The sequence below is a fragment of the Alistipes sp. An54 genome (genome assembly GCF_002159375.1).
GTDB classification, from domain to species: domain Bacteria; phylum Bacteroidota; class Bacteroidia; order Bacteroidales; family Rikenellaceae; genus Alistipes; species Alistipes megaguti.
This window is the reverse complement of sequence record NZ_NFIA01000001.1, coordinates 346,029-403,699: the sequence shown is the minus strand read 5'-3', so window position 1 is coordinate 403,699 and position 57,671 is coordinate 346,029. Positions and strand designations below refer to the sequence as shown.

Sequence of the window (57,671 nt, the reverse complement as noted above, 5' to 3'; positions counted from 1 at the left end):
TGAGCACAAGAGTCTCTGCCTGATGGATATCGCCACGATCGGCGCCCGCTACCTGAAGAAGAAGGGGCTGTTGGACGATCTGGAGGTTTCGGAGGAGAACAACGCCTGCTCGATCTACGTCGATGTCGACGTCGACGGCAAGACCGAAAAGTGGCTGCTGCAGTTCAAGAACGAGACGCACAACCACCCGACGGAGATCGAACCCTTCGGCGGAGCGTCGACCTGTCTGGGCGGAGCGATCCGCGACCCGCTGTCGGGCCGCAGCTACGTCTACCAGGCGATGCGCGTGACGGGTGCCGGGAACATCTACCAGCCCGTATCGGAGACGCTGCCGGGCAAACTGCCGCAGAGCGTCATCTCGAAGAAGGCCGCCGCCGGCTACTCGAGCTACGGCAACCAGATCGGTCTGGCCACGACCCACGTGCGCGAGATCTACCACGACGACTACGTGGCCAAGCGCCTGGAGGTGGGTGCCGTGGTGGGTGCCGTGAAGGCCGAGAACGTACGCCGCGAACGCCCCGCGCCGGGCGACCGGATCATCATGTTCGGCGGACGCACGGGCCGCGACGGCATCGGCGGTGCGACGGGTTCGTCGAAGGAGCACAACGCCAAGTCGCTCGAGACGTGCGGCAGCGAGGTGCAGAAGGGTAACGCCCCCGAGGAGCGCAAGCTGGAGCGGCTGTTCCGCCGTCCGGAGGTGACGCGCCTGATCAAGAAATCGAACGACTTCGGTGCGGGCGGTGTCAGCGTGGCCATCGGCGAGCTGGCCGACGGTCTGGACATCTACCTCGACCGGGTGAAGACGAAATACAGCGGTCTGAACTCCACGGAACTGGCCATCAGCGAGTCGCAGGAGCGCATGTCGGTGGTCGTCGAGGCCAGGGACATGGAGGAGTTCATGCGCTACTGCCGCGAGGAGAACATTGAGGCGGTGCATGTGGCCGACGTGACCGACACGGCGCGGATGCGGATGTTCAAGGGCGACCGCATGGTGGTCGACCTGAGCCGGGCGTTCATCGACAGCGCCGGCGCGAAGCACTATGCCGAGGCGAAAGTCGGTGCCGTCGAGAACCGCAACCCCTTCGAACGGCGGGTTGAGGGCGCCGCGGTGGCCGAACGCTTCGAGAACAATCTGAAGGACAACAACGTCGTTTCGCAGCGGGGGCTGATCGAGATGTTCGACTCGACAATCGGCCGCTCGACGGTGCTGATGCCCTTCGGCGGACGCACGCAGCGCAGCGAGACGCAGGTTTCGGTGCAGAAGCTCCCGACCGACGGCTATACCGATACGGCCAGTGTGATGGCCTTCGGCTACAACCCCTTCGTGGCCAAGTGGAGCCCCTACCACGGGGCGGCCTACGCCGTGGTGGAGGCTGCGGCGAAGGTCGTGGCTGCAGGCGGCCGCTACGAGCGGATGCGCTACTCTTATCAGGAGTATTTCGAGCGCATGACCAGGGATGCCGAGTCGTGGGGCAAACCCCTCAGTGCGCTGCTCGGTGCGCTGCGGATGCAGGTCGAACTGGGGCTTCCGTCGATCGGCGGCAAGGACTCGATGTCGGGAACGTTCCAGCACATCAACGTGCCGCCGATGCTGATGGCCTTCGGCATCACGACGGCCGATGCACGGACCATCATCTCGACCGACCTGAAGGGGGCCGGACATCGTCTCTACCTCGTGCGCCACACGCCGCGTGAGAACTGGATGCCCGATACGGAGCAGCTGAAGCGCAACTTTGCGTTCGTGAGCGATGAGATTGCCTCGGGCAAGATCCTCGCGGCCTGGTCGGTGGGCTTCGGCGGCGTGGCCGAGGGCCTGGCGAAGATGGCCTTCGGAAACGGCATCGGCGTCGAGGTCGAGATGGCGGAGTCGAAGCTCTACGACTACGCCTACGGCTCGATTCTGGTCGAGTGCGAGGGTACGCTGGAGTATCCGGCCGCCGAGCTGGTGGGCTTCACCGTGGCCGATGCGGCCGTGACGGTCGGCGGCGTGCGCATGCCCCTCGAGGAGCTCTACCGCGCCAATACCGAGAAGTTCGCAACGATCTATCCCGACAAGGGACACAATACGGCCGAGGTGATGACCTCGGAGCCCGCCCCGCGGAACTTCACCTATCCGGGCGAGGCGGTCGAACATCCGCTGGTCTACATTCCGGTCTTCCCCGGCACGAACTGCGATTACGATACGGCCAAGGCTTTCCGCAAGGCCGGAGCCCGGGTGGAGATGAGCGTGCTGTGCAACATCGCCGGCGACGACATCCTGCGCTCGATTGCCGGGATGAAGGAGCATATCCGCCGGGCGCAGATCTTCGTGCTGAGCGGCGGCTTCTCGTCGGGTGACGAACCCGACGGCAGCGCCAAGTTCATCGTCAACGTGTTGAACAACAAGGATATCATGGAGGAGATCCACGCGCTGCTGGATCGCGGCGGTCTGATTCTGGGTATCTGCAACGGTTTCCAGGCGCTGGTGAAGTCGGGCCTGCTTCCCTACGGACGGCTGGGTCTGGTGACCAAGGATTCGCCGACGCTGTTCCGCAACGACATCAACCGCCACATCTCGCAGATCGTCACCACGCGCGTGGCTTCGACCAATTCGCCGTGGCTCTCGTCGTTCCGCGTCGGCGAGCTGCACTCGATCGCCGTCAGCCACGGTGAGGGCAAGTTCGTCGTCAGCGAGCAGCTGGCCCGCGAACTGTTCGACGCCGGGCAGGTGGCCTTCCAGTATGCCGACGCCGAGGGTCGTCCGACGGCCGAGGCGCCGTTCAACCCCAACGGTTCGTCGTATGCCATCGAGGGCCTCGTCTCGAAGGACGGGCAGATCCTCGGCAAGATGGGCCACACGGAGCGTTACGAGGAGAACCTCTACAAGAACATTGCAGGCAACAAGCGGCAGTCGCTCTTCGAAAATGCCGTAGCCTATTTCCGTAAAAAACAAGTATCAAGATAGATGAAACAACTCGAAATGCTCTACGAGGGCAAGGCGAAGCAGATCTTCCGCACGGACGATCCCGAGCGGATCATCATCCGCTACAAGGATGCCGCGACGGCCTTCAACAACATCAAGAAGGCGACGATCGAGAACAAGGGGGTGGTCAACAACGCCATCTCGTCGATCATCTTCCGCGAGCTGGAGCGGGCCGGCGTGAAGACCCACTTCCTCGAGAAACTCAATGACCGTGACCAGTTGTGCCGTCGGGTGACGATCATTCCGCTGGAGGTGGTCGTACGCAACGTCATTGCCGGCTCGATGGCCCAGCGGCTGGGCATCGAGGAGGGCGTGCAGCCTTCGAACACGATCTACGACCTCTGCTACAAGCGCGAGGAGCTGGGCGACCCGCTGATCAACGACCACCACGCCGTGGCGCTGGGGCTTGTGACCTACGAGGAGTTGAAGACCATTTATGCGATGACGGCGCGCATCAACGAGGTGCTCAAGGCGCTGTTCGCCCGGATCAACGTCAAACTGGTGGATTTCAAGATCGAGTTCGGGCGTACGTCGGACGGCGAGATCGTGCTGGCCGACGAGTTTTCGCCCGACACGTGCCGTCTGTGGGACATGACGACCCACGAACGGCTCGACAAGGACCGTTTCCGCCGCGATCTGGGTCGTGTGCGCGAGTCGTATGAGGAGATATTGTCACGCCTGAAGAAAATTACCGAATAAGATGAGGATGAATGAGATTTGCGACCGCGAGTTGCACGAGGAGTGCGGTGTGTTCGGCATCTACGGGGTGCCCGAAGCCGCATCACTGACCTATTACGGGCTGCACGCCCTGCAACACCGCGGGCAGGAGGGGGCCGGTATCGTTTCGGTCGACGACAAGGGACAGTTCCGCCGCATCAAGGGGTGCGGACTGGTGACCGAGGTCTTCAACGAGGAGAAACTCGCCTCGCTTCACGGTTCGATGGCTATCGGTCACGTACGCTATACGACGGCCGGAGGCGGTGGTCTGGAGAATGTCCAGCCCTTTCTTTTCCGCCACAATACGGGCGACTTCGCCCTGGCGCACAACGGCAACATCGTCAACTCGGATCTGCTGCACACCTACCTCGAGAACCGGGGCAGCCTCTTCCAGTCGACCTCCGACAGCGAGATCCTGGCCCACCTGATCAAGAAGGAGACGCGCTATCACGACCGTCCGAGAATCTACTCGATCATCGACGCGCTGAACATGTTGGAGGGAGCTTTTGCCTTCCTGATCATGACGGCCAACCGCATCTACGCCTGCCGCGACAAGTACGGACTGCGTCCGCTGTCGATCGGGCGTCTGGGTGAGGGCTGGGTCGTGGCCAGCGAGACGTGCGCGCTGGATGTGCTGGGTGCGGAGTTCGTGCGCGACGTGGAGCCGGGCGAGATCGTCACGATCGACCACCAGGGGCTGCGCAGCAGCGACTACTCGAAGTTCAAGCGTCACGAGATGTGCGCGATGGAGTACATCTACTTCGCCCGTCCGGACAGCGATATCGAGGGGTGCAACGTCCACGCCTACCGCAAGGAGTCGGGACGGCTGCTCTTCCGGGAGGCGCCGGCCGAGGCGGACATCGTGGTCGGCGTGCCGGATTCGAGCCTGAGCGCCGCGATGGGTTATTCGGAGGCGAGCGGCCTTCCCTACGAGATGGGTCTGATCAAGAACAAGTACATCGGCCGTACGTTCATCCAGCCGAGGCAGGAGCTGCGCGAGAAGGGCGTTCGGATGAAGCTGTCGGCCGTGCGGTCGATCGTGCGGGGCAAGCGCGTGGTGCTGGTCGATGACTCGATCGTGCGCGGCACCACCTCGCGGCGCATCGTGGCGATGCTCAAGGAGGCCGGGGCGCTCGAGGTGCACGTGCGCATCGCCAGCCCTCCGATGATCGGGCCGTGCTTCTACGGCGTCGATACGTCGACCTACGACGAGCTGATCTCGGCACGCAAGAACGTCGAGGAGGTCTGTCGCACGATCGGGGCCGATTCGCTGGCCTTCCTGTCGCCCGAATCGCTCTATAAGGCCGGCAACCGCCGGGAGCTGTGCATGGCCTGCTTCACGGGACACTATCCCACGGCCCTCTACCAGTCGATGGAGGATGCCAACAAGGGGAACAAATAAATAATTGCAGGACGAAAATTTTAAAACCACAATAGCTATGGCTCAAAGTTATGAAAAGGCCGGAGTGAACCTCGAAGCCGGTTACGAAGTGGTGCGGCGCATCAAGAAACATGTGGCCTCGACGGCCCGTATGGGTGTGATGGGCAACATCGGCGCCTTCGGCGGGATGTTCGACCTCTCGGCCCTGCAGGTCAAGGAACCGGTGCTGGTAAGCGGCACCGACGGCGTGGGCACGAAGCTCAAGCTGGCCTTCCAGATGGACAAACACGACACGATCGGCATCGATGCCGTGGCCATGTGCGTCAACGACGTGCTGGCCCAGGGCGCCGAGCCGCTGCTGTTCCTCGACTACGTGGCCGTGGGACACAACATCCCCCAGAAGATCGAGGCCATCGTGGCCGGTGTGGCCGAGGGGTGCCGTCAGGCGGGCTGCGCGCTCGTCGGGGGCGAGACGGCCGAGATGCCGGGCATGTATGCCGACGGCGAGTACGACATCGCCGGATTTACGGTGGGCGTGGTCGAGAAGTCGAAGCTCATCGACGGCTCGAAGGTCCGTACGGGCGACGTGCTGGTCGGTGTAGCCTCGAGCGGTGTCCACTCGAACGGCTTCAGCCTGGTGCGCAAGATTCTGGCGGACAACTACCTGGATCTGCACAAGTGCTACCCCGAACTGTCGAACAAACTGCTGGGTGAGGTGCTGCTCACGCCGACTAAGATCTACGTCAAGCAGGTTCTGGAGGTGATCCGTCAGTGCGACGTCCACGGAATCAGCCACATCACGGGCGGCGGTTTCGACGAGAACATCCCGCGCATCCTTCACGAAGGCCAGGGTCTGGAGATCGAAGAGGGTACGTGGGAGATCCTGCCGGTCTTCCGCTTCCTGGAGAAGTACGGACAGGTGGCTCACCGCGAGATGTTCAACATCTTCAACATGGGTATCGGCATGGTCATCGCCCTGAATGCCTCCGAGGCGCAGAAGGCCATCGACATCCTCACGGCGCAAGGCGAACGCGCCTCGGTCATCGGCCGGGTTACCGATTCGGGAAAGGTGGTTATCCGGTAGGGGCATGCATCGTCTAGCAGTCTTTGCCAGCGGCAATGGAACGAATTTCGAGGCCATCGTGACGGCCTGCGAGCAGGGGAAGCTGCCTGCCGAGGTGGTGCTGATGGTCTGTGACAAGCCGGGTGCGACGGTCGTCGAACGGGCCGCGCGCCACGGTGTGGAGTCGTTTGTCTTTTCGCCGAAGCAGTACGCCTCGAAGTCCGACTACGAGCGTGAGATCGTCGCACGGCTGGATGCCGCCGGGGTCGAACTGGTCTGTCTGGCCGGTTACATGCGCATCGTGGGCGACGTACTGCTGGGGGCCTATGGCGGGCGGATCATCAACATCCATCCGTCGCTACTGCCGGCCTTCCGCGGGGCGCATGCCATCGAGCAGGCGCTGGAGTACGGCGTGAAGGTCTACGGCGTGACGATCCATTATGTCGACGGCGAACTGGACGGCGGACGGATCATCGCCCAGCGGGCCTTCCCCTACGAGGGCGACAATATCGAGGAGTTGGAACCGATGATTCATGCGGTGGAATACCCGCTTTATATCGAAACGATTGGAAAATTATTGAACGCAAAAAAAGAATAGGAATATGCGAGCATTGATCAGTGTAAGTGACAAAACGGGTGTCGTGGAGTTTGCCAAGGGGCTCCGTGCACTCGGTTGGGAGGTGATCGCCACGGGCGGCACGATGAAACTGCTGCGGGAGAGCGGCGTCGAGGTAATCAACATCAGCGACGTGACGGGCTTTCCGGAGATCTGCGACGGACGCGTGAAGACGCTCCACCCGAAGGTTCACGGCGGCCTGCTGGCGCGCCGCGACAACCCCGAGCACCTGAAGGCGCTGAAGGAGAACGGCATCGAGTTTATCGATCTGGTCTGCGTGAACCTCTATCCGTTCCGCCAGACGATCTCGAAACCCGACGTACGCATGGAGGACGCCATCGAGAATATCGACATCGGCGGTCCGTCGATGCTGCGTTCGGCGGCCAAGAACTGGGCCGACGTGACGGTGGTGTGCGATCCGGCGGACTATGAGCAGATCCTCGGGGAGATCCGTGCCACGGGCAACACGCAGCGCGATACGCGTCTGAAGCTCTCGGCCAAGGCCTATACCCACACGGCCGAGTACGACGCCATGATCGCCGCCTACATGCGCAAGCAGGCCGGTCTGAACGAGAAGCTCTTCCTGGAGTTCGATCTGGTACAGTCGCTGCGCTACGGCGAGAACCCGCACCAGAGCGCCAAGTTCTACCGCGAGGAGCACGAGGTGCCCTATTCGCTGGCCTTCGCCCGTCAGCTGCACGGCAAGGAGCTCTCCTATAACAACATTCAGGATGCCAACGCCGCCCTGTGCATCGTGCGGGAGTTCGACCGTCCGTTCTGCGTCGGTCTGAAGCACATGAACCCCTGCGGCGCAGCCGTGGGCAAGGATGTCGTCGAGGCCTGGACGAAGGCCTACGAGGCCGACAAGGTTTCGATCTTCGGCGGTATCGTCGCCACGAACTGCACCGTGACGCGCGAGGTGGCCGAGCTGATGAAGCCCATCTTCCTGGAGATCATCATGGCGCCGAAATTCGACGAGGGGGCCCTTGAGGTGCTCTGCACGAAGAAGAACCTCCGCCTGCTGGAGGTCAACATGGAGAAGGGCACCGTGGATCAGAAGCAGTACGTGAGCGTCAACGGCGGTCTGCTGGTGCAGGACCTCGACGTCGCGACGAAGAGCGTCACGGCCGACATGTGCGTGACGAAGGCCAAACCGGCTCCCGAGCAGATGGACGACCTGAATTTCGGCTGGCATATTGTCAAGCATGTGAAGTCGAACGCCATCGTGGCCGTGAAGAACGGTCGCACGCTGGGTGTCGGGGCCGGTCAGATGAACCGCATCGGCTCGGCCGAACTGGCGCTGAACCAGGCCCGTGCCGCCGGCGAGACGGAGGGCATCGTGCTGGCTTCGGACGGCTTCTTCCCCTTCGACGACTGCGTGACGCTGGCCGCCGAATACGGCGTGACGGCCATCGTGCAGCCGGGCGGATCGGTGCGCGACGGCGATTCGATCGCCAAGGCCGACGAGAAGGGTATCGCCATGCTCTTCACCGGCGAGCGTCACTTCAAACACTGATCCCTCAAAGACGACGACTATGAATGTGCTGGTGATCGGCGGCGGAGGCCGCGAACATGCCATCGTCGATGCGCTGTCGCGTTCGGCGAAGGTCGGCAAGATCTACTGCGCTCCGGGCAATGCGGGCATTGCCCGGCAGGCGGAGTGCGTCTCGATCCGCGAGACTGCGGTGGAGGAGTTGCGCGATTTTGCGCTGGAGAAGGGAATCGGTCTGACGGTCGTAGGCCCCGAAGTGGCTCTGGCGGCGGGGGTTGTCGACTGCTTCCGCAAGGCGGGGCTGCGGATCTTCGGCCCCACGAAGGCCGCCGCGCGGATCGAATCCTCGAAGGAGTTTGCCAAGGAGTTGATGGTCAAATACGGCATTCCGACGGCCGGTTTCCGGGCCTTCACGGAGTACGGTGCGGCGCGTGACTACGTGGCCGGCCGTTCGTTCCCGGCGGTGCTGAAGTACGACGGTCTGGCCGCCGGCAAGGGGGTGGTGATCGCCCGGACGATGGAGGAGGCCGACGCCGCGCTGAAGGATATGCTGCTCGATGACAAGTTCGGCGAGGGCAAGGTCGTCATTGAGGATTACCTCGAAGGTCCGGAGTTCTCGTTCATGTGCTTCGTTTCGGGCCGCCGCGTGTGGCCGATGGTGCTGGCGCAGGACCACAAGCGGGCCTACGACGGCGACAAGGGCCCCAATACGGGCGGCATGGGGGCCTACTCCCCGCTGCCGTTCATCACGCCGGAGGACGAGCGCTTCGCGCTGGAGCGGATCCTGCAGCCGGTGGCCGATGCGATGGTGGACGAAGGGTGCCCGTTCGAAGGGGTTCTGTACGGCGGTCTGATGAAGACGGCGCAGGGAATCAAGGTCATCGAGTTCAACGCCCGCTTCGGCGACCCCGAGACGGAGGTGGTGCTGCCGCGTCTGAAGAGCGACATCGTCGATATCTTCTGCGCCGTGGCCGAGGGGCTCGATACGCAGTTGGAGTGGCACGACTTCGCGACGCTGGGCATCGTCCTGGCCTCGAAGGGCTACCCCGGAAGCTACGAAAAGGGCCACGAGATCAAGGGGCTGGATCGCGTCGAGGGAACGGTCTACCACATGGGAACGAAGGCCGACGGCGGACGGATTCTGACCAACGGCGGACGGGTGCTGTTCGTCGTCGGACGCGGGGCCACGCTGGCCGAGGCCCGCGTGGCGGCGCTGCGCGACGTGGCGCGCATCGAGTGCGACAACCTCTTCCACCGGACTGATATCGGCCATTGGGCATTTGACAAATAGAAACGGTAAAATAAAAGTATGATAATTAGCGGAAAGGAACTGTCGGCCAAACTGAAGGCCGAAATGGCCGAGCAGGTGAAGAGCTTCCCGGCCAAATACGGGCGCGTGCCCCATCTGGTGGTGATTCTCGTGGGGGATAACCCGGCGAGTGTGAGTTATGTGACGGGCAAGGCGAAGGCGTCGGAGGCGGTGGGAATCCGCAACACGACGATCCGCAAGCCCGAGTCGATTACGGAGGCCGAGTTGCTGGACATCATCTCGGCGCTGAACCTCGACGACGAGGTGGACGGCATTCTGGTGCAGCTGCCCCTGCCCAAGCACATCGACGAGAGTAAGGTGATCGAGGCGATCGACAAGTCGAAGGATGTGGATGGCTTCCATCCGCTGAATGTGGCGGCGCTGTGGCAGAAACAGCCTTGTACGTTGCCCTGCACGCCGAAGGGAATCATCAAGATGCTGAAGGCTGCCGGGGTGGAGATCGCCGGTAAGCGGGCCGTCGTCATCGGCCGCAGCAACATCGTCGGACTGCCCGTCTCGAAGCTGCTGCTTGACGAGAACGCCACGGTAACCATTGCCCACAGCCGTACGCGCAATCTCGGCGAGGTGACGCGCGAGGCGGAGATTCTTGTAGTGGCCATCGGACGCCCGAAGTTCGTGACGGCCGATATGGTGGCCGACGGGGCGGTGGTGATCGACGTGGGTGTGAACCGCGACCCGGAGACGGGCAAGCTGTGTGGCGACGTCGACTTTGCCGCCATCGAGCCCAAGGCCTCGGTCATCACGCCGGTGCCGGGTGGTGTCGGTCCGATGACGATCTGCTGCCTGATGGAGAACACGATCGAGTGTTTCCTCAAGCGCCGCAAATAGCCCGGGGCGAATAAGGGGAGAGAGAACAAGTAACCCGGGGAGGTGAGAAAATCCGGGAGGTGAGAGAGTCCGGAGTGAAAGAGAACCTGGGGTGAGCGAGCCCGGAGAGGAGGTGAGCCCCGTTGGGAAAGAGCGGCCCCGTGAGCCTTGCTTCGTCCCGGAGAGGATCTTGTGAAGAGGAGGAGAAAGAGAGGGCGAATGTGTCTTGCTCCGCCCCGGATCAGGCATGGAGAGGGTGCACTCCCCGAACCGTATATGGAAAAGTCCGGAACCGTTAAGGTTCCGGACTTTTTTGTGCCGGTGTGGCGCTCTGCTATTTGCGATAGGTGGCTGTGAGGGTCTCGGGCAGCGGAGTCGACGCATCGCGCCGCCAGATCATGGCCCGGTCGGTGGCCGCATCACCCGTTCCGAAGTCGAATCCGTCCTCCGAGACGAACGTCACGGGCGTCTCTTCGGCAAGTCCGAACCCTGCGTAGAAGTCGCGGAGCCACTCCTTGCCGGGGGTTGGGATCAGGAAGGCCGCCGCATTGCCGCGCTCCTCGATGAGCGCCATGGCCTGCCGCATGAGCTGCGAGGCCAGCCCGCGGTGACGGTGGCTCTCGGCCGTGGCAACGCCATAGATGTAGGTCGTGGGCCCGAACTCCGTGTCGAAGGGGAGCAGATGGAGCATGGCCACCGTGCGCCCCTCCTCCTCGATGGTCAGGGCCCGGTGCCGCGAGTAGTAACGGATCAGGAACGAGTCGACGAAATCGTCGTCGTCGCCGAAGGCCTCCTGCCACAACTGCTTGCAGGCCAGTTCGTCGGGATGGAGGCGGATGGCCATGAACTTGTGCTGCAGGAAGGCCGGATGGTAGGAGAGTTTGGCGCGCCGGAGCCCTTCGAGACCGAGGTCCTCCTCGCGGTTGATGAGCGTGAATCGCTCGGGAAGGTGCTCGGCGAAGAGCTTGTTGATGATCGTGAAGGCGCCGTCGTACTCCGTGTCGGCCTTCTCCATGTGGGTGTCGAAGGTGTGGTCGTTGACCGCCGAACCGAAGGTGAAGGCCACCAGCCGGTCGCCGACATAGATACAGCCGCCGATAAGCCCCAGTTCGTCGAAGTGTTCGAATCCCCGTTGCATGGCCCGCTGTTCGGCACTCAGCTCCGAGGTGTGGCCCGTGTGCTCCTTCCGCCAGATGCGTTCGAGCGTCATGCACTCGGCCGACCGTTCGGGTGTCAGTACTTCGTAGCGGTAGTTGGGGTATTCGGCCATGAAGCGGTTGATGTGGTTGCGCTTGGGCTGGTAGCGGCGGCCCGGGAGGTCGCGCAGATCCGAGGCGTTGTAGACATAGTCTTCGAGGGCGCGGTCCGACTCGAAGGCGAACTCGCCGGGGTGCATGCGGCGGATCATCTCACGCCCCTCGTCCGTCAGGCCGATAATGCGCAGCCGCTGCCCGTGGGCGTGGGCATCCTCGCGCAGCAGCGGGATGATCGGCCCGAAATCGCCCTCGCCGACCGGCTGCATGTAGCCGATGCGGGGTCCGCCGTCGATCTGGAAACGGATGACCAGAAAGCCCTCGATCTCGGCCCACGCGCTGTGATAGACCTCCTGCCAGCAGTACATGTTGGCAAAGGCCAGGTCGCAGTTGCAGATGCCCGACGGCATCGTATGGCGCTCGATGACGCTGCGGTCCTCGAGACGCACGGGGTGGAATTCAATCATGAACCGTGTAATTCTTGTTTTCGATATGCTGGTAGTACTGCTGCAGCAGGGCCTGAAATCCCCGGCGCAGCGAATCGACCGTAGGCGCCGCCGCCGGATCGTTTGCCGCCGGATCGTTTGCCGCCGGATCGTTTGCCGCCGCCGGGACGGACGGGTTCTCCGCGTCCGCCGTGTCAGCCGGAGCGGTGACTGCCGTCGTGTCAGCACCTGCCGGGGCCAGCTCGACGGGTCGCACTCCGGCCGGGACTCCCGCATCGTTGAGCAGCAGGGCGCCGCGGTCGGTCAGGGCGCGGAACTCGCCGTCGTAGCTCACCGACCAGCGCGGACGCCGGGGTTCGTTGAGCACGTCTCGACCGAATGCGAAGTAGGGCTTGCGGTTGCCGATCAGCCCCAGCAGGGTCGGCATCAGGTCGAGCTGTTGGGTGATCTCCCCGACCTCGCCGCGCAGGACGCCGTCGGGCGTATGGATGAAGGCCAGGATGTGCATGTTGCCGGGGTAGGAGCGGGTCCGGTCGGCAAATTTCTCCGAAGAGACGTGGTCGGCCACGAAGACAAAGATCGTGCGGCGGAACCACTCCTCGTTCTGGAAGCGTTCGTAGAAGTGACGGAAGGCCAGATCGTCGTACGCCACGCCCGGGTGGATCTTCGTGTAACCCTGCGGCAGCATTGCGGCATACTGCTCTGGGACGACGAACGGATGGTGCGACGAGAGGGTGAAGAGCGTGGCGAAGAAGGGTTCGGGCATTGCCGCGAGCTCCTCGCCCATGAATTGCAGGAATGGCTCGTCCCAGATGCCCCAGTAGCCGTCGAAATCGCCGGTTCCGTGTCGCTCCTCGTAATCCTCGCGGCTGACGAGGCGCTCGACCCCGGCCGAACGGGCGTAGGCCCCGAATCCCATCGAGCCGCGCTCCGAACCGCAGAAGAAGGCGGTCGAGTAGCCCTCATCGGCCAGCATGGCCGGCAGCTGGCGGCTCTCGCCGAGCGATTGCGGCATCAGTACGAAGGGGGTGCGGAACGAGGGAATGCTTCCCAGCACGGAGGGCATGGCCTGAATCGAGCGCGTGCCGTTGGCATACATCCGGCGGAAGGTCAGCCCCTGACGCATCAGCGAGTCGAGGAACGGCGTGAAGCCCTTCTGCGGCAGATTGGCGTAGATTTCGGGGCAGAGGTGGGCCGAGTGTTCGGCCGACATGCTTTCGAGAATGAAGACGACGATGTTCCGGCGTCCCAGATCGACGGCCGTAGAGTCGGCCGGCTGGTGGACGGGGGTGAAGCGCTGTGGCAGCTCCTCGTCCGAGAAGTAGCGGGGAAACTGGACGCTGGATGAACTTCCGGCCGTGCGCAGGATGCAGAACGGATTGCTCAGAATGAGGTTGGCCTTGGGGCTCTCCGAGGTGTAGAGCGTGGCGTTCGAGAGGGTGATGGGCCGCGTCATGCGGGTCATGCCGCCGCGCATGCCGGCGATGCTCAACCCGGCGGCCACGGCCAGCAGCACCACTCCGCCGGTGTAGTAGGGCCAGCCGCGGCGCAGCAGGCTCTCCTCGTGTACCCGGCGGCGGTAGCCCCAGGCCAGCAGGGCCGTGAGCGCGGCCCAAAGGAGGGCGAGGTGCCAGTTTTCGGCCATGAACTTCCCGACGAGCTGCAGCGAGTTGTCGTTGTCGGCGAAGAAGATCTCGTCGGCCGTGAAGCGTTTCTGCGTATAGCGGAAGTAGACCGTATCGGCGAGATTCGCGGCCACGACGAGCAGCGAATTGACCGCGACGTAGTAGCCGAACATCACGCCCCGGTACCAGCGGCGTTCACGCACATGGAGGGGCAGCAGCGACAGCAGGATGAACAGTCCGTCGGCGTAGACCACCGACGAGGTGTCGAACTTCAGCGCTCCGGCCAGCAGCTGGCCGATCTCTCCGCCCGTCAGAGGGCCGATCAGCGCGGCGTTGTAGAGGTAGAAGACCGTGCGGCAGACGAACAGCACGATATAAAGCAGGAGAATCCGCCACACCAGCATACCCGGCGGTGTGCGGATCAGTCGGGGAACCCGTGTCGGACGGTCAGTCGTTCGCTCCATCGTATTCTGTTCTCAGTCCGGATGAGGGCGGGCCCTCTTTCCGGCAGTTCAATCGCTCGTTTTTCTCCTCTTCTTTTCCTTCTCTTCGCTCACTCGCAATCCTCTCCTCCTTCTCCTCGTTTCCTGCCTCTCTCGTGCTTCTCTTCTCCTCTTCCTCTCTCCTGTGTGCCTTTCCGTGGCGTCTCTCTTCTGCAGGCTTTTTTTTTTTTTCCCCCCCCCTCTTGGGGCCCCGGGCTATTCGCAGGCCTTGAGCGACATGTCGAGCGAGCGGATCTGGTGGGTCAGCGCTCCGACGGAGATGAAGTCCACGCCGCATTCGGCGTACTGGCGCAATGTCTCGAGGGTGATGCCGCCGCTGGATTCGGTTTCGCAGCGTCCGGCGACCTTTTCGACGGCGCGGCGCGTCATCTCGGGCGTGAAGTTGTCGAACATGATGCGGTCGACGCCTCCCGCGGCGAAGACCTCGTCGATGTCCTCCAGCGTGCGGACCTCGCATTCGATCGGGAGATTCTTGTCGTGGGCCTTGAGGTACTCGCGGGCGCCGGTGATGGCCTTGCGGATACCGCCGGCGAAGTCGATGTGGTTGTCCTTCAGCAGGATCATGTCGAAGAGCCCCATGCGGTGGTTTTCGCCTCCTCCGAACTTGACGGCCATCTTGTCCAGCACGCGCATGCCGGGTGTCGTCTTGCGCGTGTCGAGGACTTTGGTGTGGAGCCCTTCGAGCCGCTTGACATAGACGGCCGTCTGGGTGGCCACGCCGCTCATGCGCTGCATGATGTTGAGCACGATGCGCTCGGCCTGCAGCAGCGAGCGCAGGCGTCCCGAGACGTAGAAGGCCACGTCGCCGGGCTTCACGCGATCGCCGTCCTGCAGCACCTGTTCGAAGTGCATCTCGGGGTCGAGGCGGTGGAGGACGATCTGCGCGATCTCGATACCGGCGATCACCCCCTCCTGCTTGCACAAGAGGCGCATGCGTCCGTGTTCGTCGGCGGGGATGCAGCAGAGCGACGTGTGGTCGCCGTCGCCGATATCCTCCTTGATGCAGAGTTCGATCAGTTCGTCCACAAAGGGTCTGTATTCGGGTTTCATCTTTCGTGCTTGTTTAATGGTTTTGCCTGCAAAGTTAACACTTCGCAGGCAAACTCCATCCCCGTGAGGACTATTTTTTTACCAGCAGGAGCCCTTCGTACTCCATGCGGTAGCTTCCGAGCTTGGGCACGCTGCAGGTGAAGGCCATGCGGCAGACGATGTCGTTGACCGATCCCTCGACGCCGGTAAGCGTGTAGGCGGGCATGTCCTGGTAGCTGTAACCGCCGCCCACCTGATTCGGGAGCCGGACCTGCGGTATGAGGCTCTCCGACGAGAAGGAGAGCGAAGCTCCCTCGCCTCCGGTGTAGGGGATGCGGTAGATGCGCATGTCCAGTTGGGGCATCTTTTCGGCAAAACGCGTCTGGTGCATGTAGATGACCAGCGTTTCGCGGTCGCCGGCAAACTCGAACCAGGCTTCCGGGTCTGTGAAGACGTTGCCCTCCGAATCGGTCACCTTGGCCGTTCCGTAGAAGTGCATGTTCCGTCCGGAGTAGACGCCATTCACAATCTCGGGATTGCTCGTCGCGTACTGGATTCCTTCGTCGGCATCGTCGTTGCAGGCAGCCAGCGCAAGGGCCGCCAGGCTCATCATCAGCAGTTTTTTCAGCATGTCATTGAAAGTTTAGGGTGAATGTGACGCCGAAGGTCCGGGGTCGTCCGCGCTGGACGAACTCGTGTCCTATCGACTTGAAATAGAATACGTTGTAGACTGATCCCGTGAGGTTGCGGCCCCACACGCCGACCGACCAGCGGCGGTGTTCGAGCCGTACGGAGGCATCCATCAGTGCGTAGAAGGGCTCCGTGAGCGAATTCTGCTCGTTCCACGCAATGGGGCCCGCCCCCTGGACGCCGGCCTCGACGACCACGTCGCCCAGCCACTCGACGCCCGTCGGACGGCTCCACGTGGCGCGGGCCGCGAAGGTGTGCTCCGGAGCATAGGGGACGCGCCGCCTGGCGTAGTCCTCCACACCGCTGCGGTAGCGCACGAAGCGGGCGTCGGTGTATCCGTAGTTGAGGTTCAGGTCGAAATCCTTGCAGGGCGAGACCTGCAGCGAGAGCTCGGCACCGCGGCTGCGCGAACGTCCGGCGTTGGCCATCATGCGGCCCGTGGCCTGCCCTTCGGGGAAGACGGTCAGCTGCTGGTCGCTCACCTCGATCCAGAAGAGGGCGAAGTCGCCCCGCACGGCGCCGTCCAGACACGAGAAGTGACCGCCCATCTCGAAGTTCCAGCTGTACTCCGGACGGTAGGACATCCGCTCCGGATCCACCTCGGGGATGCCCGAGACCATCGCCCCCTGGAGCTTTTCCTGCAGAATGTCGGAGAACATCTGCGTGTTGAAGCCTCCGGCCTTGTAGCCGCGTGCGATCGAGAGGTAGAGGTTGCGCATCGGGCCGAAGGCGTACAGCGCCGTCACCTTCGGAAGCACCTCGAGGTAGGAGTGGACCAGCCGGTCGCGGTCGTCGATTGCGATCCGCTGCGGGGAGAGCTCCCCGCCGTTGATGCTAAGCCGGTAGTCCAGATCGGCGCGGCTGCGGTAGCTCATCCGCGTGCGTTCGAAGTCGGCCCGCACTCCGGCCGTCAGTAGCCACCGCCCCAGTTGGAGCCGCGATTCGTGATAGAGGGCCGCGCCCCACGTCGGCGTGCGGAACTCCGACGAGAGCAGCAGTTCGTCGGCGTCGATCGTGTAGTAGAGGACCTCGGGCGACGTGTTGGCATTGTCGAGGATCAGCCGCTCGATGCCCGTGCGCTTGAAGGTCACCGGGGCGTCCATCCGTTGGTTGCGGTAGAATCCGAAGGCGCCGAAGAGCCATCCGTAACGCTCCGTGCCGCGCGAACGGATGACGAGATCCTCCGTCAGGGCGTGTTCGCGGATGGCCTGCCGCAGCGTGAAGTAGGAGAGCGGCGTGAAGTCCTGATCGAGCGTCATGGCGTCGTCGAGGTACTGGTAGCTGGTGATCGACGAGAGGCTGTAGCGCGGGGCGTCGTAGCGCAGCGTCAGCCCGTCGCTCAGCGACGTGCGCTGGTAGCCGCTCGGGTCGTTGTAGGCGATCTGTCCCGGGCGAAGCAGCGTCTCTCCCCCCTCGACGATCGGTTCGCCGGCGTAGGCATAGGGGTAGCCGCCTTGTTCGAGCCGGGCCGCGGAGAAGGTGTTGTCCAGCCGCAGTCCGCGGCCGTTGTCCCACTGCACGCGCCAGCGTCCGCCGGTCTGCCACTCCCAGTCGCACTTGCGGCCGCTCCAGTCGTTGGTAAAGAAGCCGTCCGAACGCGTGTAGAAGCCCGTCACGGAGAATCCTGCGTCCTGCCGCGGCCGCCAGTAGGCCGAGGCCCGCAGCCGTAGCGTGTTGCCGCTGCCGTACTCGGCCAGGGCGCGCACCCCTTCGTACGTCAGGGGCGAGAGGGTGTAGACGTTCACGACGCCGCCCATCGTGTTGCGACCGTAGAGGGTCGACTGCGGGCCGCGCAGCACCTCGATGCGTTCGATGTCGGCCAACTCCGCATCGAATCCGTTCTTGTTGAGTACCGGCACGTTGTCGACGTTCATGCCGATGACCGGCTGGTCGATCCGCGCGCCGAGTCCCCGCACATAGACCGACGAGGTCATGCGCGAGCCGTAGTCCGGGACGTAGAAGTTGGGGGCCAGCGAGGAGATCTCCTTCAGCGCGGAGATGCCGCGGCGTTCGACGACGCGGCTGCCGAGGATCGACGACGCTACGGCCGTCGAGCGCAGCACGGGACCCTGCTTGATGGCCGTCACCTGCACGCGGTCGACGACGATCGTCGTGTCGGCCATCTCCGCATCGGGGCCCTCCGCCGCCACGGCGCGGTGTCCCGCCCCGAGAAGGATCGGGAGGATCAGCAGCGGAATGAGGTGTCTGTGGATCGGCATCGGGCAGTCGGATACTTTTTCAGCGGTTTTGCGATGCAAAGTAACGCTTTTCCGGTGAAAGCTGCAATCCTAATTTATGAGGAGCGGGTTGTTTCAGGATGCGGTGGTGCGCTGCCGGTGCGCTGTCGGCTCTCTGCCTGCCGGCCAAGGGTCCGGTCGAGGGTTTTGTTGCGGCGGTCAGTCGTGAGGACGGTTGCGGCGGCCGGTTGTGGGGTTCCTGTCGTGACGGTCGGTTGCGTCGTCGGTTGTCGTCGGCCGCGGCCCCCCCCCCTTGTCAGATCTCGTCGGCGTCGACCAGCCCGGAGGTCAGCGCATAGACGGCCAGCCCGGCCACCGAGCGGATGCCGAGTTTCTCCATGATGTTGCGGCGGTGGGAGATGACCGTCGTCAGCCCGATACCCAGCCGGTCGGCGATCTCCTTGTTGATCAGCCCGCGGGCGATGAGCGTCAGCACCTCGGTTTCGCGTTCGGAGAGGGGCTGTGCGGCAGGTTCGCGGTCGCTGAGCGTGTGCTCGGGGCGCCGCACGTGCTGCTGCATGCGGACCAGCGCGTGGACGAACTCCTCCTCGTCGGTGTCGACGTCGAGCGCGTGCATCCCCGGACACGGGCTCCCGTGGGTCAACACGATCGTGCGGTGGCAGCGTTCGCGGAAGAAGGCACTGTGGGCCCGGAAGACCGGAGCCGCGACAAAGCAGTGAACATAGCGGTCGGGTCCCGCCTCGAGATAGGCCTCGAAGGTGCGCAGCAACTCGACCGAGGCCTGCGGAACCATCTTTTCGAGCATCGAACGCAGCCCCGCACCCACGAGGATGTTGGAGGTCAGGACGGCTATTGCGGGGGTCGGCTGCATGGCGTTATTCGTGGTGATAGGGTTCGTTGTTGAGGATCGTGAAGGCGCGGTAGATCTGTTCGGCGAAGATCGCCCGCACGATCTGGTGCGAAAAGGTCATGCGCGAGAGCGACAGCTTTGCATCGGCCCTCTCGTAGACCTCGTCGGAGAAGCCGTAGGGGCCCCCGATGACCAGTACGAGACGTTTGACGCCGCTGTTCAGCCGCTTCTGCAGCCACAGCGCAAACTCCACCGAGCGGTATTCGGTGCCCCGTTCGTCGAGCAGCGTGACGTAGTCCCCGTCCGAGAGCTGGCGCAGGATGGCTTCACCCTCGGCCGTGCGCTGCTGCTTGATGCTCAGACTCTTCGTGTTGCGCACGTCGGGCAGTGTCGTTACGGCGAAACGGCAGTAGCGGTTCACCCGCCGGACGTAGAGCTCGACCAGCGCGGCGACCTCCTTCGAGTCGGTCTTGCCGATCAGGATCAGTTCGATGTTCATGAAGCGTCAGAGGTCGCTGTTCCACTCGCCGTCGGCGTCGGAGTAGATCACCGGCCGCGACTTCTCCACCGACTTGAGCCACTCGTAGGCCTTGTACATGTTGTAGCCGTTTCCCGAGGGGCAGCCCAGGTCGTAGGCCACCACGCAGGTGAAGTTGCGCGAGCGGTAGTACATCGACTTGACGCGTTCGATGTACTCGTCGACCAGACGCGGATCGTTCGACGGCGTGCCGCCCACGCGGCGGTCATCGCGCTTCTCGGGGGCGTCGATCGCCGCACGGTCGATGACGTAGAGCCCCAGCTGGTCGCACAGTTCGTAGAACCACACGGGCTGCGGATAGCTCGGGCAGATCGTATTGTTTCCCTTGGCCTTCAGCGCCTTGAGCTCCGAAAGGGTCGTCTTGCGGTCGGCGGCGGCGTTGTATTGGGCCTTGACCAGCCGCAGCTCCTTGCCCAGCCGCATGAGTCGTCCGTCGACGAGTTCCGTCTTGCCGAATCCGATCTTCAGGGGCATGTACTCCTTGTAGACGCCGTTGCGGCGCGTGAAGAGCATCACGCTGTAGAGGGGCGGATTCTTGCTTCCGGCCTCCCACCTGTGCTCATAGGTGTGGTAGATCAGCGGCGTGTAGCGCACCGTATCGGTCGAACGGCCCGGGATGGTGATCTCGGTCATGTTGAACTCCTGCAGTTTGCCGTCCGGCGAGTAGATGTCGTACCCCACGGTGACGGGTTCGTCGTAATTGTAGGCGTTGCAGGCGATGATCTTCAGATCGAGCATGCCGAATTCGCGCCCCAGTGTGTCGGGGACCAGGGCGATCTCGAAGTCGGCGATCGAACGCCGGTTCTGGTAATAGAGGTAGCTGTTTTCGAAGAGCGGACGCTGCACTCCCTGGCCGTCGATCGCCAGGCGCCGGGCGTGCATCAGCACGCGGAACGAGTTGACCCCCTGTCGGACGTAGGGCGTCAGGTCGAACTCCGCGGGGGTCAGCGGATCGTTGACCTCGGCCACGGGCCGGTCGTTGAGCCACAGCGAGTAGCCGGCGCCCGTATTTTCGAGGTGGAGGAAGACGCGACCGTCGGTCCATTCGAACGGGATGTCGATTTTCGCGCCGTAGAAGGCGCTGATCTCGCCCTCGGAGCGGGTGATCAGCTCGGGACGGAACTCCATCCAGTAGCCTCCGGCCTGGCGGTTGCGGGCATCGGCGTCGTGGCGGGCGTTGTAGGGGACCGCCTCGGTGCGGAAGATGCGGCCACCCTCGGCCAGGGGGCGGGCTGCGGATTCCTCCTGGGCAGCAGCCGTCAGCGTGCAGGCTGCCAGCGCAGCCGTCCATAACGTTCGTTTCATCGTATGCTGAGATAGATAAGCACGACAAAGGTACTTTTTTTTTGTCAAATCGCAAATAATGGCTAACTTTGGCAATTCGGAAAAACGTGTGAACTGAATATCCTACTATATCCTATGAAAACGCAGAGAATCGCAGAAATCCTCAAGTCGGGGGTCGTGGACAGCGACATCGTCGTCAAAGGCTGGGTGCGCACCAAGCGCGGCAACAAGAACGTGGCCTTTATCGCCATGAACGACGGGTCGTGCGTGAACAACATACAGGTGGTGGTCGATCTGTCGAAGATCAGCGAGGAGCAGCTCAAGCCCATTACGACGGGAGCCTGCATCCGTGTCGACGGCCGGCTGGTTGCCTCGCCCGGGGCCGGTCAGGGCGTCGAGGTGCAGGCCGGGCGGATCGAGATCTACGGTACGGCCGACCCCGATACCTATCCCCTGCAGAAGAAGGGCCACTCGCTGGAGTTCCTGCGTGACATCGCCTACCTGCGTCCGAGGACCAATACCTTCGGCGCCGTGCTGCGTATCCGCCACGCCATGGCCTACGCCATCCACGAGTATTTCAACAGGAACGGATTCTACTACTTCCATACGCCGATCATCACCGCTTCGGACTGCGAAGGGGCCGGCGCCATGTTCCAGGTCACGACGCTCGACCTGAACAATCTGCCCAAGACCGAGGAGGGAAAGGTCGACTATACGAAGGACTTCTTCGGCAAGTCGTGCAATCTGACCGTTTCGGGACAGCTCGAAGGTGAGCTGGGCGCCCTGTCGCTGGGCCGCATCTATACGTTCGGCCCGACGTTCCGCGCCGAAAACTCCAACACGCCGCGCCACGCCTCGGAGTTCTGGATGATCGAACCCGAAGCGGCGTTCTACGACCTGGAGGATGATATGGAGCTGGCCGAGGATTTCCTCAAGTACTTGATCCAGTATGCGCTGGACAACTGCAAGGAGGACCTCGAGTTCATGAACAAGATGTGGGACAAGGGGCTGATCGACCGGCTGAAGTTCGTGCTGCACAACGATTTCAAACGCCTCGACTACACCGAGGGTATCGAGATCCTGAAGGCTTCGGGCCGCAAGTTCGAATTCCCGTGCGACTGGGGCTGCGACCTGCAGTCGGAGCACGAGCGCTACCTGGTCGAGGAGCATTTCAAGCGCCCGGTGATCCTGATCAACTATCCGAAGGATATCAAGGCCTTCTACATGAAGCAGAACGACGACGGAAAGACCGTGCGCGCCATGGATGTCCTCTTCCCGGGCATCGGCGAGATCATCGGCGGCTCGGAGCGTGAGGCCGACTACGAGAAGCTGAACCGCCGCGTCAAGGAGCTCGGCATGAACGAGCGCGAACTGTGGTGGTATCTTGATACGCGCCGCTGGGGATCGGCTCCCCACTCGGGCTTCGGTCTGGGCTTCGACCGTCTGCTGTTGTTCGTCACCGGTCTGACCAACATCCGCGACGTACAGCCCTTCCCGCGTACACCGATGCACGCCGATTTCTGACCGGTCGGCTGCCGTACTTGCGGCCGGTACGCCTTGGACGGCGACCGGCCGGCAACAAACCCTCCCCGGTCAGGGCCGGAGGCTGCGGTGACGCGGCGTCGGACACCGATCGCGGGAGACGGGCTGGCCCGGTATTGAGCGCCCCGAAGGGTGTGTGGGTATTGGCCTTTGTGAGTCTGGAGCAGGGACGGTCATCGGACCCCGGCAGTGGGAGAAGTTGGCCTTAGCGAGCCTGTAGCAGGGGGCATCGGGACTTTGGGGCGAGGCGAGGGCGTTTATCCCCCGGAGTCCGCTGCTCGAGCGGCGATCGGCCACCCCTGAATGTGGAAAACCCGAACAAACCCGAAATGAAGAAACCAAATTGGAAGGTGATTCTTATTCTTAATTTGGATTCGATATGGCAATCAATCAGAAACAGGTACTTTCGCTTCAGCAGAAGCTCTCTCCGCAACAGATTCAGATGATCAAGCTGCTGGAGCTGCCTACCGTGCAGCTCGAACAGCGCATCAAGCAGGAGATCGAAGACAACATCGTCCTCGAGGAGGAGGAACGTCCCGCCGAGGACGAAGACCAGCAGCCGCAGGAGATCTCCGTCGACGAATACCTGCGCGAAGACGACACCCCCTCCTACAAGAGCCACATCAACAACTTCTCGAAGGACGACAAGCAGCGTCCGGTCTACCTGACCGAAGGACGCTCGCTGCAGGAGTATCTCATCGAGCAGTTGAATTTCCGCAACCTCTCGGAGCGCGACATGCGTCTGGCGACCTATCTGGTCGGCAGTCTCGACGAGGACGGCTACCTGCGCCGCGACCTGGAGTCGGTGGCCGACGACATCGCCTTTACGGTGGGTATCGAGACCTCGGCCGAGGAGCTGGAGCGTATCCTGGGGATCATCCACGAACTGGAACCGGCCGGGATCGGGGCCCGCGACCTGCGCGAGTGCCTGCTGCTGCAGATCGACCAGCTGCCGCTCAATACGCGTCCGCGCCGGCTGGCCCGCCGGATTCTGGCCGACTACTTCGACGAGTTTGTCAAGAAGCACTACGAGAAGCTGATGGCGCGGCTGCAGGTCTCGGAGGATGAGTTCCGCGAGGCCATTGCCGAGATCAAGCACCTCTCGCCCAAACCCGGCAACCTCTATGCCGAGGGGGGAACGGATACGACACCCTACATCATTCCGGATTTTATCCTCGACTATCAGGACGGCCATTTCAACCTCTCGATGAATTCGTACAACGTCCCCGAGGTGCGGATCAACCGCCGCTACGTCGACATGATCCGCGACATGGTGGGTCCCGACGGCAAGGTCAAGGAGCAGGACCGGGAGGCGCTGCAGTTCGTCAAGAACAAGATCGACTCGGCCAAGTGGTTCATCTCGGCCATCAAGCAGCGCCACGACACGCTGATGCGCACGATGCAGACCATTCTCGACTACCAGCAGGAGTACTTCAAGGACGGCGACCGTTCGAAACTCCGCCCGATGATCCTCAAGGACATCGCCGACCGCACGGGGCTCGATGTCTCGACCATCTCGCGCGTGGTCAACAGCAAGTACGTGCAGACGCAGTTCGGGATCATCCTGCTCAAGTCGCTCTTCTCGGAGGCGATGCAGACCGAATCGGGTGAGGAGGTCTCGAGCTATGAGATCAAGCACATCCTGCAGCAGTGCATCGACGGCGAGGACAAGCGCCACCCGCTGACCGACGAGACGCTGATGGACATCCTCAATTCGAAGGGATACCGCATTGCGCGGCGTACGGTGGCCAAGTACCGCGAGATGCTGGGCATCCCGGTGGCGCGGCTGCGCAAGCAGATCTGACCCCGGCGGAGAGGGGGGGGGAAAAAAAAACTAAAGAACGGGGCTGAGTGATGCCCGGTCGCGTCGGGGCGGCCTTAAAAAGCATGAATGCAATGAATTATCGGAAAATAGCCAATACGCTTTCGTGGGTGCTGCACCCCTTTCTGCTGCCGGTCTACCTGATGGCGGTGCTGCTCACGATGACCACCTTCGCCCACTACTCCACGCAGATGAAGTTCTACCTCATGTGGGTGGTGGCGCTCTATGCGATCGTCATTCCGTTCCTGGTGCTCGGCGTGCTGCATTCGCTGGGGCGGATCTCCAGTTTCAAGGTGGACAACCGGCGCGAACGGTGGCTGCCCCTGGCGGTCGGAATCGTCTGCTACATCCTTTGTGCCATCACCTTTGCGAAGATCCCCTCGGCCATCTTTCTGCGCAAGTTCATGGTGGCGGCCGCCTGTTGTGAGGCGATGTGCCTCGTGGTGTCGTTGTGGTGGAAGATCAGCCTGCACCTGACCGGCATGGGGGCCGTGGTGGCTCTGCTCGTGGTGATGAACATCGTCGGAGTGGGCAACATGCTCATCCCGCTCATGGTCGCCATCCTTGCCGCCGGAGCACTGGCCTCGGCACGTCTCTACCTCGGCTGTCACAACGGCGCGCAGGTGCTGGCCGGATTCTGCGGCGGTTTCGTGGTGGCCATGCTGGCCGTACTCTTCCTGTAAATCCGGAACCCGATCTATTTCAGCTTCAGCAGTCTGCGGGCGGCCGGAGCGACCTCCCGCAGCGAGATGGCAAATCCTCCGCCGCGGGCCATCCACACCGACAACCGGCTGCGGGCTGTGACCCGTCCGCTGCGGATGCGGTAAGCCTCCGGATTCTCGGCATAGTCGGCATCCGGCGCATCGGCGTAGAGCGTTGCCACGTACTCCGGCCTGGTTCCAGAAAATCGAATCCGATCTCCATCGTCCGGGCCTCTTCGTTGGTTTTTTTTTTTCCCCCCCCCGCCCACGAACCATTCGTTGCGGCCTTTGGTCTTGCGGGCCGCCACGATATAGACCCCGGGTTCGGCCGCCATCTGCAGCGGTGAATACATCGTGACGTAGAGGGCCAGCTGGTTGCAGGTCGTAGCGTTGACTTTCGAGGTGTCGCCCGGGGCAAAGGTCGAGAGGTCCATGCCGAAGATTCCCGGCGTATAGTCCATCGGTCCGCTCTTCGCGGAGGATTGTGTGAGCCGCTTTTGTTCGGGGAATTCGTAGCGGAATCCGAGTCCGTCGTCATAGAGGCGGAAGCGGACGATCATGATGCGGCCCTGCTGTTCGAGGGTGACGGCCAGTTCGTTGTAGTGGTTTCGGATGGTGGTCGTTTCGTCCCAGACGGGTTCCCTGGTCTCGTCGAAGCTGCTGCGCCCGGCCGACTGCAGGGTGAAGCCATCCAGCAGCGCGGGGGCGTTCTTGAGTTCGAAGCCGAGCCGGCCGGGGAGCACCGCGGCCCGACCCTTGTAGCTGAGCGCGTAACGCGGTATGCCGTCCGCGACGTCGAACGTGAGGGTCAGTACGTTTCCGGGCGAGGTGAGTTCTTCCCGGGCGGTGAGCGGTTGCAGCAGGAGCAGGGTGGTGAGCGGGAGGAGCAGTCTCTTTATGGATCGTTTTTTTGCGGGTGATTCTTTCAGACAATGATACGGAAAAACCGCTCCTGAGAAGGATAAAAAAGCCGGTTTTATCAAAAACCGGCTTTCGGGAGAGAAACTGATGATGGGTTGGAGGGAAGGTTCGTGGGTTATACGCATCCCTGGGCCAGCATGGCGTTGGCCACCTTCATGAAACCGCCGATGTTGGCTCCGACGACATAGTTGATGTAGCCGTCGGGTTCGGTGCCGTACTGGACGCAGACCGAGTGGATGTTTTTCATGATGGCCTTGAGGCGTGCGTCGACCTCCTCGGGGGTCCAGGTCAGGCGCATTGAGTTCTGAACCATCTCGAGTCCCGAGGTGGCTACACCTCCCGCATTGGCCGCCTTGCCCGGGGCATAGAGCAGCTTGTGGAGCTGGAAGACGCGGATGGCTTCGGGTGTCGAGGGCATGTTGGCCCCTTCGGCCACGCAGATGCAGCCGTTGTCGACGAGCATCTGGGCCTCATCGCCGTTGAGTTCGTTCTGCGTGGCGCACGGCATGGCGATGTCGCACTTCACGCCCCACGGACGCTCGCCCGGATAGTACGTCGCCGAGGGATAGCGCTCGGCATACTCCTTGATGCGGCCGCGGAAGATGTTCTTGAGCTCCATGACGTAGTCGAGCTTTTCGGGGCTGATGCCTTCGGGGTCGTAGATGTAACCCGACGAATCGGAGAGCGTCACGACCTTGGCTCCCAGCTCCGTAGCCTTCATGCAGGCATACTGGGCCACGTTGCCCGAACCGGAGATGCAGACGGTTTTGCCCTGGAACGAGTCGCCGCGCGTGGCGAGCATCTCCTGGGCGAAGTAGCAGGTGCCGTATCCCGTGGCCTCGGGGCGCAGCGGGCTGCCGCCCCAGTCGCGGCCCTTACCGGTGAGCGTCCCGGTGAACTCGTCGCGCAAACGCTTGTACTGGCCGAACATGTATCCGATTTCGCGGCCTCCGACGCCGATATCGCCGGCCGGCACGTCGGTATCCTGACCGATATGGCGTTGCAGTTCGGTCATGAACGACTGGCAGAACTTCATTACTTCGTTGTCCGACTTGCCTTTGGGGTTGAAGTCCGAACCACCCTTGGCGCCGCCCATCGGCAGGGTCGTGAGGCTGTTCTTGAAGGTCTGCTCGAAGGCCAGGAACTTCAGGATCGAGAGGTTCACCGACGGGTGGAAGCGGATACCGCCCTTGTAGGGGCCGATGGCGCTGTTCATCTGGATGCGGTAACCGCGGTTGATTTCGATTTCGCCCTTGTCGTTGAGCCACGCCACACGGAACATGATGACCCGTTCGGGTTCGGCGATGCGTTCGAGAATCTTCATCTTCTGCAGGATCGGGCTGGCGACGATGTGCGGAGCCAGCGACTCGGCCACCTCACGGACGGCCTGATGGAACTCCGGCTCTCCCGGATTGCGGGCGATGAGCCGGGCCATGAAATCTTCGACGTATTGTCGGGCTTGTTCGTTCATAGCGTTTCGGATTTACGGGGTTTTCAGGTTTGATTGTGGCTATAAAATTAAGAAATTCGCCGCTATTTTGCAAGTTCTTTAAGAATTTCGTAAAATATTTTAGATAAGCACCCCCGCTCATTTGCTTACGGTCCGGGGCCGATGAACGGGCCAGGCTGAGGATCCGTAATAAAAAAAGACGGATTCGCCGTGAATCCGTCAGGGAAAAAATTTTCAAAAATTTTGCACTCCCGGGGTTGGGAGTTGCCGTTTAGCGGGAGAAGGCGAATCCGAGGTAGACGTCTTCGTACTTCTTGAGCAGGGTGACGAGGGTCGAAAGCGAAGAGACCTTGCTGCCGAGCGACGTGACCAGATTCACCAGTTTCGTCACCGGGAAGACCAGCTGCAGATCGGAGCCGCTGACGTAGGCATGTCCCTCAATGGTTCCCAGATTGAGTTTGCCTTTGGCAAAGTACAGGGCCACGGTGTGCTTTTCGGCGTCGTAGGAGTAGGTTCCCGAGAGCTGGTGCTTGCCCAGTACGGCGGTGAAGGTGCTGTCGGCGCGTTCGAAGGTGAACGAACTGGTTCCGGCCTTGATGCCGACCAGGGAGTAGGCTTTCTCGAGTTTCTCGACGACGGTTGATTCGAGGGCTGTGGCTCCGAGGTCCGAGAGCATGTCTTCGCCTTCGAACTTGACGCCCGGGCCCGTGTAGTTCCACGTTCCGTCAAGGGCATACTGGGTGAGTTTTCCGTCGGTGACTTCGTCGACCGCCGTGGTGGCGATCTTCTTCAGGGCATCTTTCCAGTCCTGAGCTGCGGCCGAGGCTGCCACGAGCAGGACGACCGTCGTAAAAAGAATCTTTTTCATGCGTTATGTCGTATTTGTCCGACGCCGCTCTCCTCGGGAACAGGTGATTGGTCCCGTGGGGGCGTCGGTGGAGTTCCGGTTATTCGGCGCGGGGCGTTGCCGCACCTTCGCGTACGGGATGATTACAGCCGGTCGAGCTCGCGGAGCCAGACGTCGGCCGAGGCATCCGATGGCATGCGCCAGTCGCCGCGCGGCGAGAGGGTCACCGAACCGACCTTCGGGCCGTCGGGCATGGCCGAGCGCTTGAACTGCTGCGCGAAGAAGCGGCGGAAGAAGATCCGCAGCCACTTGAGGATCGTTTCGCTGTCGTAGCTCCCTTCGAAGGCCACCTCGGCCAGCCGAAGGATCTTCTCCGGGCCGAAGCCCAGCCGCAGGAAGTTGTAGAGGAAGAAGTCGTGGAGTTCGTAGGGGCCCACCAGATCTTCGGTTTTCTGGGCGATGTGTCCGTCGGCATCGGCCGGCAGCAGTTCGGGGCTCACGGGGGTGTCGATGATGTCGAGCAGCGTGGCGCGCGTCGAGGAATCGCGCTCCGTGTCGGCGACCCACTTGACCAGGTGGCGCACCAGCGTCTTGGGTACCGAGGCATTGACGCCGTACATCGACATCTGGTCGCCGTTGTAGGTGGCCCATCCGAGTGCCAGCTCCGAGAGGTCGCCTGTTCCGATGACCAGACCGCCCTCCATGTTGGCCACATCCATCAGGATCTGGGTCCGTTCGCGGGCCTGGGCATTCTCGTAGGCGGCCGAGCGGTCCGCCGGATCGAGACCGATGTCGCGCATGTGCTGCAGACAGGCGTCGCGGATCGGAATCTCGCGTACGGTGACCCCCAGTTCGCGCATCAGCTCCAGGGCGTTGTGATAGGTGCGGTCGGTGGTTCCGAAGCCGGGCATCGTGATGCCGATGATTCCCGTGCGGTCGAGCTTCAGCAGGTCGAACGTGCGGACCGTCACCAGCAGGGCCAGCGTCGAATCCAGTCCGCCCGAGATGCCGACCACGGCCCGTTCGCAGCGCGTGTGGCGCAGTCGCTGGGCCAGTCCGTGCGACTGGATGCGGAAGATCTCCTCGCAGCGTTCGCTGCGGTGCTCCTCGTCCTTCGGCACGAAGGGCATCGGGTCGACGTCACGCTCCGGAACGGCGGCACGCAGCCCTTCGGGAATCTCCATCTCGATGACGGTATTCTCCGAGGCGGCCTCCCGCTGGCGGAACGAGGTGTTGCGGCGGCGTTCGAACTCGAGCCGCTGCAGGTCGACATCGGCCACGACCAGCTGCTCGTCGATCGAGAAGCGCTCGGCCTCGCGCAGCAGCGTGCCGTTTTCGGCGATCAGACCGTTTCCGGCGAAGACCAGGTCGGTCGACGACTCGCCGAATCCGGCCGAGACGTAGACGTAGGCTGCCAGACAACGGGCCGACTGCTGGGCCACCAGCGTGCGCAGGTAGAGGTGCTTGCCGGCCAGTTCGGGCGAAGCCGAGAGGTTGAAGATCACCTTGGCGCCGTTCAGCGCCAGCTGCGACGAGGGCGGAATCGGAGCCCAGAGGTCCTCGCAGATCTCCACGCCGAACTCCGCGCCGTTGACCTCAAAGGTCAGATCTGCCCCGAAGTCGGCCGTTTGTCCGCCGACGGCGATCTGTTCGTCGGTGATTCCGGCCCCGGAGGCGAACCAGCGATCCTCGTAGAACTCCGCATAGTTGGGTATGTAGCTCTTCGGGACGACACCGAGCAGTTTGCCCTGGGTCATCACTACGGCGCAGTTGTAGAGCGCGGAACCGTGGCGCAGCGGCGCCCCGACGATCACGACCAGCGGCAGTCTGCGCGTGGCCTTCGCCAGCCGCACGAGGGCCTCCTCGGCGGCATCGAGCAGCGTGGGCTGCAGCAGCAGGTCGGCACACGTGTAGGCGGTGATTCCCAGTTCGGGGAATGCCGCGATCTCCACGCCGCGGCGGGCAGCCTCTTCGGCCAGCGCTGCCGTGCGCTCCATGTTGTAGGTACAGTCGCCGACCCGCAGGGAGGGGATCGCCGCCGCCACCTTCAGAAATCCGAAATTGTCCATTTTGTTTCCAGTTTCCGCCTTCGGGGCTCCGTGCCGGAATCCGTCCGGCGTCATGCCCCGTCCGCCATGCAACTCCTATTCGGCCCAGAGCTGTGCCAGGTTCAGAATCACCTGCTGGGCCTTGCGCATCGTGGTGAGCGAGCAGTATTCGAACTTGCCGTGGAAGTTCATGCCTCCGGTGAAGAGGTTCGGGCAGGGCAGCCCCATGAACGAGAGACGAGCGCCGTCCGTACCGCCGCGGATGGGCCGTACCAGCGGCTTCACGCCGGCCATCTCCATGGCCTTCAGCGCCCGCTCGATCAGCTGCGGATGGGGCTCGACCATCTTGCGCATGTTGAAATACTGGTCCTTCATCGTGAGGGTGAGCACCTCGTCGCCGTATTTTTTCTTCAGCAGGTCGACGCACGCCCACAGGAAGACCTTCTTCTGCTCGAAGCGGTCGGCATCGTGGTCGCGGATGATGTAGCTCAGCGAGGCCTTCTCGACCGTGCCGTTCACGCCGACGCAGTGGTAGAAGCCCTCGTAGCCCTCGGTGAACTGCGGACGCTCGGCCGCCGGGAGCAGCGTCTGCAACTCGCAGGCCACGTCGATGGCGTTGATCATCTTCGCCTTGGCGTAGCCCGGGTGGACGTTGCGGCCCTGAATTTCGATCTTGGCGCTCGCGGCGTTGAAGTTTTCATACTCGAGTTCGCCCTCCATGCCGCCGTCGACCGTGTAGGCGAAGTCGGCGCCGAAGGCCCGTACGTCGAAGAAGTCGACGCCGCGTCCCACCTCCTCGTCGGGGGTGAAGCCGATGCGAAGCTTTCCGTGCCGGATTTCGGGGTGGGTCATCAGATACTCGGCGGCGGTCATGATCTCGGCCACGCCGGCCTTGTCGTCGGCCCCCAGCAGGGTTGTGCCGTCGGTGTGGATCAGCGTGTGGCCCTTGAAGAAGGACAGCTCGGGGAAATCCTCGACGCGCATCGTCAGGTGGCCGTTCAGCACCAGGTCACCGCCGTCGTAATCCTCCACCACGCGAGGTTTGACATCCTTGCCGCTCATGTCGGGCGACGTGTCGACGTGGGCGATGAAGCCGATGACGGGGACATTCTCACACCCTGCCGAGGCGGGGATGGTGCCCATCACGTAGCCGTACTGGTCCATCGTGACGTCGGTCATGCCGAGCGTCAGCATCTCGTCACGCAGGGCTTCGAGCAGCACCTTCTGCTTCTCGGTCGAGGGGAAGGTTGTGCTCTCCTCCGACGACTGGGTGTCGTAGGAGACATATTTCAGAAATCGTTCCTTGAGATCCATAAATATTCGGTTTTGTTGTTAGTTCGTTTTCCGTTTCCGGAGGTCTGAATCCCGGTTTCAGGGTGTTGCGCCGAGTTTCCGGGCCCTCTCCCGACCTGAGTTACTCCTCCTTTTTGGCGCGCAGCGTGTGCCACGTGAAGTAGCCGATCAGCACCAGATACATCACCAGACCGGTCCACTCGGCTGCATTCGACGAAGCCCATCCCGCGAGGAACCAGTCGACGTTGGCGAACTTCAGGATGGCGCTTACCACGCCCATCAGCGCACCGCCGGCGATGAATCCCGAGGCAATCAGCGTGCCGCGGTCCATGCGGGCCCTGTTCAGCGCCGCATCCTTCGAGCGGTTCGAGACGAACCAGGCGATCAGACCGCCCACCACCAGCGGGGCGTTCAGATCCATCGGGATGAACATACCCAGCGCGAAGGCCAGGGCCGGCACGCCGATGGCCGTCAGCACCAGGGCCAGCGCCGCACCGCAGAAGTAGAGCATCCAGGGGGTCTGGCCGCCGGTCATCAGCGGCTGGATCACCGCAGCCATGGCGTTGGCCTGCGGAGCGACCAGGGCCCCTTCACCCACGAAGCCGTAGGATTTGTTCAGCACGATCATCACGCCGGCCACCGTCGCTGCCGAGACGAACGTGCCGAGGAATTTCCACGCCTCCTGCTTGCGGGGTGTCGTGCCGAGCCAGTAGCCGATCTTGAGGTCGGTGATGAATCCGCCGGCCATCGAGAGGGCCGTGCAGACCACGCCGCCGATGATCAGCGCGGCGGTCATGCCCGTCGTGCCGCTCAGACCCACCGAGACGAGCACCAGCGACGAGAGGATCAGCGTCATGAGCGTCATGCCCGAGACGGGGTTCGAACCCACGATGGCGATGGCGTTGGCGGCCACGGTCGTGAAGAGGAACGCGATGATGAAGACGATCAGAATCGCGGTGACCGACTGTACCCAGTTGTCGAGCAGTCCGAAGTGGAAGAAGACGAAGACGCAGACGAGCGTGGCGATCAGGATCGAGAGGATGCGCTTCATCGGGATGTCGCGCTGTGTGCGCTCCGTCGAGGCTGCGGCCGTCTTGCCGCCGCCGAACTCCGAGACGGCCAGACCCACGGCCTGACGGATGATCTTCGACTGGCGCACGATGCCGATGATGCCGGCCATGGCGATACCGCCGATGCCGATCGGCTTGCCGATGAAGGTGTAGAGGTTCTCGGCCGAGAGCAGCGCCGAGGGGTCGGCCAGCAGCTTCTCGTTCGTCACGCCCAGCAGCGAGGCCAGTGCTGCGGGATCCAGCGCTTCGGCCAACGAGCCGACCACCGGCACGATGACGAACCACACAAGGCACGAGCCGGCGGTGATGATCAGCGCATATTTCAGACCGATGATGTATCCCAGACCCAGCAGGGCGGCCGAGGTGTTCAGTCCGAAGACGACCTTGAACTTGTCGGCGGCGACCTGTCCCCAGGCGCAGATGCGCGTCGAGACGGCGTCGGTCCACAGCCCGAACGTGCCGACCACGAAGTCGTAGAGACCGCCGATCAGACCCGCCACGGCGAGCAGCTTGGCCTGATTGCCTCCCTTTTCGCCCGAGACGAGCACCTCGGTGGTGGCCGTAGCCTCGGGGAAGGGATACTTGCCGTGCATCTCCTTGACGAAGTATTTGCGGAAGGGGATCAGCAGCACGATGCCCAGCAGACCGCCGAAGAGCGACGAGAGGAAGACTTGCCAGAAGGCGGCATCCAGCCCGAGGATGTAGAGGGCCGGGAGGGTGAAGATTGCACCGGCGACGATGACGCCCGACGAGGCGCCGATCGACTGGATGATGACATTCTGTCCGAGCATGTTCTTCTTGCCCAGGACGGTGCCCATGCCGACGGCGATGATGGCGATCGGGATGGCGGCCTCGAAGACCTGGCCGACGCGCAGACCCAGATAGGCTGCGGCGGCCGAGAAGATGATGGCCATCACGATGCCCATTCCTACGGAGTAGGGGGTGACCTCGCGGGGCGAGGAGGAGGCCGGCATGACCGGCGTATAGTTTTCCCCGGGTTTGAGTTCGCGGTAGGCGTTTTCGGGGAGCGACGTGCGGGGTGTTTCTTCCTGTTTCATGAGTCGGGCGCTTTGTGTGGGTGAACGTTTCCCGGGGGGCGGTTATCGGTTGTCGCCGCTGCCCGAGATGCGGTGGCGCTCCATGCGCGAGCGGAGCTTCTCGACATTCATGCGGGCCACTTCGTCGAGGTCGTAGCCCAGGTCGTGCGACAACGTGGCGCAGTACCACAGCACGTCGCCGATCTCCTTGACGATTTCGAGGCGCTTCTCGGGGGAGAACTCCCGGTTCGAGTCGCGGATTACCTTCTTGACCTTGTCGGCCACTTCGCCGGCTTCGCCCGTCAGCCCGAGCGTGGGGTAGACGATGCGGCTCTCTTCGGGGTAGATGGCCGTTTCGAGGGCATGTTGCTGGTATTCGTTCAGTGTCATTGGGAAAATGTTGTTACGTTTGGTCTACGTTTTATTATTGATGGCAAAAATAGCAAAATAATCGGAAAAACCCGCGAAAAAGCCCCGGCACTTGCGGTGCGGGGCCTCTCTTTCCGGGTCGGAAGGCCGGATTCCGGTCAATGGATTTCGTACGGGCCGTTTTCGCGGTTTGGGGCGTTCGGCTGCTATAGAAGATCGAGGATCTTCTCCAGACCGATGCCGTGCGAGCCCTTGACGAGCACCAGCGCATCGTCGACGGGCGCCGTCTGCAGCAGGTGGCGCAACTCTTCGCACGAAGGGCAGAGCGTCACGCGGGCCGGTTTTTCCGGCAGAGCCGCATAGGCCCGGGCAAACTCCCCGCCGACGAGGATCAGTTCGGCCTCGGGGTCCCGGGCCGCCTGCCGGATGATGGTGCCGTGTTCGGAGAGCGACCATTCGCCCAGCTCGAGCATGTCGCCCAGAATCAACACGCGGTGTTTACGTTCGCCGAGCTCCTCCGCAAGGAGATTCTCGATGGCGGCGCGCATGCTGCCCGGGTTGGCGTTGTAGCAGTCGGCGATGACCGTATTGCGACGGGTTTCGATGCGTTGCGAACGGTGGTTGTCCGGCACGTAGTCGGCCACGGCGCGGTGAATCTTCTGATCGGAGACCCCGAACCAGCGTCCCACGGCCACGGCTGCTGCCACGTTGAAGCGGTTGTAGTTACCCTCCAGATGGGTCTCGAAGCCGTCGGCCAGCGATGCCGGATAGTACTCCACGGCCAACGATTCGCGTTCGGCGGCCATCGAGTTGAGCGTTTCGTCGTCCGAGAGGACGAAGGCGCGGCCGCCGTGTGCGGCCAGATAGTCGAACAGTTCGCCCTTGCCGCGCCGCACCCCTTCCGGGCCGCCGAAACCGCCGAGATGGGCCCGTCCGATGTTGGTCAGCAGGCCGTAGTCCGGTTCGGCGATCGAAGCCAGCTGTGCGATTTCACCCTGGGCGCTGGCCCCCATCTCGACGATGCCGAATTCCGTTTCGGGGGGCATTGCGAGCAGCGTCAGCGGCACGCCGATGTGGTTGTTCAGATTGCCCTGCGTGGCGTAGACCCTGTAACGGGCGGCCAGCACGCGGGCAATGAGCTCCTTGGTGGTGGTTTTGCCGCTGCTGCCCGAGATGGCCAGAATCGGAATGCCGAGCGTGCGGCGGTGCTGTCGGGCCAGCTCCTGAAGGGCCGTCAGTGTGTTGTCGACCAGCCTCATGCGCGGGTCGGCGAGCACCGCCGGATTGTCGATGACGGCTGCCGCGGCCCCCTTTTCGAGCGCCTCGGCGGCAAAGCGGTTGCCGTCGAAGTTGGCCCCCCTGAGGGCGAAGAAGATCGAATCGGGCTCGATGTGCCGCGTGTCGGTCGAGACGTGCGGATGCGAACGGAAGAGTTCGTAGAGATCAGATATGCTTGTCACCATTGTGGAACTTCACTTCGTCGATGAATTTCTTGATATTCTGCTCCTCGGAGCGGGGGCAGATCATCAGTACGTCGTCCGTGTCGACGACGATGTACTCCTTCAGGCCGCTGATGACGGCGATCTTCCCCTTGGGCAGCGAGACGATCGACGAGCGCGTGTCGTAGAGGTAGCACCCCTCCTCGGGGACGGCATTGGCATAGCGGTCCTTGCGCGAGTGCTGGTAGACGGAGCCCCAGGTGCCGACGTCGCTCCAGCCGAACTCGCCGCAGCGTACGTAGACGTTGTCGGCCTTCTCCATGATGCCGTAGTCGATCGAGATGGCGCGGCACTCCGAGAAGGCGATCTCCACGACGCGGCGTTCGTCGGGCGTGCCGACGGCCTGCATCACGCTGCTGAAGAGGGCGTGGTGTTCGGGGAGGTACTTCTCGAAGGCTTCGATGATCGAGCGCACTTTCCAGATGAAGATGCCCGAGTTCCAGAAGAACTCGCCGCACTGGACGAAGGTCTGGGCCAGTTCGAGGTTGGGTTTTTCGGTGAAGCACTTCACCTTGCTGATGGGCTTCGAGTCCGAGACCTGAATGTACCCGTAGCCCGTATCGGGGCGGGTGGGCTTGATGCCGACGGTCATCAGGGCGTCGTGCTCCGAGGCGAAGGTGATACACTCCTGAATGATGGCGCGGAAGTCGTCCTCGTTGAAGATCAGGTGGTCCGACGGGGTGACGATCATCTCGGCCTCGGGGTTGAGCTTCATGAGCGTATAGGCGGCATAGGCGATGCAGGGGGCCGTATTGCGCCCGACGGGTTCGCAGAGCACCTGCCGCTCGTCGATCTCGGGGATGTGCTCCAGCACGAGGTGTTTGTATTTGTCGTTGGTCACCACGAGGAAGTTCTCCGGCGGGACGATTTTTGCAAAGCGTTCGTAGGTGTGGCGGATGAAGGACTTGCCTGTTCCGAGGATGTCGAGGAACTGTTTGGGCATCGACTGGCGGCTTTTGGGCCAGAAACGGGTTCCGATACCTCCCGCCATGATGACACAATATTTATTGCTTGCCATAAGTTATTATATGGAGTTAACATCGACAAAGATAAAAATATTTTCGTAACTTTGCCGCCTATTGGAGTGATTAATTTCTGTCCGGAAATGAAGATCAGACTGTTCACGATACCCAATCTGCTCACGCTGGCCAACCTGCTCTGCGGTGCTGTGGCGACCGTTTCGGCCCTGGCATGGGGCTCTCTGACGCTGGCCTTTGCACTCATCGTGCTGGCCGCCGTATTCGACTTTTTCGACGGCTTCGTCGCACGATTGCTGCATCAGGATTCGCCCATTGGGCTGCAGCTCGATTCCCTGGCCGACGACATCTCCTTCGGACTGGCTCCCGCGGCGGTGATGTACGCCCTCTATGGCGCAATGCTCGGATACTGGCTGCCCGACGGTGCCGTGGCGCTGGTGATCTTCCTCTACGCCGCCTTCGGGGCGCTGCGCCTGGCACGCTTCAATATCGACGATACGCAGCGTTCGGAGTTCCTCGGACTGCCGATCCCGGCCGCCGCGATGCTCTGCGCTTCGCTTGGGTTGCTGGTCGAGCGCTACGGCATGGTCTTTTCGCGCGAGAGCCTCGTGCTGGTGGCACTCGGTGCCGCCTGGCTGATGGTCTCCGACCTGCGGATGTTCGCCCTGAAGTTCCACGGCTTCGGCTGGGCCGGGAACGAACTGCGTTATACGTTCCTGGCCGTGAGCGCCGTACTGCTCGTCGCGCTGGGCGGGCGGGCCATTCCGCTCATCGTCGTGATCTACGTCCTGATCTCGGCCGTGAAACACTTCGCGAGCCCTGCAACGGACTGTAGGAAAGAGAAATAGTTGCGAAATTAAAAATTTTTAATTATCTTTGCCGCGGTTTTCCGCTCTTTGGTAGTGATGTCGGGACTTACGAAGCGCATATTGCCCTTGCTGCTGCTCGGTCTGCTGATGGCCGTCCCCGCGGCGCTGCACGCCCAGGGCTTCGATGCCAGCACCCTGCGGCGGGCCATGCAGAACGGACAGAGCGGTGCGCTCTACGGCTCGAACCCCTACGAACAGACCGAGGACGACGAAGAGGGCCAGCAACAGCAGGACACCACCAAAAAGGAACGGAAAATCCGCAAGCCGTTGGAGTCCTATTTCTTCAACGACTCGATCCGCGCGCTGAACAACTTCATGTGGCACGTGAAGCGCGATTTCAACCGCGTGGAGATCGGCCCGTTGGATACCACCCTGACCGATTACCGGATCGACTATCCGTTCTATCGCGAGGATGTGGGCGACATCGCCCAGGGCGCGCTGGGACAAACGTCACTGCCGCTCAACTACTTCCGACGGCCGCAGTTCTTTGACTTCAGTTTTGCGAGTCCCTACTACGCGTACACCTACGATATGGAGAACGTCCCCTTCTACAACACGAAGCGGCCGATGATCCGGATGAGTTACGCGGAGTCGGGCCAGAAGCGTTACCGCGAGGAGAATTTCGGCATCATGGTGGCCCAGAACATCTCGCCGACGACGGGCTTCAACGTCGACTACAAGTCGCGCGGCACCCGCGGACTCTACCTCTGGTCGCGGACCAAGAACCACAACCTCTCGCTGGCCTTCAGCCATACGGGACGCCGTTATTCGGTTCATGCGGCTTACTACAACAACCACATCGAACAGCAGGAAAACGGCGGCGTGGTGGGCAAATGGGCCATCGCCGACACGACGTTCAGCATGCCCTCGGGCGTACCGATGCGTCTGGCCGATGCCGAGGCGAAGAATGTCTACCGCAACAACGGCTTCTTCTTGACGCAGTCCTACGGTATTCCGCTGCAGCGTCTGACCGAGAGCGACTTTTCGATGGCCGGTCTGTCGGCCGTCTACATCGGCCACTCGTTCGAGTACAGTTCGTGGAGCAAGATCTATACGGATCTGAACAAGCCCTACACCAACGAGCGCGACCATCGCGACGAGAACGGACAGTTCGTCTCCGCGGAACACAACTACTACGACCACTGGTACATCAATCCGGTGGAGACGCGCGACTCGATCTACGAACGGGTCATCTCCAACCGGGTCTTCGTCCAGGCGCAGCCCTGGGACCGGAACGGCGTGGTCGGAACGATTGACGCGGGTGTGGGCCTCGACCTGCACACCTACTCGCAATTCAAACTGGACGATTACCTGACGGGGCGTTATACGACCGAACGCAAGACCAGCTGGTTTGCCTACGGCTCCGTCAGCGGCAAGATAAAGAAGTATGTCGACTGGGACGGGAACCTGAAGTTCTACCCGTCGGGATACAGAGGCGGAGACCTGAGCGTGGGAGCGCACCTCGCTCTGACGGGTTATCTCCGCGGACACCCCCTGATTCTCGAAGGCCGCTTCACGATGGAGCGCCGCTCGCCAACCTACTGGCAGGAGAATCTATTCTCGAACCATTATATATGGGACACTCCTTTGAACAAGGAGAATGAGACTCGGTTGGAGGTCAAGTTTTCGGTTCCCGACTACGCATTCGAAGTCGGAGCCTGGCAGGGCGTCGTGACGAACAAGATCTACTACGGATCGGACAGCAACGTCGCCCAGGACAATGGAAGCGTAAGCCTCACGAGCGTGTATGCCCGCAAGGATTTCCGCCTCGGCGGACTTCATTTGGACCACAGGGTATTGTTGCAGTGGAGCACGAATCAAGAGGTTGTGCCCGTGCCGCTTCTGAGCGCCTTCCTGTCGTATTACTACGAATTCTGGGTGGTGCGCGACGTACTGCGCCTGCAGATCGGACTCGACGGACGCTATAACACGCGTTACTATGCGCCCGGCTACAATCCGGCACTGTCGGTGTACTACAACCAGCGCGAAGAGGAGGTGGGAAACTATCCCTACCTGGACGCCTTCGTGATGGCGAAGTGGAAGAGAATGCGGATCTTCCTGAAATATCAGCATGTGAACAAGGGACTGTTCGGAAACGGAGAGTATTTCTCGGCAGCCCGTTACCCGCTCAATCCGGGTATGTTCAAGATCGGCATCTCCTGGGGATTCTATGATTAGCGTGCTGTTCTGCGCGGTATAAGCTGCCCGCAAAACAACATTTTATGCTGAAAAAGACGGTTTTAACGTTTGCGTTCTTAACCATTTTTACGACATTTTACGGCTTTAATGCCCACTTCAGCGCTCCCGTGACGGATCAGTCGCTGAACGATGAGGCCGAAATCGGCTATGTACCCCTTGCCGAGGGCAAGTATGTGATTTCGGCCTATGACAACCTGATTCGCCGTATCAGCGAGGAGGAGGGTCATGACTGGCGTCTGATGAGCGCCATTGCCTACCACGAATCGCGCTTCATGCCCGACCTTACGTCGCGCAGCGGGGCGTGCGGACTGATGCAGATCATGCCCTCGGTGGCCCGCCATTTCGAGATCCCGACCGAACGGATCGCCGATCCCGCAACCAATATCTGGCTGGCCAACAAACTGATGACGGAGATTCAGTCGACCCTCCGACTCCCGGAGGGGACCCCTGAGAAGGACCGTATGAGCATCGTGCTGGCCTCCTACAACGGAGGAATCGGCCATGTGAGCGATGCGCGGCGCCTGGCCCGCGTGCACGGCGAGGACCCCAACTCGTGGGAGGTGGTGGCTCGCTATCTGACGCTGAAGGCCGAGCCCGAATACTATGAGAACGAGGTGGTCAAGTGCGGCCGGTTTACCGGCAGCCGTCAGACCCTGGCTTATGTGGATGATGTGTTGGGACGCTACGACAAGTACTGTCGCATTGCCGGGAGGTAATCCCCGACAGATAATCGAAAAGGCAGCGCTTCGGATTTCCGAAGCGCTGCCTTTTTTTTGTACTCGGCCGGGTGTCGTCGGGGACATCCCGGTCGCCGGGCCTCGGGACGGTTTACTCGAGGCTCTCGACGGGGGTGTAGATCAGTTCGAAGTCGTCGACCCAGAGGGTGCTTTCGCTGCTGCCGGTGAAGTAATCGCCCCAGCGCGAAGCCGAGCAGACGACCATGATGTGCGTCGGGACCTCGTTGGTCGACCGATAGTCGATCGGGATGGTGATCTGTGTCCAGTCGGCGACACTCTCGGAGAAGAATCGTGCCCCGTAGCCGATCACATCCTCGCCCTGCGGGTTGAAGAAGGTCTTCACGTCGCGAGTGTCGATGCTCACCGGGCAGGCGTCCGTTCCGAAGGGTTTGCCGCCGTTCTGATCGTCGCCGGTCCCGTTCTTGCCCATGCCGTATTTCTCCTTGGTCCAGGTTCCGAGGGCGATGTAGATGGCGGCATTGTCGGGATCGCCCGTCTGGATCGTCTCGCCGGCAGGCATGTTCGAACCCACGAAGTCGATCTTTCCACTGTTGTATTTCATCCATACGCGCAGGGCCGTGGGGCGCAGCGTGAAGGGCCGGCCGAAGTTGACAATGCCGTCCGTACCTCTGGTGGCGGCAAATTCTCCTGCGAAGAGGTTGCCGGCGGCCAGTTTGATGAGGACCTTTCTGCTGGCAAGTTTGGCCGATTTCGTGCCCGTGGATCCGGGCCGTACGGTGCTCTCGTCGGGGGTGGTGACGTTGTCCTTTTTGCTCAGGGCGGCCGAGCCGTTGTTGCCCGTGCCCCAGAAGGGAGAGATCGGTTTGCCGGTCAGGTCGGAGAGGAACGGCAGCCACGGGTTGGCGGGCTGAGACCACTCCTCCAGACCGCTGTTGGGGAGTTGTTCGGCCCGTTCGGTGGTGACGGTCGTGGGGTCGCTCTCGTCGTCGCCGCAGTAGGACTTGAACTGATAGGTCGTCAGCGGTTCGGCGGCGAAGGCGGCCGAGAAGGTTCCGCCCTCGATCTTCACGCCGGGGACTTCGGCCCATTCGCCCTCCTCACCGACGCGGTAGCGGAAGCCCATCGGCTGTCCCGAGACGCCCGAACCGCGCAGCCATACGACACCCGACCAGGCATCGACGGCTTCGGTCTGCACCGTCTTGTCGGTCGGCAGTACGTAGAGCACCCAGCGTTCCGTGCGGCCGTGGCAGGTGACGTCGACGAAGTGGGGTGTCCCGGCCGTCGGATCGTCGGCCTCGGGCGAGCTGTAGTCCAGCGTGGAGAGCTCCTCCAGGGTGGGGGAGTAGGTCGTGGTGACGGCGTCGGTCGAGGCGGGACCGAGCTTGAGTTCGGTGATGGTCACGCGGCTGCGGTCGGCATCCTTGGCGACGTAGGCCGTGGCGATGCGGTTCTGAAGGTCGAACTCCGAGGCTCCGACCTGCCCCTCGACGCGGAAGCTTCGCGTGATCTCCTGCTGGGCGACGATCTGCCACTCATAGTCCTGATAGAGGTGCAGGGTGACGTAGATCGGCATGCGCAGATCGAACGTCCCCGTGAGCGGGCGCGACGGGCGGATGTTGTCCATGAAGAGCTGATGGTCGATGTTGGTGTTGTGGGGGGTGACGGCGTAGGTCACCTCGTTGATGCGGACCTGCTGGATGTCGGTGGCCTCCTCGAGCGAGAGGGTCACCGTGCGGGTTGCCAGATCGATGCCCGCGACCGTGAAACCTTCCCCCGAGAGGCTGTTGATGGCCACCTCGACCGTCGGATAGGGAATATCGTTGGAGATGCACGACGTACCGGCGAACATCGCTCCGGCGAGCAGATAACTGATGAGTCGTTTCATGCGTTATTTCTTTTTCTTGTCCCACATGTGGAAGGTCATACCGATGTTGATGGCCAGGATGTTGAGTTTGAACTTCATCTTCGAGGCCTCGCGGGTTCCGATTTTGTTGCCCAGTTCGTCGTGCTGGTTGACGGTGGTGTACTGGATGCCGCCGAGTCCGAACGAGAGCGTGGCGCAGACATTCGGGAAGATGTAGACCGCGGCTCCGGGGTTGAAGGCCAATTTGAGCTGCGTGTTGTCGCTGTAGGTCTGTTTGACCTTGCCTTCGGATTCGTAGGAGAAGCGCGACGTACCGGTCGAGACCGAGAGTTCGAGTTCGGCGAAGAGGCCGAAGCGCCCCTTCGGGTCGAGCCCCGCATAGGAGCGGTGGAAGATGCCGAACGAGTAGTTGCTGCTCTTGAAATCCAGATAGGGGATGTTGAGCGAGACGTTGTTGTTCTCCCCCAGGTCGAAGAGTCCGCCCTGGTCGAGCGTACCGCTCATGAAGTTGTATCCGAATCGGGCGCCCAGACAGCGGTTGTCGCGGTAGAAGTATCCGACGAAGGGCTTGATGGTAGTCACCGATCCGTCGGCATTGATGTTGTCCAGAATGAGCAGGACATCGGTGTCGTCGCTCGACAGCGTGCCGTAGGAGGCTGTCAGACCCATGATCACCTCGCCCTTGTAGGCGAACTTGATCTTGTTGATTTCACGGTCGATGCGCCGGCGTGTGGGCAGGAAGTGCTGTTTCTGCGTGATGACCGACGCGTCGGTGAGGGTCTTGCCCGACAGCGGCGACAGCGGGTCGGCCGCCGGGGTTTCGGCTGCGGTGAAGGAGTCTTCGGCGCGGCTCTGGCCCAGGGCTGGGAGTGCGATACAGAGGGCGGCAAGTATGTGGAAGATACGTTTCATGGCATTCCGGATTTAGAGGTAGAAGGCCACACCGAGGCCGATCGAGAAGATGTTGATCTTGAAGTTCATTTGGCTGATGTTGCGTTCGCCGACGGTGACCTGGTTGTGGACCTGTTCGGTGTGGTCGTAGGTGATACCCATCACGCCGACGTTCACCTCGACGGCCATGTTGTTGGTGGCGAAGGCGATGATGCCGGGTGAGATACCCAGCGAGAAGGAGTATCCCTTTTGATAGGTGCCCTTCACGGGGGAGTCGTTGGCGAAGCGGGCTTGGCTGCCGCCGCCAGCCAGCGACATTTCGTTGTAGAGGGCGAAACGCTTGTTGCTGCCCAGGGGAATGTACTGCCGCCAGATGGCCGCTATCTGGTAGTTGTGCTGCAGGGCATAGTAGTCGCGGACGTTGAGTTCGACGCCCGAACCTTCGTCGCCGAAGTTGATCGAGGCCTTGTCCAGCTTGAGCAGCGTGCGCGAATAGATGAATCGTCCGCCGAGGGCCATGTTGTTGCGGAAGGCGTAGGCGATCATCGGGCTGACCTTGAAGGTATAGCCCGTCGAGTTGATTCCCTCGATGACCAGAAACTGGTAGCTCTGATTGGTATGGGTCGAGTAGGAGGCCGTACCGCCGAAGATCCACTGACCTTTGGGGATGAAGAGGTTGTGGGTGTCGGTCAGGCCGCGCTGGCTGCGCATTTCGTTGACCGTGAGGGGGCGGTGCGGCTGTTCCGACGTCCGGGTATGGGCGAGCGAGTCCGTTGCGAGAGTTTCCCGGGAGCGGATCGTCTGGCCCGACGCCTGCAGACCCACGACCGCAAGAAACAGAATGCTGAGTATATGGCGCATCGTGAAGCGTTTAATCGTTAGTAAACCCATTGGAAGTCATCGACGTAGAGGACATTCGACGTGCAGCCGTTCATGAAGTCGCCGTAGGCGCTCGTGGCACACGAGATGACCAGCGTGTAGCTGCCCGACGGTTTGGCCGAGGTGTCGTAGAAGTGGAACGGCAGGTCGATCGTGATCATCTCTTCGCCCGACGACTGCTCGGTGATCAGCAGCGAGGCGTAGCCGATGATCCGTCCGGAGACTTCGGTGGCATTGTCGCCTCCGTAGATGCCCTTGGCGGGATCCCAAACCCCCTTCGGGGAGCTTGATCCCGAGGTGACGCTGTGTTGAGCGTTCCAGTCGACGATGGCGGCGAAGATGCGGGCCTGGTCCTGCGATCCGGTGGCCAGCGGACCGCTGTGCTGGTTCTGGTCGACCGTGCCGAGCGCTTCGGCGTAGTAGCGCAGGCGCATCATGCGCGGGCGGGCCTGCCAGTCGTAGGGTTGTCCAAAGGAGACCGTACCGCTGGTCCCCGACTGGTTGAAACTGCCCGTGAAGAGGTTGCCGGCCGCCAGATTGACCAGCAGAATCGGTTTGTTGGCCTTCAGCCTGGCGCAGGTCTTGCCCTCCATGCCGTTGTGCTCGCTCGGCTCGCAGAGCGGTTTACTCATCGAGTTGTTGCCGCTGTCCCAGAACGAACCGTGGTTGTTGTTGAAGCAGCTCATCGATCTGTCCTCCATGTCGCCGCCCGGGATGGTCTGTCCGGCGGTTGTGGCCAGCGAGACGAGGCTTTCGCTGCCGTCGATCACGGCGCGGCATTCGTATTCGCTGCCGGCCCAGATGCCCGTGCCGGCTTTCGGGGTATAGATCGTCTGTCCGTTTTCGTTGACCGATTCCTCCCATTCGGCTCCGAACGTGGCGTTCCAGGTTCCGTCGCCGGTGTTCGAACCGGCCATCTCCTGCCACTGGCCCCCTTTCGAGCGCAAGCCGAACGTGACGGACGATGCGGCCGGATCGAATACCAGGGCCCGCAGCGTGACGGTGTTGCTCCACAGATTGCAGTCCGTGGCGGAAGGAGTCAGAACGCCCTGCAGCGTGAAGATGCACTCCGCATCACCCTGTCCGCCGCCGTTGTCGGTCACCTCCAGACGCAGCGGATGGTCGCCGCCCGGACATCCGGCGAAGAAGGCCTCCGAAAGGGTCACCGTAAGGGCGTTTTCGGCGTTCTTCACCACGGACAGCCCGGCCGTTGCGGGCGTCGAAGCCTCGGAGAGCAGGTCGTACTGCTTGCCGTTGAAGTTCATCCGGGCCGTGGCCGTCGGCTTGACGGTTGTGATCTGGAATCGTTTTTCGCCTCCCGTGTACTGTTGTTTCTCCGAGAGTTCGAACCCGTCGCCCTTGATCGTGGGATCGGGGCTCCAGATGATCGTATCGTCGAAATCGTCGGTCTTATCGACGACGCGGATGGCCACCGCATCGATGAATCCCGGCAGGTCGGGCGAGAAGCGGAATGTCAGCGTATAGCGGCCCGGGGCCTTCACGTCGGTGATTGTGCCGCTCTTTTCGATCGTGCCGCGCGAGGGGTGCTCGCCGCGGAACCGCCACGAGAGGCTGCTGACCCCCTCGCCGAGGGTGAAGTAACCGGTCGCATCGCCCGTGTAGCGGAGCGTCGAGGCGGCGTCGGTGCGGTCGGCGTCAAAGGTGTCGCCCGCCATCACCCGCACCTCGAACTCCGAACCGAAGTTCCCGGCAACACTCTCCTCGAAGAGCGTGGCCACGGCCGTATTCTGCAGCGTGCACTTCACCTCGACGGGCGTATTCTCGCCGGCCGTCACGGTGAAGGACTCCTCGCCTTTGTAGAGGCGCTGCGTGAACGAGGCCTCGACCGCCTCACCGGCCTCGACCGCCACGCGGTACTGCCCGGCGATAAGCTCGAGCCGCTCCGGGAGATCCTCCTTCGACGTGTATTTGCGGATCAGTTCGCCGTTTGTGTTGTAGATCCGCACGACGAGGTGCTCCATCGGGTCATACGAACCGTCGCCGGCGGCCTCCGCACGGGTGGAGATCCGCATCGTGAGGGTTCCGGCCGAAGTCTCCGGGGCGAGTTCGTCGCCCTGCTTCGAGCAGGCGCCCAACATCAGCGCCATGGCCGGAATCAGGTATGTCAATAATCGTTTCATGCTACACTATTTGGTAGGTTGAACGAGCGTCAGCGTGGCCTCGGTCGAGGCACCCGCGTTGTCCGTTACGCGCAGATGGAACTTGTAGGTGTTCGGCTCGCCCTCGACATCCGACGGAATTTCGTTCCCGGCGAGGATCCCGACGAACGTGGCACCCACCTTGAAGAGGATCGAGTTCTGGTTGAGCACCTCGTCGCCGACGGGGAAGCCGACGACCGAACCCAGTACCTCTTCGGCCATCTCGTCGGGGTGGCAGAGGTCGACGCCCGGCGAGATGAGCGACGAGAGCCCGATCTGCTCGAGCAGCGTGCCCAGCGCCTGCGACTCGGCCGTGACGAGCAGTTCGCGGATGCCGCCGTTCGGGGCCGCGATCGAGATCTCGATATCCTTGATTTCGTTCATCACGTAGGGCTCGGCCAGATTGTGGCTGTCGGTCAACATGACGATCGAGGGGGCATTGCCTGCACCGCCCTCTTCGTGGGCCGTGTCGACCAGCAGGGTCAGCGTGGCCGAGGCCTTCTGTCCCTCCTCGTCGGTCACCGTGAAGGCGAAGGTGTGGGTTCCCTCGAAGGCGTAGAGCATCGAGGGCAGCTGTCCGCCGATGTTGAGGGTCTTGGAGGTCAGCCCCTTGATCTGGTCGCCGACCGGAAATCCAAATCCCTGAAGCATGGTGGCCTCCGTTCCGCTGATCGAGCAGAGGTCAAACTGCTCGATCTTCAGTTCGCGGAGCGAGGCCATGAACTGCTCGTTGGTCGACGAGATGGCAATATCGAAGCGGGCCACCTTGCCGGGGACCGTGGCGATGATCTCGAAGGGTTCCGAGCAGAGCCCCTCCTCGTCGAACATCGAGGCCGTCAACTGGAACGTCTCCCCGAAGTCGTGGCCTGTCCACACGAGCGAGGGGGCTCCGACAAGCGGTTTCTCGACGTAGAGCGGCTCCCAGAGCCCTTCGGTGCCGTTGATGGTGATCGTCTGGTCGAGGACGAAACTGTCGACCTGAATGTCGAACTTCACGTTGCCCTGATCGGCATAGGCGATTACCAGTTCGATCTTGCGCCACTGACCGGCCTTGACGCCCGAGATCGTGCGGGTGAAACCGGCCTCCCCGCCGTCGGTGAAGGTTCCGGTGAGGACGAAGTCGAGCGTATTCTCTTCGCCGGCCGGCAGAAAGAAGGCGGCCTGGCTGCCGTCCCAGTGTGCTTTGTCGAACTCCAGCGCGGCATCGCCCAGCGAGATGACGACTTTCGTGTCATCGGCCAGCTGCTCGGCCAGATCCGCCGAGCAGAGCAGTGTCACCTTGATGTTCTGCAGCGTGCAGACGATCTCTCCGAGAGAGGTCGTGACATCCTTCGTGATCGTGAAGGAGCGGGAGGTGCCGTAGACCGGCATGTTCCAGGCTGCGGCCTGGAGCTCTTCGTCGCGGTGCGAACGGACCGTCAGATCGTAGCTTCCGATCGGCAGCTCCATGGGACCTTCGGCGAGTCGGCTCTTCAACTCGGCATAGGTGCCGTCGAAGGCCGGGCTTTGGTCGCCCGAGTTGACGATTGTCACGTGGTAGTTGTCCGTCGCGACATCGGCCCGGGTCGACGCGGTTGCTGCGGGCGGTGTCTGCGTGGCATCCTCCGTGTCATCGGGGCGGACGTCGGTCTCACTGTCGGCAATGACGCGCAGCGAGAGCGTCTCGCCGCTCAGATAACCCGTTGTCCCGGCCTCCGCGGAGCCGTTGTCCGTGCTTTTGTAGGGCGGTTCTTCGTTGACGCAGCCCGTCAGCAGAAGGGCGCTCAGGGCCAGGGTCGAGCATAATCCGGTAAAGAATTTCATATTTCGAGTCGTTTTCATGCGTTGGGATCTTTTTGGGAATCGTCGTTCAGTTCGACCTCGAAGGTGCGTTCGTCGAGGTATTCGTCGTAGAGGTTGATCGTCACCGTGGCACTGCCGTTGTCGCGGGCGTCGAAACAGAAGGTGTGACGCGTGCGGGCGACGGTCTGCTCGAGGGTCTGCTCGGGAAAGGTGTACGGACGGTCGAAGGCCGTGCCGGTCTGGCTCTGGAGCATGGCCTCTCCGGTGAGGGTGAGCCGTGTGCCGGCCGCCACGAAGACCGCCTCGTCCTGTGTCCCGGCCCCCGGCTTGAAGGTGAAGCGGTTGCCGGCCGACGTGGTGACGGTGAACATCGCGTCGTGGAAGTAGGTGCGGAACGCCTCGGTCGAGGTGACCGTCACCTGCGAATTGACGATGCGGGCCTCGATCTGTTCCGAGATGCTTTTGCGCGGGAGAATCTGGAAGGTTTTTGTCCCGTGGTAGCAGGGCTTGCCGGCCCCTTCGGCCGCAGGGTCGCCGAAGGAGACCTCGGCGGTGTATTCGCCGGTCGGCAGAAGCGGCTGCGCCTCGTTGAACTCCGTAACGCTCGTCCACGAGTGGTCGTAGTCCGTTCCGGTGATGCGCAGGGTGAACGCTCCGGCCTCGGGTACGGGCGAGGTGGCGATTTCGGCGCGGGTTGTGATGGCGGCATCGGGCGTGCAGAGGATCCGGAGGGTTCCGTATCCGTCGGCCGGTGCCGGAGATTCGTTTTTCGAGCATCCTCCGGCCATCAGGACTGCCGATGCCAACAGGGTGAACAGGAAGTTTTTCATGGCGGTGTCGTTATTGGGCGATGGATACGCGGATGTTGTCGAGGTAGAGCCAGTAGTTGCCGTTGAATCCCCAGGCGGGTGCGGTGTCGGTCGTCGAGGAGACCATCCACGAGGCGCGGGTGGTGTTGCCGGCGGCCGGAATGACGAACGAATCCTCGTAGGAGATGTTGTCGTAGTTCTGGTTCTGGTTGCGGTCGTCGCCCGACGTGCCGGGGATTACGACGTTGTTCCTGAGCAGGAAGGGAATGGCCGTCGAACCCGGTTGCCAGCCCTGTTCGGTGGTGTAGCCGCAGCTGTAGATGGCATCGCCGTTTCCGGGTCCTGCGTCGCCGCCTAAGAGTTTCCGCTCGACCGACCAGCGGCCGCCCTTGTAGTTGAACGTCACCTTGACCTTGGGGGTCTTGCCCTCCTTCAGGTAGCTGAACGGAGCCGAGTCGAGGCGGGCGTTGTAGGTGTTCGACGCGAAACTCTGGTTCTCGACGCGGGCGCAGATGCGGATGGCCTTTCCGGCCTCGGTGCCGACGCGGGCCGCCGTCCAGCCCGGGGTCTTGACGCCCCAGGTGGTCAGGTCGATGGCCGTACCGTCGCCGTTGGCGATCGTCATGCCGCCGACGGCCGGGTTGTCGTAGTCGCTGTTGGTCGTCACGCCCGAGAAGTCCTCGTAGAGCAGCCAGGGTACGCTGAAGTTGATGCGGGTCAGGCCGTTGACCGCCACCGCCGGCATCGTGAACTCCTGCGTGATCAGGGCATTCTCCGAGTCGAAGGTCACCTGGAAGCCGCCCAGTGCCTCCGTCTGGTTGGGGTATTCGCGGAAGCGGATCAGGTAGTCGCCCGTGCCGGTGACGTCGAACGTCCGGCTGCGGGTGCCGTCCTCGAAGACCCACCCTTCGGGAGCCGTGACCGTGAAGGTGTCGATCTCTTCGCCCAGCGTGTTGGCTCCCGCCTCGTCCAGCCGGAAGTTCAGACGGGTGAACATGCGCCCGAGCCCCGGGACATTGTAGTTGATCGGGGTGGTATGGCCGGCGGCAAAGGTGCGGTCGGCGCTGGCGGGTGCGAAGGTCCGCGACTCCGATTCGCTGCTCTCACCGATGGCCAGAATCGAAATCTGCTGTCCCTCGTCGAGTGTCACGGGGGCGATCATGGCATAGACTACGTCGCCGGCATCCTTCGGCTCGGCAAAACGCAGCGTGAGCGTCTTGCTTCCGCCGCTCAACGTGGCGTCGGCCTCCGGATTCGAGGCATCGACCGTCAGACGGCCCGTAACTGTCGTCGGGAAGGTCAGCTCGATCTCCGTGATCGGCTCGCCCAGATCGTTCTTCGGCAGCGTGATTTTCAGCACGTGGATCTTGTGGACGAATTGCAGGTTGACGATGTCCGAATTGTCGCTGATGCCGTTTGCATCCTTGCGGTCGTGTTCGCGCAGGGCCTCTCCCGTGACGGGCTTGGCCACCATCACGTCCCACTCGCCGTGGAACGTTCCGTCCTGTACGGCCGGAATGTCGTACGAGGCCTGCAGACCGTCGGTTGCGGCCGGGACGGGCGAAACGGCATAATAGGAATAGGTATCCTCGTCCAGGGCGGGAATCGAGCCCCGGAAGCTGGCCGAATTGTAGGAGGCGTTGTAGTGGTAGAGACGGAAGGTGGCGGCTTCGATCACGCGCTGCGAGGCGGAGTTTACGGCCCAGAGTGCGAGTTGGTCACCTGTTTGCCATTTCACCTGCGTGCCCTCCTCGTCCAGCGTGGTGCGGGTGGCGGACTGGGTGGTGATGTCGAGCCGCGGGCCCGAACCGATGGCGACCTCGATGGTTTGCGCTGCCGGATCCGTCGCGGCCTCCGGGGCCTTCGAACAGGCGGCCAGAAGCGGCAGGAGCAGCAGGGTTGTCCAACGTTTCATCATGTACGAATTCTTTTATCTGAATGTCTGCAAAAATAGGCGCGGGAGGCCGTTTTTGGAAATAAATTCAACGAACGCCCGGTTTTTCATCATGAAACCCTCCCTTTTTCGGGGTTTCCCGGCGACATTTCGAACAGAAAAGGCTCTCCGACCGCCGGGTCGGAGAGCCTTTTACGGGGAGGATTATCGGCCTATTCGGCCTTTTTGACGTAGCGGTCGAGCCAGCCGAAGAATTCGCGGTTCCAGACCATCGAGTTCTGGGGTTTGAAGACCTGGTGCGCCTCGTCGCGGAACTCCACCAGCCGGGCCGGAATGCCCCGTACGCGGGCTGCCGTGAAGGCTTCGAGCGACTGCGTGTAGGGGATGCGGAAGTCCTTCTCGCCGGTGAAGATCAGGATCGGCGTATCCCACTTCTCGACGAACTTGTGGGGCGAATTGGCATACGAACGCTGGGCCGTGGCGTTGTCGCGGTCCCAGTACGGGCCGCCGTAGTCGTTGTTGACGAACCACAGCTCCTCGGTTTCGCCGTACATCGAGTCGAAGTCGAAGATGCCGCAGTGGGCGATGAAGGCCTTGAAGCGCTTCTCGTGGCAGCCGGCCAGGAAGTAGACCGAGTAGCCGCCGTACGAGGCGCCGACGCAACCCATGCGCTCCTCGTCGGCCCACGGTTCACGGGCCACGTCGTCGATGGCCGAGAGGTAGTCGCGGATGTTCTGCCCCGAGTAGTCTCCCGAGATCTGGTCGAGCCACTCCTGGCCGAACGACGGTACGCCGCGGCGGTTCGGGGCCACCACCACATAGCCCTGGGCGGCCATCAGCTGGAAGTTCCAGCGATAGCTCCAGCCGTTGGCCACGACACTCTGCGGGCCGCCCTCGCAGTAGAGCAGCGTCGGGTACTTTTGGGCCGGATCGAAGTCGGGCGGCAGGATCACCCACGTGAGCATCTGCTTGCCGTCGGTGGTGCGCACCCAGCGCTTCTGCACCTCACCCATGCGGATGTTTTTGTAGATGGCGTCGTTGATGGCCGAGATCTGGGTCAGCGAGCCGTCCGAGGTGTTGACCTCGAAGAACTCCGTGGCCGACGAGATGGTCGAACGCTCGGCCACCATGCGGCCGCCGCCCGTCGTGAAGGCCGTCAGGCTGTGGTCGCCCTTGGTGAGGACCTCCACCTCGCCGTCGGTCGCGGCCACGCGGCAGATCTGGTACGTGCCCTCGATCGGGGCGATGAACCATACGCGGTCGTTGCCCTCCCAGACGACGTTCTGCGCGTTGTAGTCGAACGCCTCCGTGAGGTCGCGCATCTCGGCCGTCGAGCAGTCGTAGAGGAACAGCCTCGACTTGTCCGACTCGTTGCCGGCGCGGAGCTGCGAGAGGAAGGCGATCATCCGGTCGTCGGGCGACCAGACGGGGTATTTGTCATAACCCGGGAGGTTGTCCCGGGACGATTCGATCAACTCTCCGGTGTTGAAGTTCGTGGGTTTGCAGATGTTCTGCGTCTGTCCCGAAGCGACGTCGTAGACGAAGATGTCCGAATCGGTCGAGACGGCGTAGGCCGTGCCGGTGAGCGGTTTGCAGGTGTAGGCCAGCATCGTGCCGGCGTTGTTCCAGGCGATCTCGGCCATGTCGAAGTAGGGGGCCAGCGGAGTGTCCCACGCAGCCTCGGCGCCGATGATGTCCGTGCCCGGCTTCAGCCCCTCGGCCCCGAAGTCACCGACAAAGAGGTGCAGATACTCGCCTTCGTCCCAATAGTCCCAGTGGCGGGCCATCAGATCGTCGTAGATGCGGGCCTGAGACTTGTCCATGTCCTTGTGGATGTCGGCCGAACGGCGGTCGGCGGCCTGCACGCGCTGTACGTACCACGCCTTGTCGCCGCGGGGCGAGATGCCGAATCCCTCGATGCCGCCCTCCAGGTCCGAAAGCTGGCGCACGTTGCCGCCCGTGGGCGACATCTCCCACACCTGCATCGAACCGCTGCGGTCCGAGAGGAAGTAGATCTTCCCGCCGTCGGCGCTCCAGCGCGGCGCGAGGCTGTTCGACGTGAAGTCGGTCAGGCGCGTGACGGCCTTCGAGGCGAGATCCTCGACCCAGAGGGTCGTTACGCCGCGGTTTTCGGCCACGTTGTAGTCCGTTTGCTGATAGAGGAGCGTGCGCCCGTCGGGCGAGAGCGACGAAGCGGCCGCACGGCTCATTTTCCACATCACTTCGGGAGTGAACCGCCCGGCGGCGATCTCCTCCGCCGTCAGTGCATGGTCGATCTTCAGGGCTTCGGGACGCTGCCGGTCGCAGGCGCCCAGCCCCACAGCTGCAAGGGCCATCATCAGGATGATTTTTTTCATTTTCGTTGAGGTTGTCCTATTTATTCGTAATTTTGGATTCCGAAAAAATCGTTCACACCATGAATCGTACGGTCTATTTTGCCGACAAGACGGTGATTTTCACCGCTTCGGCCCCCGGCGCGGGGTGGTATGCCGTGGCGGCCGAAGCCGACGGCGGCATATCGCGCACCAAGATACTGAATTTTCTCGAATCGCACAACTCCGTGGCGGTGGTTTCATCCTCGCCCGAGACGACTTTCAAGGCCTTTGCCGGGCAGTTCGCGTGGGTCGAGGCGGCCGGCGGAGTGGTGGTCGATGACGCGGGACGGTGGCTGCTGATTCATCGCAACGGCCGCTGGGACCTGCCCAAAGGGCACCTTGAGGCGGGCGAAAGCCTCGAGCAGTGTGCCGCCCGCGAGGTGGAGGAGGAGACGGGTGTGGCGTGCCGGGCGGTGCGGCCGTTGTGCGCGACGCTGCACGCCTACTGGTTTCCGAAGACCGCACGCTGGGAGTTGAAGCAGACCCACTGGTTCGAGCTCCGCCCGACGGCTCCTGCGGCGCTGCAACCGCAGACCGAAGAGGGAATCGAACGCGTGGTGTGGTGTACGCCGGCCGAGGCGGCCGAACATCTTCGCACGGCCTTTCCGACCGTTCGCCGCGTGGCCGAGGCGATGCGCGGCTGATTCCGGCTGCCCGCTCCATCCGCCCGCCGGCTGCCCGGACCGATGCCCTGCCCCTGGGTCCGTCCCGATTCCGTCGACGGTTCGCTGCCCAGCCGGCGGCGGACCTCCTCCTTGTATTTCCGCGAGATTTCGATCTGTTGGTCGGAGACGAAGCGGAGCGCACGGCCGTAGGGCCGACGGTTTTCGAGGTGGTGTTCGATCAGCATCTCCGGGAGGCGGAACCGTCGCTTCTGTTTCCGATCCCGGACGGGATCAGTACTGCGGGGCGGCGTTCATCGCCCGGGCAATCCCCTCGGCAATCTGGTCGATGGCACCCTGGAGCTTCGACCCCAGCATCATCTTCATCATCATGTTGAGTTCGATGTGCAGCACCAGCCGCATGCGGGTGTCCGTCTCCGATACCTGGTGCAGCTGGATCCAGAAGGCGAAGTCCATCGGCACACCCCCCTCGTCACCGACGATCTTGACGTGTTTGGGCTCGACGCGCTCCTCCATGCGCAGCTTCACCGTGAAGCCCTTGGCCTTGAACGAGCAGCGGTCTTCCGTGGCCTGCCACTCCTCGACGCGGTCGGCCAGGGCCGGCGTGAGGTTGTCGAAGCGGCTGATCACCGCATAGATCTGTTCTGCGGGGCGCAGAATCTGGTGTTGTTTCGAGATGTATTCCTGCATTTTCATGGGTGTTTTGACGGGATATGTGTGTTTGTCGCCCGCACACGGCCCTTCGGTCGCCTCCTGCGGGTGCGGATGTTGCTTCGCGCGGATGTCGCCTCCAGCGGACGAGGCGGGTGTCTTGTGACGGCGGCCGCTCAGTCGATTTCGAAGGTGCGGGCCGTTTCGCTGTCGACGGTGATGCGTACCGTCATGACGTTGTCGGGCAGCAGCTGTTCGATCTTCTCGGGCCACTCCACCAGGCACAGGTCGCCCGAGTAGAAGTACTCTTCGTATCCGAAGTCGAAGGCTTCGCGCACGTCGTTGATGCGGTAGAAGTCGAAGTGGTAGATGAGGCGGTTGCCCTGTCCCTTGTACTGGTTGACGATGGCGAACGTGGGGCTGGTGACCGTGTCCGTGGCGCCGAGCTGGGCGGCGATTTCGCGGATGAGCGTTGTCTTTCCGGCACCCATCTCGCCGCGGAAGGCCACCACCGTGCGGCGTCCCAGCGATTCGATGACCGCGCGGGCCACGTGCGGAAGCTCCTCCTGCGAGGTGATATGGATGGTTCTCATGGCGTGTTATTGTTTCGGTTTCAGAACGATGTACGGCACGATCATCTCCTCCATCGAGATGCCGCCGTGCTGGAACGTATTGCGGTAATAGCGGATGTGGCGGTTGGCGTCGTTGTTGTAGACCAGGAAGTCCGAATTGTAGGCGAAGATGTAGCTCGAGGTGAGGTTGCTCGACGGCAGCTGGATGTCCTCGGGGCGCAACACCTCGTAGACTTCGCGCGAGTTGTAGGCCAGGTTGCGGCCCGTTTTGTAGCGCAGGTTCGACGAGGTTTCGCGGTCTCCGGTCACCTTCACCGGGTTGTCCACGCGGATGGTGCCGTGGTCGGAGGTGATGACCACCGTATGGCCGCGTTCGGCCAGCAGCCGCAGGATGGTGTAGAGATCCGAGTGTTCGAACCACGAGCGGGTCAGTGAACGGAACGCCGCTTCGTCCTCGGTCAGTTCGCGGATGATGTCCGTCTCGGTGCGGGCGTGCGAAAGGATGTCGAGGAAGTTGTAGACGATCACCGAGAAGTCGGCGTCGTAGACCTTCTGGATATTGTCGACCAGTTTGCGGCCCTGCTCCGGGCGGACGAGCTTGTCGAAGGAGAATTTCCATGTCTTGCCGTTCTGGCTCATGAGCCGCCGCAGGAACTCCTCCTCGTACTGGTTTTTGCCGCCCTCCTCGTTGTCGTTGAGCCACTTGTGGGGCATCAGCTTGTCGATGGCCAGCGGCATCAGTCCGGCGAAGATGGCGTTGCGGGCGTACTGGGTGGCGGTGGGCAGGATGGCGCAGTAGAAGTCGTCCTGCTGCACGTCGTAGTAGCCCCGCAGCAGCGACGAGATGGCCCGCCACTGGTCGTAGCGGAAGTTGTCGATCAGCAGCAACGTGGTCTTCGGGTTTTCGTCCACCACGGGGAAGATCTTCGTGCGCATGAGCGTATGCGACATCACGGGTGTATCGTCCGAGCGGCGGTTGATCCAGTTGTAGTAGTTGCGGCGCACGAACTTGCAGAACTCCTGATTGGCTTCGGATTTCTGATAGGTGAGCACCTCCTTGATGCTTTCGTCGGTGGATTCGCCCAGTTCGATCTCCCAGGCGGTGAGCTTGCGGTAGAGCGAGCACCAGTCCGAGAAGTTCTCGGCCATCTGCAGCGAGGCCGAGATGCGTCCGAATTCGGAGCGGTAGTCGGCCGTGGTCTGTTCGGTGACGAGCTGCTGCTGGTGGACGTTCTTCTTGATCGACAGCAGCACCTGGTTCGGGTTGACGGGCTTGATCAGGTAGTCGGCGATTTTCGAACCGATGGCCTTGTCCATGATGTTCTCCTCCTCGCTCTTGGTGACCATGATGACGGGAGTTGTCGGGCGTACCTCCTTGATTTTGGGGAGGGTTTCGAGGCCCGTCATGCCGGGCATCATCTCGTCAAGGATGATCAGATCGTAGGCATTTTCGGTCGCCATGTCGATGGCGTCGTAGCCGTTGTTGCAGGTGTCGACCTCATAGCCCTTCTGCTTGAGGAAGAAGACATGCGGTTTGAGCAGTTCGATTTCGTCGTCGACCCAGAGTATTTTGACCATGCCAGTGTCGGTTTAGGGATTACAAAATTAGTGATTTTACCATCAAACGCAAAAATCCTGCGCTTTATTGTCGCGGCTGGGATTTCGGGGTGATGGCAGGCGTGTGGAAGTCCGGGCGGCCGACCGAACCCGGGCCGGCGGCGACGCCGCACGGCGTGGACGGGATTCCCGAAGGAGCTGTTCCGCGGAATGCGGGCGCGGTTTTTCAGCGTGCCGGCCGGATTATTGGTCATGTGGCTGCATGCCAGCGTCTTGCCGGGTGTGCTTCCGGTTTTTCGGCCGCCGTTTTCCCGAAGGGGCGGCGGCGTGTTCGGATTTTGGCCCGGGATTTGCTTTTGTCGGGTTATCGTGCTGGCTTCGTGAGCGCTACGGGGTCGAGAAAAAATTGAAAAAAAATGGCCGTTTGTTGGCGGAATTTCAAATAAAGCGTATATTTGCACTCCGAATCAATCGGATGAACTTAATATTTTAATTTATTAACAGATATGACAAAGGCTGATATCGTAAGCGAAATCGCTAAGAGCACCGGCGTGGAGAAAGTGCAGGTGCAGGCTATCGTCGAGGCTTTCATGGAGAGTATCAAGACGTCGCTCACCCAGAAGAATAATGTGTATCTTCGCGGCTTCGGAAGCTTCATCGTGAAGAAACGTGCCAAGAAAGTGGCCCGCAACATCTCGAAGAATACGACGATCACCATCCCCGAGCACAACATCCCCGCTTTCAAGCCCGCAAAGAGCTTTGCAGCGAAGGTAAAATAAACGATAAACAAAGAACCTCTTAAAATTTAACCACTATGCCAAACGGAAAGAAGCATAAGCGTCACAAGATGGCTACCCACAAGCGCAAAAAACGTCTGCGCAAGAACCGTCACAAGAAAAAGTAGGGTAGCACCTTCGTGCTAACGAATAGATAAAGCTAAAGGGGCCCCCGGGTTCCTTTAGCTTTACCTATTTTTCGGAAATCCATCTTTTCGGGGCTTTGGCCCCTCCGGTTTGCGGTCATCCGACGCTGCGGCGTCACCGCCCCGTCCCCCGGTTCCTGCGGGAAAAAGCGGACTTTTCCATTGGAGTTCGCCGCCACTTCATCCCAAAATGCGGCTCTTGTACTAATTTCAGCCCAAACCGCCCCGGACACCCGGACGCGGAATCAGATATAAATGAACAGAGAGTTAATCGTAAACGTCAACCCTACCGAGATCACCATCGCCCTGTGCGAGGACAAGGTGCTCGTCGAGCTCAACAAGGAGCAGTGTCAGACGGGCTTTGCCGTGGGAGACATTTACCTCGGGAAGGTGCGCAAGATCATGCCGGGTCTGAACGCGGCATTCGTCAACATAGGGCACGAAAAGGATGCCTTCATCCACTACCTTGATCTGGGAACGCAGTTCCCGTCGCTGCAGAAGCTGGTCAACTCGCAACAGCCCGGAAAGCGGGGCATGCGCGTCGAGACCATGAAGCTCGAACCGCCC

Annotated in this window: 45 protein-coding genes (2 of these 45 cut by a window edge); 17 read left to right on the top strand and 28 right to left on the bottom strand. The window is 62.0% G+C overall.

Features of this window, described 5'->3' with window-relative positions; translation table 11 throughout:
* The 8 genes in view from B5G09_RS01515 to folD are tightly spaced (at most 37 nt apart) and all read left to right on the top strand, a layout consistent with a single transcriptional unit that may run on beyond the window.
* On the top strand, positions 1-2,944 hold the 3' portion of the coding sequence (locus B5G09_RS01515; protein ID WP_087403719.1) for a phosphoribosylformylglycinamidine synthase. It extends 782 nt beyond the left edge of the window; only the last 2,944 of its 3,726 coding nucleotides appear in the window; its start codon lies off the left edge, out of view; the stop codon is at positions 2,942-2,944.
* Positions 2,945-3,661, top strand: a complete 717-nt coding sequence (gene purC / locus B5G09_RS01510; protein WP_087309439.1) for a phosphoribosylaminoimidazolesuccinocarboxamide synthase — start codon at positions 2,945-2,947, stop codon at positions 3,659-3,661. It abuts the gene before it with no gap.
* A gap of 1 nt (position 3,662) precedes the next feature.
* Positions 3,663-5,081, top strand: coding sequence for an amidophosphoribosyltransferase (gene purF / locus B5G09_RS01505; RefSeq protein WP_087309440.1), 1,419 nt, complete (start codon positions 3,663-3,665; stop codon positions 5,079-5,081).
* A gap of 37 nt (positions 5,082-5,118) precedes the next feature.
* Positions 5,119-6,144, top strand: coding sequence for a phosphoribosylformylglycinamidine cyclo-ligase (gene purM / locus B5G09_RS01500; RefSeq protein ID WP_087309441.1), 1,026 nt, complete (start codon positions 5,119-5,121; stop codon positions 6,142-6,144).
* Between the two features lie 4 nt (positions 6,145-6,148).
* Entirely contained in the window at positions 6,149-6,721 is a 573-nt protein-coding gene (gene purN, locus B5G09_RS01495; protein WP_087309442.1) for a phosphoribosylglycinamide formyltransferase, read from the top strand.
* 4 nt (positions 6,722-6,725) lie between these two features.
* The gene (purH, locus tag B5G09_RS01490) at positions 6,726-8,255 is read left to right on the top strand and encodes a bifunctional phosphoribosylaminoimidazolecarboxamide formyltransferase/IMP cyclohydrolase (protein ID WP_087309443.1); all 1,530 of its coding nucleotides are present in this window, start codon (positions 6,726-6,728) and stop codon (positions 8,253-8,255) included.
* 19 nt (positions 8,256-8,274) lie between these two features.
* On the top strand, positions 8,275-9,522 hold the full coding sequence (gene purD, locus B5G09_RS01485; protein ID WP_087403718.1) for a phosphoribosylamine--glycine ligase: 1,248 nt from the start codon (positions 8,275-8,277) through the stop codon (positions 9,520-9,522).
* A gap of 18 nt (positions 9,523-9,540) precedes the next feature.
* Positions 9,541-10,389 (top strand): bifunctional methylenetetrahydrofolate dehydrogenase/methenyltetrahydrofolate cyclohydrolase FolD, encoded by an 849-nt coding sequence (gene folD / locus B5G09_RS01480; protein WP_087403717.1) that lies wholly within the window; start codon positions 9,541-9,543, stop codon positions 10,387-10,389.
* Between the two features lie 313 nt (positions 10,390-10,702).
* Here folD and B5G09_RS01475 read toward each other — a convergent pair whose 3' ends face one another.
* The 8 genes from B5G09_RS01475 to B5G09_RS01440 form a co-directional block, all read right to left on the bottom strand.
* Positions 10,703-12,088, bottom strand: a complete 1,386-nt coding sequence (locus B5G09_RS01475; RefSeq protein ID WP_087403716.1) for a GNAT family N-acetyltransferase — start codon at positions 12,086-12,088, stop codon at positions 10,703-10,705.
* A complete protein-coding gene (locus B5G09_RS01470) occupies positions 12,081-14,156 on the bottom strand; it encodes an LTA synthase family protein (protein WP_241147524.1) in 2,076 nt (691 codons plus the stop codon). The genes B5G09_RS01475 and B5G09_RS01470 overlap by 8 nt, the downstream gene beginning before the upstream one ends.
* A gap of 234 nt (positions 14,157-14,390) precedes the next feature.
* Positions 14,391-15,245: a carboxylating nicotinate-nucleotide diphosphorylase gene (gene nadC, locus B5G09_RS01465; RefSeq protein WP_087309447.1), complete on the bottom strand. Its 855-nt coding sequence runs from the start codon at positions 15,243-15,245 to the stop codon at positions 14,391-14,393.
* Between the two features lie 70 nt (positions 15,246-15,315).
* Positions 15,316-15,855, bottom strand: a complete 540-nt coding sequence (locus B5G09_RS01460; protein WP_241147523.1) for a hypothetical protein — start codon at positions 15,853-15,855, stop codon at positions 15,316-15,318.
* 1 nt (position 15,856) lies between these two features.
* Positions 15,857-18,133, bottom strand: coding sequence for a TonB-dependent receptor (locus B5G09_RS01455; RefSeq protein ID WP_087403715.1), 2,277 nt, complete (start codon positions 18,131-18,133; stop codon positions 15,857-15,859).
* Positions 18,134-18,407: 274 nt separating this feature from the next.
* Positions 18,408-18,983 carry a response regulator transcription factor gene (locus tag B5G09_RS01450; RefSeq protein ID WP_087309449.1) on the bottom strand — a complete coding sequence of 192 codons (576 nt, stop codon included), beginning with the start codon at positions 18,981-18,983 and terminating at the stop codon, positions 18,408-18,410.
* A 4-nt stretch (positions 18,984-18,987) separates the two neighbouring features.
* Positions 18,988-19,461 carry a 23S rRNA (pseudouridine(1915)-N(3))-methyltransferase RlmH gene (rlmH, locus tag B5G09_RS01445; protein WP_087403714.1) on the bottom strand — a complete coding sequence of 158 codons (474 nt, stop codon included), beginning with the start codon at positions 19,459-19,461 and terminating at the stop codon, positions 18,988-18,990.
* Between the two features lie 6 nt (positions 19,462-19,467).
* The gene (locus tag B5G09_RS01440; RefSeq protein ID WP_087403713.1) at positions 19,468-20,805 is read right to left on the bottom strand and encodes a glycoside hydrolase family 2 TIM barrel-domain containing protein; all 1,338 of its coding nucleotides are present in this window, start codon (positions 20,803-20,805) and stop codon (positions 19,468-19,470) included.
* Between the two features lie 114 nt (positions 20,806-20,919).
* On the opposite strand from B5G09_RS01440, the gene asnS reads away from it, so the two are divergent.
* The 3 genes from asnS to B5G09_RS01425 all read left to right on the top strand — a co-directional run bounded on the left by asnS (position 20,920) and on the right by B5G09_RS01425 (position 24,831).
* Positions 20,920-22,308, top strand: coding sequence for an asparagine--tRNA ligase (asnS, locus tag B5G09_RS01435; protein ID WP_087403712.1), 1,389 nt, complete (start codon positions 20,920-20,922; stop codon positions 22,306-22,308).
* Positions 22,309-22,705: 397 nt separating this feature from the next.
* On the top strand, positions 22,706-24,130 hold the full coding sequence (gene rpoN, locus B5G09_RS01430; protein ID WP_087403711.1) for an RNA polymerase factor sigma-54: 1,425 nt from the start codon (positions 22,706-22,708) through the stop codon (positions 24,128-24,130).
* 92 nt (positions 24,131-24,222) lie between these two features.
* A complete protein-coding gene (locus tag B5G09_RS01425; protein WP_087403710.1) occupies positions 24,223-24,831 on the top strand; it encodes a hypothetical protein in 609 nt (202 codons plus the stop codon).
* A 14-nt stretch (positions 24,832-24,845) separates the two neighbouring features.
* Here B5G09_RS01425 and B5G09_RS01420 read toward each other — a convergent pair whose 3' ends face one another.
* The 9 genes from B5G09_RS01420 to B5G09_RS01380 all read right to left on the bottom strand — a co-directional run bounded on the left by B5G09_RS01420 (position 24,846) and on the right by B5G09_RS01380 (position 36,401).
* Positions 24,846-25,832 carry a glycoside hydrolase family 97 protein gene (locus B5G09_RS01420; RefSeq protein ID WP_241147522.1) on the bottom strand — a complete coding sequence of 329 codons (987 nt, stop codon included), beginning with the start codon at positions 25,830-25,832 and terminating at the stop codon, positions 24,846-24,848.
* Positions 25,833-25,885: 53 nt separating this feature from the next.
* Positions 25,886-27,241, bottom strand: coding sequence for an NADP-specific glutamate dehydrogenase (gdhA, locus tag B5G09_RS01415; RefSeq protein ID WP_087309455.1), 1,356 nt, complete (start codon positions 27,239-27,241; stop codon positions 25,886-25,888).
* A gap of 250 nt (positions 27,242-27,491) precedes the next feature.
* Entirely contained in the window at positions 27,492-28,088 is a 597-nt protein-coding gene (locus tag B5G09_RS01410) for a DUF4923 family protein (protein ID WP_087403709.1), read from the bottom strand.
* A 122-nt stretch (positions 28,089-28,210) separates the two neighbouring features.
* Positions 28,211-30,136, bottom strand: coding sequence for an NAD(+) synthase (locus B5G09_RS01405; protein WP_087403708.1), 1,926 nt, complete (start codon positions 30,134-30,136; stop codon positions 28,211-28,213).
* 75 nt (positions 30,137-30,211) lie between these two features.
* The gene (gene pepT, locus B5G09_RS01400) at positions 30,212-31,429 is read right to left on the bottom strand and encodes a peptidase T (RefSeq protein WP_087403707.1); all 1,218 of its coding nucleotides are present in this window, start codon (positions 31,427-31,429) and stop codon (positions 30,212-30,214) included.
* Between the two features lie 100 nt (positions 31,430-31,529).
* Positions 31,530-33,536: an oligopeptide transporter, OPT family gene (locus B5G09_RS01395; RefSeq protein WP_087403706.1), complete on the bottom strand. Its 2,007-nt coding sequence runs from the start codon at positions 33,534-33,536 to the stop codon at positions 31,530-31,532.
* A 42-nt stretch (positions 33,537-33,578) separates the two neighbouring features.
* On the bottom strand, positions 33,579-33,905 hold the full coding sequence (locus B5G09_RS01390) for a nucleoside triphosphate pyrophosphohydrolase family protein (RefSeq protein WP_087309459.1): 327 nt from the start codon (positions 33,903-33,905) through the stop codon (positions 33,579-33,581).
* Between the two features lie 185 nt (positions 33,906-34,090).
* Positions 34,091-35,335 (bottom strand): UDP-N-acetylmuramoyl-tripeptide--D-alanyl-D-alanine ligase, encoded by a 1,245-nt coding sequence (gene murF, locus B5G09_RS01385; RefSeq protein ID WP_087403876.1) that lies wholly within the window; start codon positions 35,333-35,335, stop codon positions 34,091-34,093.
* On the bottom strand, positions 35,328-36,401 hold the full coding sequence (locus tag B5G09_RS01380; RefSeq protein ID WP_197714837.1) for a mannose-1-phosphate guanylyltransferase: 1,074 nt from the start codon (positions 36,399-36,401) through the stop codon (positions 35,328-35,330). Before B5G09_RS01380 ends, murF begins: the two co-directional genes overlap by 8 nt.
* 87 nt (positions 36,402-36,488) lie before the next feature.
* Here B5G09_RS01380 and pssA point away from each other — a divergent pair, with 87 nt between their 5' ends.
* The 3 genes from pssA to B5G09_RS01365 all read left to right on the top strand — a co-directional run bounded on the left by pssA (position 36,489) and on the right by B5G09_RS01365 (position 40,144).
* Positions 36,489-37,208 carry a CDP-diacylglycerol--serine O-phosphatidyltransferase gene (gene pssA / locus B5G09_RS01375; RefSeq protein ID WP_087403875.1) on the top strand — a complete coding sequence of 240 codons (720 nt, stop codon included), beginning with the start codon at positions 36,489-36,491 and terminating at the stop codon, positions 37,206-37,208.
* 87 nt (positions 37,209-37,295) lie between these two features.
* The gene (locus B5G09_RS01370) at positions 37,296-39,407 is read left to right on the top strand and encodes a putative porin (RefSeq protein WP_343285467.1); all 2,112 of its coding nucleotides are present in this window, start codon (positions 37,296-37,298) and stop codon (positions 39,405-39,407) included.
* 44 nt (positions 39,408-39,451) lie between these two features.
* On the top strand, positions 39,452-40,144 hold the full coding sequence (locus B5G09_RS01365; protein ID WP_087309463.1) for a transglycosylase SLT domain-containing protein: 693 nt from the start codon (positions 39,452-39,454) through the stop codon (positions 40,142-40,144).
* 112 nt (positions 40,145-40,256) lie between these two features.
* On the opposite strand, the gene B5G09_RS01360 is transcribed toward B5G09_RS01365, so the two are convergent.
* The 8 genes from B5G09_RS01360 to B5G09_RS01325 all read right to left on the bottom strand — a co-directional run bounded on the left by B5G09_RS01360 (position 40,257) and on the right by B5G09_RS01325 (position 52,761).
* A complete protein-coding gene (locus B5G09_RS01360) occupies positions 40,257-42,011 on the bottom strand; it encodes a PCMD domain-containing protein (protein ID WP_087403704.1) in 1,755 nt (584 codons plus the stop codon).
* A 3-nt stretch (positions 42,012-42,014) separates the two neighbouring features.
* Positions 42,015-42,902, bottom strand: a complete 888-nt coding sequence (locus tag B5G09_RS01355) for a hypothetical protein (RefSeq protein WP_087403703.1) — start codon at positions 42,900-42,902, stop codon at positions 42,015-42,017.
* Between the two features lie 12 nt (positions 42,903-42,914).
* Positions 42,915-43,742: a hypothetical protein gene (locus tag B5G09_RS01350; RefSeq protein ID WP_206384397.1), complete on the bottom strand. Its 828-nt coding sequence runs from the start codon at positions 43,740-43,742 to the stop codon at positions 42,915-42,917.
* A gap of 17 nt (positions 43,743-43,759) precedes the next feature.
* The gene (locus B5G09_RS01345) at positions 43,760-45,901 is read right to left on the bottom strand and encodes a DUF4493 domain-containing protein (protein ID WP_087403702.1); all 2,142 of its coding nucleotides are present in this window, start codon (positions 45,899-45,901) and stop codon (positions 43,760-43,762) included.
* A gap of 6 nt (positions 45,902-45,907) precedes the next feature.
* The gene (locus B5G09_RS01340; RefSeq protein ID WP_162608220.1) at positions 45,908-47,722 is read right to left on the bottom strand and encodes a DUF4493 domain-containing protein; all 1,815 of its coding nucleotides are present in this window, start codon (positions 47,720-47,722) and stop codon (positions 45,908-45,910) included.
* Positions 47,723-47,736: 14 nt separating this feature from the next.
* Entirely contained in the window at positions 47,737-48,531 is a 795-nt protein-coding gene (locus tag B5G09_RS01335; RefSeq protein WP_087403700.1) for a DUF4493 domain-containing protein, read from the bottom strand.
* Positions 48,532-48,541: 10 nt separating this feature from the next.
* Positions 48,542-50,425: a fimbrillin family protein gene (locus B5G09_RS01330; protein ID WP_143256447.1), complete on the bottom strand. Its 1,884-nt coding sequence runs from the start codon at positions 50,423-50,425 to the stop codon at positions 48,542-48,544.
* A gap of 191 nt (positions 50,426-50,616) precedes the next feature.
* Positions 50,617-52,761: a S9 family peptidase gene (locus B5G09_RS01325; RefSeq protein WP_087403698.1), complete on the bottom strand. Its 2,145-nt coding sequence runs from the start codon at positions 52,759-52,761 to the stop codon at positions 50,617-50,619.
* 59 nt (positions 52,762-52,820) lie between these two features.
* On the opposite strand from B5G09_RS01325, the gene B5G09_RS01320 reads away from it, so the two are divergent.
* Entirely contained in the window at positions 52,821-53,423 is a 603-nt protein-coding gene (locus B5G09_RS01320) for an NUDIX hydrolase (protein ID WP_087403697.1), read from the top strand.
* Positions 53,424-53,675: 252 nt separating this feature from the next.
* Here the strand turns inward: B5G09_RS01320 and B5G09_RS01315 are convergent, their stop codons facing one another.
* The 3 genes from B5G09_RS01315 to B5G09_RS01305 form a co-directional block, all read right to left on the bottom strand.
* Positions 53,676-54,092: an SRPBCC domain-containing protein gene (locus tag B5G09_RS01315; protein ID WP_087403872.1), complete on the bottom strand. Its 417-nt coding sequence runs from the start codon at positions 54,090-54,092 to the stop codon at positions 53,676-53,678.
* A 137-nt stretch (positions 54,093-54,229) separates the two neighbouring features.
* Complete coding sequence (tsaE, locus tag B5G09_RS01310; RefSeq protein ID WP_087309472.1) at positions 54,230-54,646, bottom strand: tRNA (adenosine(37)-N6)-threonylcarbamoyltransferase complex ATPase subunit type 1 TsaE; 417 nt, start codon at positions 54,644-54,646, stop codon at positions 54,230-54,232.
* Between the two features lie 6 nt (positions 54,647-54,652).
* Entirely contained in the window at positions 54,653-56,203 is a 1,551-nt protein-coding gene (locus B5G09_RS01305) for a response regulator (RefSeq protein WP_087309473.1), read from the bottom strand.
* A gap of 485 nt (positions 56,204-56,688) precedes the next feature.
* Here B5G09_RS01305 and B5G09_RS01300 point away from each other — a divergent pair, with 485 nt between their 5' ends.
* Entirely contained in the window at positions 56,689-56,961 is a 273-nt protein-coding gene (locus B5G09_RS01300; protein WP_015547910.1) for an HU family DNA-binding protein, read from the top strand.
* Positions 56,962-57,359: 398 nt separating this feature from the next.
* Positions 57,360-57,671: the 5' portion of an Rne/Rng family ribonuclease gene (locus B5G09_RS01295; RefSeq protein WP_087309474.1), read on the top strand. Its footprint extends 1,245 nt past the window's final position; the window shows 312 of its 1,557 coding nt (coding positions 1-312); its start codon is at positions 57,360-57,362; its stop codon lies beyond the right edge, outside the window.

Coding starts and splice junctions, on each gene's coding strand:
- gdhA (WP_087309455.1), bottom strand. CDS start 27,241: ATGAACGAACAAGCCCGACAATACGTCGAAGATTTCATGGCCCGGCTC.
- B5G09_RS01340 (WP_162608220.1), bottom strand. CDS start 47,722: ATGAAATTCTTTACCGGATTATGCTCGACCCTGGCCCTGAGCGCCCTT.
- rlmH (WP_087403714.1), bottom strand. CDS start 19,461: ATGAACATCGAACTGATCCTGATCGGCAAGACCGACTCGAAGGAGGTC.
- B5G09_RS01475 (WP_087403716.1), bottom strand. CDS start 12,088: ATGATTGAATTCCACCCCGTGCGTCTCGAGGACCGCAGCGTCATCGAG.
- purM (WP_087309441.1), top strand. CDS start 5,119: ATGGCTCAAAGTTATGAAAAGGCCGGAGTGAACCTCGAAGCCGGTTAC.
- B5G09_RS01455 (WP_087403715.1), bottom strand. CDS start 18,133: ATGCCGATCCACAGACACCTCATTCCGCTGCTGATCCTCCCGATCCTT.
- B5G09_RS01300 (WP_015547910.1), top strand. CDS start 56,689: ATGACAAAGGCTGATATCGTAAGCGAAATCGCTAAGAGCACCGGCGTG.
- B5G09_RS01450 (WP_087309449.1), bottom strand. CDS start 18,983: ATGCAGCCGACCCCCGCAATAGCCGTCCTGACCTCCAACATCCTCGTG.
- purF (WP_087309440.1), top strand. CDS start 3,663: ATGAGGATGAATGAGATTTGCGACCGCGAGTTGCACGAGGAGTGCGGT.
- B5G09_RS01305 (WP_087309473.1), bottom strand. CDS start 56,203: ATGGTCAAAATACTCTGGGTCGACGACGAAATCGAACTGCTCAAACCG.
- B5G09_RS01355 (WP_087403703.1), bottom strand. CDS start 42,902: ATGAAACGTATCTTCCACATACTTGCCGCCCTCTGTATCGCACTCCCA.
- B5G09_RS01425 (WP_087403710.1), top strand. CDS start 24,223: ATGAATTATCGGAAAATAGCCAATACGCTTTCGTGGGTGCTGCACCCC.
- B5G09_RS01460 (WP_241147523.1), bottom strand. CDS start 15,855: ATGCTGAAAAAACTGCTGATGATGAGCCTGGCGGCCCTTGCGCTGGCT.
- B5G09_RS01365 (WP_087309463.1), top strand. CDS start 39,452: ATGCTGAAAAAGACGGTTTTAACGTTTGCGTTCTTAACCATTTTTACG.
- nadC (WP_087309447.1), bottom strand. CDS start 15,245: ATGAAACCCGAATACAGACCCTTTGTGGACGAACTGATCGAACTCTGC.
- B5G09_RS01350 (WP_206384397.1), bottom strand. CDS start 43,742: ATGCGCCATATACTCAGCATTCTGTTTCTTGCGGTCGTGGGTCTGCAG.
- asnS (WP_087403712.1), top strand. CDS start 20,920: ATGAAAACGCAGAGAATCGCAGAAATCCTCAAGTCGGGGGTCGTGGAC.
- rpoN (WP_087403711.1), top strand. CDS start 22,706: ATGGCAATCAATCAGAAACAGGTACTTTCGCTTCAGCAGAAGCTCTCT.
- tsaE (WP_087309472.1), bottom strand. CDS start 54,646: ATGAGAACCATCCATATCACCTCGCAGGAGGAGCTTCCGCACGTGGCC.
- B5G09_RS01325 (WP_087403698.1), bottom strand. CDS start 52,761: ATGAAAAAAATCATCCTGATGATGGCCCTTGCAGCTGTGGGGCTGGGC.
- B5G09_RS01410 (WP_087403709.1), bottom strand. CDS start 28,088: ATGAAAAAGATTCTTTTTACGACGGTCGTCCTGCTCGTGGCAGCCTCG.
- B5G09_RS01345 (WP_087403702.1), bottom strand. CDS start 45,901: ATGAAACGATTATTGACATACCTGATTCCGGCCATGGCGCTGATGTTG.
- B5G09_RS01390 (WP_087309459.1), bottom strand. CDS start 33,905: ATGACACTGAACGAATACCAGCAACATGCCCTCGAAACGGCCATCTAC.
- B5G09_RS01470 (WP_241147524.1), bottom strand. CDS start 14,156: ATGGAGCGAACGACTGACCGTCCGACACGGGTTCCCCGACTGATCCGC.
- B5G09_RS01315 (WP_087403872.1), bottom strand. CDS start 54,092: ATGCAGGAATACATCTCGAAACAACACCAGATTCTGCGCCCCGCAGAA.
- B5G09_RS01440 (WP_087403713.1), bottom strand. CDS start 20,805: ATGAAACGAACGTTATGGACGGCTGCGCTGGCAGCCTGCACGCTGACG.
- purN (WP_087309442.1), top strand. CDS start 6,149: ATGCATCGTCTAGCAGTCTTTGCCAGCGGCAATGGAACGAATTTCGAG.
- B5G09_RS01335 (WP_087403700.1), bottom strand. CDS start 48,531: ATGAAAAACTTCCTGTTCACCCTGTTGGCATCGGCAGTCCTGATGGCC.
- B5G09_RS01360 (WP_087403704.1), bottom strand. CDS start 42,011: ATGAAACGACTCATCAGTTATCTGCTCGCCGGAGCGATGTTCGCCGGT.
- B5G09_RS01330 (WP_143256447.1), bottom strand. CDS start 50,425: ATGAAACGTTGGACAACCCTGCTGCTCCTGCCGCTTCTGGCCGCCTGT.
- folD (WP_087403717.1), top strand. CDS start 9,541: ATGATAATTAGCGGAAAGGAACTGTCGGCCAAACTGAAGGCCGAAATG.
- purC (WP_087309439.1), top strand. CDS start 2,945: ATGAAACAACTCGAAATGCTCTACGAGGGCAAGGCGAAGCAGATCTTC.
- B5G09_RS01405 (WP_087403708.1), bottom strand. CDS start 30,136: ATGGACAATTTCGGATTTCTGAAGGTGGCGGCGGCGATCCCCTCCCTG.
- pepT (WP_087403707.1), bottom strand. CDS start 31,429: ATGGATCTCAAGGAACGATTTCTGAAATATGTCTCCTACGACACCCAG.
- B5G09_RS01320 (WP_087403697.1), top strand. CDS start 52,821: ATGAATCGTACGGTCTATTTTGCCGACAAGACGGTGATTTTCACCGCT.
- pssA (WP_087403875.1), top strand. CDS start 36,489: ATGAAGATCAGACTGTTCACGATACCCAATCTGCTCACGCTGGCCAAC.
- purH (WP_087309443.1), top strand. CDS start 6,726: ATGCGAGCATTGATCAGTGTAAGTGACAAAACGGGTGTCGTGGAGTTT.
- B5G09_RS01380 (WP_197714837.1), bottom strand. CDS start 36,401: ATGGCAAGCAATAAATATTGTGTCATCATGGCGGGAGGTATCGGAACC.
- purD (WP_087403718.1), top strand. CDS start 8,275: ATGAATGTGCTGGTGATCGGCGGCGGAGGCCGCGAACATGCCATCGTC.
- B5G09_RS01395 (WP_087403706.1), bottom strand. CDS start 33,536: ATGAAACAGGAAGAAACACCCCGCACGTCGCTCCCCGAAAACGCCTAC.